This is a genomic window from Bacillus cereus group sp. BfR-BA-01523 (assembly GCF_022662615.1).
Classification (GTDB): domain Bacteria; phylum Bacillota; class Bacilli; order Bacillales; family Bacillaceae_G; genus Bacillus_A; species Bacillus_A mycoides.
In genome coordinates this window covers 1-56432 of record NZ_JAKUDX010000018.1, presented here as the reverse complement: position 1 = coordinate 56432, position 56432 = coordinate 1, and the positions used below count along the sequence as shown (strand labels likewise).

The window sequence follows — 56432 nt, the reverse complement described above, 5'->3', positions numbered from 1 at the left end:
GAATATGCTTTTGATGAATCGCTTGGATATATTACGAGTTGCCCCACTAACGTCGGTACAGGATTAAGGGCTTCGGTAATGATTCATTTGCCGGGACTGGTTTTAACGAAAAGAATTAACCGTATTATACAAGTAATTCAAAAATTAGGGTTAGTTGTAAGAGGAATATACGGTGAAGGTAGCGAAGCGTTAGGTAATATATTTCAAGTGTCAAATCAAATGACACTAGGGAAATCAGAAGAAGATATTATTGCAGATTTAAAGAGTGTCATTCAACAAATCATCCATCAAGAAAAAACGGCTAGAGAATTAATTGTACAAAATTCAAGCATTGAGCTTGAAGATAAAGTATATCGTTCTTACGGAATACTAGCTAACAGTCGTTTAATTCAATCTGCAGAAGCAGCCAATTGCTTATCAGATGTACGGCTTGGTATTGACTTAGGATATATACAAGGTATATCGAGAAATATTTTAACTGAGTTAATGGTTCTTACTCAGCCAGGCATTTTGCAACAATATGCAGGAGGACCTTTAGGACCAGAAGAAAGAGATTATCGAAGAGCAACCTTAATCCGTGAGCGATTACGAATTGAACAAAATTAAGCGCAAGTAGGAGGCGATTTCTATGATGTTTGGAAGATTTACAGAACGAGCACAGAAAGTATTAGCTTTATCTCAAGAGGAAGCAATTCGCATTGGGCATAATAATATTGGAACAGAACATATTTTACTTGGGCTTGTACGCGAAGGTGAAGGAATTGCAGCAAAAGCGTTAATTGCTCTTGGATTAAGTCCAGAGAAAGTTCAAAAAGAGGTAGAAGCATTAATTGGACGTGGAACAGAAGCTTCTCAAACAGTACATTACACACCTCGTGCTAAAAAAGTTATTGAGTTGTCTATGGACGAAGCTCGTAAGCTAGGCCATTCCTACGTTGGAACAGAACATATTTTACTTGGTTTAATCCGTGAAGGTGAAGGTGTAGCAGCACGCGTTTTAAATAATTTAGGTGTAAGCCTAAATAAAGCAAGACAACAAGTGTTACAACTCCTTGGAAGTAATGAAGCTAGTTCAGGTCACCAGGGTGGTTCATCAACAAATGCGAATACACCTACACTTGACAGTCTAGCACGTGATTTAACAGTTGTTGCACGTGAAAATCGTTTAGATCCTGTTATTGGACGTAGTAAAGAAATTCAACGTGTAATTGAAGTGTTAAGCCGTAGAACAAAAAACAATCCAGTATTAATTGGAGAACCTGGTGTAGGTAAGACAGCAATTGCGGAAGGATTAGCACAGCAAATTGTAAATAATGAAGTTCCTGAAACTTTAAGAGATAAGCGTGTTATGACATTAGATATGGGTACAGTTGTTGCTGGAACAAAATATCGTGGTGAATTTGAGGATCGCTTAAAGAAAGTGATGGATGAGATTCGCCAAGCTGGTAACATCATTCTATTTATTGATGAGCTTCATACGTTAATTGGTGCAGGCGGGGCGGAAGGTGCAATTGATGCATCGAATATTTTAAAACCATCTTTAGCACGTGGTGAATTACAATGTATTGGTGCAACAACTTTAGACGAATATCGTAAATATATTGAAAAGGATGCGGCATTAGAAAGACGTTTCCAACCAATTCATGTTGATGAACCAAACTTAGAAGAATCAGTTCAAATTTTAAAAGGTTTACGTGACCGTTATGAGGCGCATCACCGCGTATCTATTACAGATGATGCAATCGATGCGGCTGTAAAACTTTCAGATCGTTACATTACAGACCGTTTTTTACCTGATAAAGCAATCGATTTAATTGATGAGGCTGCATCAAAAGTGCGCTTACGTTCTTATACAACACCGCCAAACTTAAAAGAGCTTGAAGTGAAGCTTGAGGAAATTAGAAAAGAAAAAGATGCAGCTGTACAAAGCCAAGAATTTGAAAAAGCTGCTTCCTTACGTGATATGGAACAACGTTTACGTGAAAAGTTAGAAGATACAAAGCGTCAGTGGAAAGAGAAACAAGGACAAGAAAACTCAGAAGTAACAGTAGAAGATATTGCAAATGTCGTTTCCACATGGACACGTATTCCAGTTTCTAAACTTGCACAAACAGAGACAGATAAATTATTAAACTTGGAATCAATTTTACATGATCGTTTAATTGGGCAGGATGAAGCAGTTGTAGCTGTGGCAAAAGCTGTTCGTCGTGCGAGAGCGGGATTAAAAGATCCGAAACGTCCAATTGGCTCATTTATTTTCCTAGGACCTACTGGTGTAGGTAAAACAGAACTAGCAAGGGCATTAGCAGAATCTATGTTCGGTGATGAGGATGCAATGATCCGCATCGATATGTCTGAGTACATGGAAAAGCATTCTACTTCTCGTTTAGTTGGATCTCCTCCAGGATATGTTGGATATGAAGAAGGTGGACAATTAACAGAGAAAGTTCGTCGTAAGCCATATTCAGTTGTCTTATTAGATGAAGTAGAGAAAGCTCATCCTGATGTGTTTAATATTTTACTACAAGTATTAGAAGATGGCCGTTTAACAGATTCTAAAGGACGTACAGTTGATTTCCGTAATACAATTGTTATTATGACGTCTAATGTTGGTGCAGACGCATTAAAACGTAATAAACATCTTGGATTTAACGTACAAGATGAGAGCCGCGATTATTCAGATATGAAAGGTAAAGTAATGGATGAATTGAAAAAAGCATTTCGTCCAGAATTCTTAAACCGTATTGATGAAATTATCGTGTTCCATATGCTTGAGAAAAAACATATTCAAGAAATTGTAACTCTTATGGTGAATCAGTTAGTGAAACGCTTAAAAGAACAAGAGATTGAATTGCACTTAACAGAAGGAGCAATTTCAGCAATTGCTGATAAAGGATTTGATCGAGAGTACGGTGCTCGTCCGCTTCGTAGAGCAATTCAAAAACATGTAGAAGATAGACTATCAGAAGAACTGTTAAAAGGTGCTATTGAGAAAGGACAAAAAGTTATCTTTGATATAGAAGGAGAATCATTTGTCATTCATAGTGCGGAAAAGGTAAAATAAGTATAGACAAACAAAGAGGGCTACGCGATAGCCCTCTTTCTTGTACGAGAAGGATAAACGTTTGTAGATGAAAGTGAAGTGAACTATAAAAGATATGGCTAAAAAGAAAACAAAATTTACATGTCAAGAATGTGGTTATCAGTCGCCAAAATATATGGGGAAATGTCCTGGATGTGGTCAATGGAATACGCTTGTTGAAGAGATGGAACCAGTTGTATCATCAAGACGCCTTAATTATGCCAATGCAATTCAATCAGAAGTAACAAAACCAAGACGCTTAACAGAGGTAGAAACAAAGTCTGAGGCGCGTATTGAAACGAAATTTCAAGAGTTTAACCGTGTACTTGGTGGCGGGATTGTAGATGGATCTTTAGTACTTATTGGTGGAGACCCTGGGATTGGGAAATCAACATTGTTATTACAAATTTCATCGCAATTAGCAGATTCTTCATATGATGTACTATACATATCAGGTGAGGAGTCAGCAAAGCAGATCAAACTTCGTGCAGATCGTTTGCATGTAAAGGGTAGTAATCTATTTGTTGTAGCAGAGACTGATTTACAGAGAATTGCAGCGCACATTGAAGAGATGAATCCAGCTTTTGTTGTTATTGACTCCATTCAGACGATACATTTACCTGAAGTGACGTCAGCCCCAGGGAGTGTAACGCAAGTACGTGAATGTACAGCGGAATTAATGAAACTTGCAAAGACGAAAGGGATTCCTATTTTTATCGTCGGACATGTGACAAAAGAAGGGGCAATTGCAGGACCACGTATGCTAGAACATATGGTTGATGCAGTTCTTTACTTTGAAGGAGATCGTCACCATACATATCGTATTTTGCGAGCTGTGAAGAACCGTTTTGGTTCCACAAATGAAATGGGTATCTTTGAAATGAAGGAACTAGGTCTTGCAGAAGTACTAAATCCTTCTGAAATTTTCCTTGAGGAACGTCCAGTTGGAGTTGCAGGATCCACAGTGGTTGCTTCAATGGAAGGAACAAGACCGGTTTTAGTAGAAATACAAGCATTAATCTCCCCTACTAGTTTTGGAAATCCTCGAAGAATGGCGACGGGAATTGATCATAACCGCGTTTCACTTATTATGGCAGTGCTAGAAAAAAGAACAGGTTTATTGTTGCAAAATCAAGACGCATATTTAAAAGTTGCGGGTGGCTTGAAATTAGATGAACCAGCAATCGATTTAGCTGTCGCTTTAAGTATTGCTTCAAGTTTCAGAGATAAAGCTACTGCACCAGCCGATGCGGTAATAGGAGAAGTAGGCCTAACTGGAGAAATAAGAAGAGTATCAAGAATTGAACAACGTGTACAAGAAGCAGCGAAATTAGGATTTCAACGTGCTATTATTCCTAGAAAAAATTTGGGAGGATGGACAATTCCAGATGGGATTGAGGTAGTAGGTGTTTCTAATTTAGGAGAAGCGCTTCGTTTGACATTAGGAGGCTAGGCTATGGAGGAAAACAAGCAACGTGTCAAAAGTATGATTAATATTCTACAGCTTGTTGCCCCAGGAACACCACTACGCGAAGGGATAGATAACGTACTTCGTGCGCAAACTGGAGGGCTAATTGTTCTTGGGTATAATGAGCAGATTAAAAGTATTGTTGATGGAGGATTTCACATTAATTGTGCATTCTCACCGGCTAGTTTATATGAATTAGCAAAAATGGATGGGGCACTTATTTTAAATGAAACTGGGAGCAAAATTTTAATTGCAAATGCACAATTAGTTCCAGATCCATCCATTGATTCTATTGAAACAGGTATGCGTCACCGAACGGCAGAGCGTGTAGCAAAGCAGACGGCTAGCCTTGTTGTGGCTATTTCACAAAGACGTAACGTAATTACACTATATCAAGGGAACTTACGTTATACACTAAAAGATATAGGTGTAATTTTAACAAAGGCAAACCAAGCTATTCAAACGTTAGAAAAATATAAAGCTGTATGGAATGATGGGATTACGAATTTGGGCATTCTAGAATTTGAAGAGGTCGTTACAATGTCCGAGGTAGTTCACGTTTTACATAGTGTTGAAATGGTACTGCGTATTAAAAATGAAATAGTGAGCTACATTCATGAGTTAGGAACGGAAGGAAGGTTAATTCGTTTACAACTTACAGAATTACTAGCTGACTTAGAAGCAGAGGCAGCGTTATTAATTAAGGATTATTATCAAGAAAAAACGCAGGATCACCATCAAATTTTGAAAAAGTTACAAGATCTTGCAAATACACAGCTTTTAGAGGATAGCGATTTAGTTAAATTGCTCGGCTATCCAGGGCAAATGAGCTTAGAAGAAAGCGTGACACCGAGGGGATACCGAATCGCAAGCAAAATTTCTCGTGTTCCACCACTTATCATTGAAAATTTAATTAATCGATTTAAAACATTGCAAGGTGTTTGTCGTGCAACTATTAATGAATTGGATGATGTGGAAGGAATTGGGGAAGTTAGGGCGAAGAAAATACGAGAGGGCCTAAAAAGAATTCAAGAGCATCTCTATATGAGTAGACACAATTAAGAATATTACATTGATTCCATAATATAACGACACTAGAACATTTTTGTTATATGATATGGTATATTGGTAAATAAAACTATTTACAAAAAAACACGTCCGCTTTTGCATTCGGCGTTTTGATTAGCAAAACAATGGTTAATAATGAGTAGGAGGTGGTTGGATGTTAAAAAGGATCGTACAGCTCTTCTTTTTAGTGATCGGGGGAGCGTTAGGGATTTTTCTAATCCCAAAAGTTATTAATGTATTGGACGTTGGTGCTGTTCCTTTGCTTGAGGGATCGTACGTTCGTGCAATTATTGGTGCAATTATTTTATTTTTAACAACATTTTGGCTTGTGGATTATATTGTTCAACTTATTAAACATATCGAAGAAGCCCTTGTAAAGGCACCGGTAGCGGATGTTTTATTTGGTACATTAGGGTTGATCTCTGGTCTTATTGTTGCATATTTAATTTTGATACCAATTCGTGAATTCACGATTCCAGTCATTAGTACAGTATTACAAGTGTTCTTTACTCTTTTACTTGGTTATTTAGGATTCCAAGTAGGATTTAAAAAGAGAAATGAATTGCTAGGATTATTTACATTACCCCAGCGTGGAGGTAAGAAGAAAAACAATAGCGAGAACGAAGAGGTAGAGGTAGAAAAATCTACAACTCATTGGAAAATTCTCGATACAAGCGTAATTATTGATGGACGTATTGCGGATATTTGCCAAACGAAGTTTTTAGAAGGAACAATTGTGATTCCACAATTCGTATTAGAAGAGCTTCAGCATATTGCCGATTCTTCTGATGCTTTAAAGCGTAATCGTGGTCGCAGAGGATTAGACATTTTAAATCGTATTCAAAAAGAGCTACCAATTCCGGTGGAAATTTATGAAGGCGATTTTGAGGATATCCAAGAGGTGGATAGCAAGCTTGTAAAGTTAGCTAAAATCACTGGTGGAACTGTTGTAACAAATGATTTCAACTTAAACAAAGTTTCTGAATTACAAGGAGTAACAGTATTAAACATTAACGATTTAGCAAATGCAATTAAACCAGTCGTACTCCCTGGCGAAGAATTAAGTGTTTATGTTGTGAAAGATGGTAAAGAACAAAATCAAGGTGTGGCATATTTAGATGATGGCACGATGATTGTAGTAGAAGACGGTAGAGAATATGTCGGTTCGCAACTTAATGTACTAGTTACAAGTGTGTTGCAAACATCGGCTGGTCGTATGATTTTCGCAAAACGTAAATTATTAGAAAAAGCATTATAAGTAGAGGATTATTAATATGTATACGTTAATTATTCCAGCAGCGGGTCAAGGGAAACGGATGGGTGCTGGCAAAAACAAGTTGTTCTTACTTATAAATGGAGTACCTATCATTGTGCATACATTACGTGCTTTTGAAAAAGATAAAGCATGTAAACGTATTATCATGGCAATTAACGAAGAGGAACGCCCTTATTTTGAGGAGTTAATGCAGAAGTACCCGGTTGAAAAGCAGGTGCAATTTATTCAAGGCGGGGCCGAAAGACAAGATAGTGTGTATAATGCGCTTCAATATGTGAGTGGTGTTGAATATGTTCTCGTACACGATGGTGCGCGCCCGTTCGTAACGAATAAGATGATGCAAGATGTATTAACTGCAGCAGAGAAATATGGTGCTTCCATTTGTGCGGTGCCAGTGAAGGATACCATTAAGAAAGTAGAACAGGGTGTTGTTGTTGAAACGGTAGAACGTTCTCAGCTTAAAGCGGTTCAAACACCGCAAGGATTTTCTGTTCCTCTTTTATTAGAAGCTCATAGAAGTGCAAAGCAAAGTTGTTTTCTTGGTACAGATGACGCAAGTCTCGTAGAACGTGTAGGGAAGAAAGTAGGCGTAGTAGAGGGGAGTTACTATAATATTAAAGTGACGACTCCAGAGGATTTACTAATTGCTGAAAGTTTCCTTCATGTTCAGAAGAAATAGAAGTGATGGTATTATAGTAAAGAAAAGCTCGGCAGTTGCCGGGCTTTTCTTTATAGAGATAGCAATATAATATAGAATTCATAAAGTAGTTTAGATTGAGGAGGATGTAAAGAATGTTTCGAATTGGACAAGGTTTTGATGTACATGAATTTGCGGAAGGTAGACCGTTAATTATCGGTGGAATTACAATTCCTCATGAAAAAGGATTAATCGGTCACTCGGATGCAGATGTATTGCTACATACGATTGCTGACGCATGTCTAGGAGCAATTGCAGCAGGAGATATTGGAAAACATTTTCCCGATACAGATCCTGCCTTTAAAGATGCTGATTCAGCTGTATTGTTACAAAAGGTTTGGGAATTTGTGCGTGAACAAGGTTATGAGCTAGGGAACCTAGATTGTACAATTATTGCCCAAAAGCCAAAAATGGCACCGTATATTGAAAGCATGCGTAAACGCATTAGTGAACTATTAGAAACGTCTATTGATAATATTAATGTAAAGGCAACAACAACAGAAAAATTAGGATTTACAGGTAGAGAAGAGGGGATTGCTTCTCAAGCGGTTGTTTTATTACAGAAAAAATAGTGGTTTTTAATTCGTAAGATGGATAATCACGTTTTTTTGGTGTACAATTATAGAATGTGTTGACATTAAGATTGGAAGGTGTACCAACTATGGAAAAGCAAGTGAGAGTGCGCTATGCGCCAAGTCCAACAGGACACTTACATATCGGAAATGCGCGTACGGCATTATTTAATTATTTATTTGCTCGTCATCAAGATGGTAAGTTTATTATTCGTATTGAAGATACTGATGTGAAACGTAATGTTGCTGGTGGAGAAGAAAGCCAATTAAAATACTTGAAATGGCTCGGTATGGACTGGGATGAAGGTGTTGATGTTGGTGGTGAATTTGGACCATATCGTCAAACAGAGCGTTTAGATATTTATAAAAAATTATATAAAGATTTATTAGAGCGTGATTTAGCTTACAAATGTTATATGACAGAAGAAGAGCTAGAAGCAGAGCGTGAAGGTCAAATCGCTCGTGGTGAAACACCGCGTTATGCAGGAAACCACCGTGATTTAACTGAGGAGCAAATTAAAGGATTTGAGGCTGAAGGCCGTATTCCAAGTATTCGCTTCCGTGTGCCAGCTGATAGCGACTACACGTTTAAAGATCTCGTAAAAGATGAAGTTGCATTCCATTCAAATGATTTTGGTGATTTCGTTATCGTGAAAAAAGATGGAATTCCAACTTATAACTTTGCGGTAGCGGTAGATGATCACTTAATGGAGATTACACACGTACTTCGTGGTGATGATCATATTTCAAACACGCCAAAACAAATGATGATTTATGAAGCTTTCGGTTGGGATATCCCGAAGTTCGGTCATATGACTTTAATTGTAAACGAAAGCCGTAAAAAGCTAAGTAAGCGTGACGAATCTATTATTCAATTTATTGAGCAATATAAAGAGCTTGGATATCTTCCAGAAGCAATCTTTAACTTTATTGCATTACTAGGTTGGTCACCAGTAGGTGAAGAAGAAGTCTTCTCTCAAGATGAGTTTATCAAAATGTTTGATGCAGCTCGTTTATCAAAATCACCTGCATTATTTGATTCCCAAAAACTAAAATGGATGAACAACCAATATATGAAAAAACAAGATTTAGATACGGTTGTTGAACTAAGCTTACCGCATTTAGTGAAAGCGGGTCGCGTAGGTGAAAACTTAAGCGAACAAGAACAAGCGTGGGTTCGTGATGTAATTGCTTTATATCATGACCAAATGAGCTTTGGAGCTGAAATTGTAGAGCTTTCTGAAATGTTCTTTAAAGATCATGTTGATCATGAAGAAGAGGGACAAGAAGTATTGAAAGGTGAACAAGTACCTGAAGTACTTCGTGCATTTGCCGATCAATTAGAAGCTTTAGAAGTAATGGAGCCAGCGGCAGTTAAGGCGGCTATTAAAGCAGTTCAAAAAGAAACAGGGCATAAAGGTAAAAACCTATTTATGCCAATCCGTGTTGCTACTACTGGACAAACACATGGTCCAGAGCTTCCTAACGCTATTGCTCTTCTTGGAAAAGAAAAAGTTTTAAATCGTATTCAAAAAGTAATTGGTTAACATTTTCTAGGTTTAGCAATATAATAAGTATATCTAAAATCTAATAAGGAAAAGCGACGAGAAGGAGAAGTAGAAAATCAGGCTTTTTACAGAGAGAACCACCCTTAGGCTGGAAGTGGTTTATAAGCGGATTTTTGAAATGCCCCTTCGAGTCTTCTGTTGAACAGCGAAGTATTTCGTGGAACGTCTTAGGGCGCAAAGTAAACAGAAGCGGTGTAAACCGTTATCATGGATGAGTTTGAGGCTTCTTTAGCCTAAACAGAGTGGAACCGCGCTTAAAAGGCGTCTCTGTCTATATGACAGAGGCGTCTTTTTTTTATACTAAATGGTGTGAGTATAAGTTTTATCCCCTTGTATAAAGATTTAGGGGGAAGTGGGGAGTTAGTTCACTCGAAAAAAGCAGCCCATAAAGGGGAGGGAACATCGATGTTTAAGAGGCTTCGGGAAGATATTGAAGTCGTTTTTGAACAGGATCCAGCGGCAAGAAGTTATTTCGAAGTCATTTTAACTTACTCTGGATTACATGCAGTTTGGGCCCATCGAATTGCACATGCTTTTTATAAAAGGAATTTTTTCTTTATGGCACGTTGGATTTCGCAAGTTAGTCGTTTTTTTACTGGCATTGAGATTCATCCAGGAGCAACTATTGGTCGTCGTTTTTTCATTGATCATGGAATGGGGGTTGTGATTGGAGAAACGTGTGAAATTGGCGAAAACGTAACAATTTATCAAGGTGTCACATTAGGTGGTACAGGTAAAGAAAAAGGAAAGAGGCACCCTACAATTCAGGATAATGTATTAATTGCAACAGGTGCTAAAGTACTAGGTTCTATTACTATTGGAGAGAATTCTAAAATTGGAGCAGGATCTGTCGTGTTAAAGGAAGTTCCTGCGCATTCTACAGTTGTAGGTATACCTGGCCGAGTCGTTATTCAAAATGGAGTAAAAATTGGTCAAGAATTAAATCATTCTGATCTTCCGGATCCGATTTTTGATAAATTAAAGGTTATGGAAGTAGAACTTGATAAATTGAGAAAGCAACTCGAAGTAAAGGTAGGAAGGAAGGATAAAAATGACTATTCACATTTATAATACGTTAACGCGTCAAAAAGAAGAGTTTATGCCATTAGAAGAAAATAAGGTGAAGATGTATGTGTGCGGACCTACAGTGTATAACTACATTCACATTGGGAATGCAAGACCACCTATGGTGTTTGATACAGTACGCCGTTACTTAGAATATAAAGGATATGATGTGCAGTATGTATCTAACTTTACTGACGTGGATGATAAATTAATTAAGGCGGCAAACGAATTAGGTGAAGATGTGCCAACAATTGCAGATCGTTTTGTTGAAGCTTACTTTGAAGATGTAACGGCACTAGGTTGCAAACATGCAACGGTTCATCCACGTGTAACGGAAAATATGGATATCATTATTGAATTTATTCAAGAACTTGTGAATAAAGGGTATGCATATGAATCAGAAGGTGATGTGTACTTTAAAACGAAAGAATTCGAAGGTTACGGTAAATTATCACATCAACCGATTGCAGACTTACGTCACGGTGCACGTATTGAAGTAGGAGAAAAGAAACAAGACCCTCTTGATTTTGCTTTATGGAAAGCTGCGAAAGAAGGAGAAATCTTCTGGGAAAGCCCTTGGGGGAAAGGACGCCCAGGGTGGCATATTGAATGCTCAGCAATGGCGCGTAAATATTTAGGGGATACAATTGATATTCATGCTGGTGGTCAAGATTTAGCATTTCCTCATCATGAAAATGAAATTGCGCAGTCTGAGGCGTTGACAGGAAAAACATTTGCACGTTATTGGATGCATAACGGATATATTAATATTAATAACGAGAAGATGTCTAAGTCGCTTGGAAACTTCATTTTAGTTCACGATATCATTAAACAATATGATCCACAGTTAATCAGGTTCTTTATGCTATCGGTACATTACCGTCACCCAATTAACTTTAGCGAGGATTTATTGCAAAGTACTAATAATGGACTAGAAAGAATTAAAACAGCTTACGGTAACTTAAAGCATCGTATGGAAAGTAGTACGGATTTAACGGACCATAATGAAAAATGGTTAGCTGAAATGGAAAAGTTCCAGGTTGCATTCGAAGAAGCGATGGATGATGATTTCAATACGGCTAATGCGATTACTGAATTATATAACGTAGCAAATCACGCAAATCAATATTTGTTAGAAGAACATACTTCTAAAGTTGTAATTGAAGCGTATGTAAAACAACTTGAAACATTATTTAGTATTTTAGGATTAGAATTAGCACAAGAAGAGTTGCTTGATGAAGAAATTGAAGCACTAATCCAAAAGCGTATTGAAGCTCGTCAAAATCGTGACTTCGCACTATCTGATCAAATTCGCGATGATTTAAAAGGACGTAATATTATTTTAGAAGATACCGCTCAAGGTACAAGATGGAAAAGAGGATAAGAATGATTGATGCAAAGCAATTGAACAGCTTAGCTTTAGCATATATGGGTGATGCGGTATATGAGCAATATATCCGCTATCACCTCCTTCAAAAGGGGACAGTTCGCCCTAATCAATTACATCGCTTAGGGACGGGCTTTGTTTCGGCAAAAGCACAGGCGAAAGTTGTTTATCATTTATTAGAAACGGCATTTTTGACAGAAGAGGAAGAGGCGGTATTAAGAAGAGGGCGTAATGCGAATTCGGGTACTGTTCCAAAAAATACAGATGTACAAACATATCGACACAGTACAGCCTTTGAAGCGCTAATCGGTTATCATCACTTGTTGAATAATCGTGAAAGATTGGACGAGATTGTATATAAGGCGATTGACGTTTTGGAAGAAAAGGAAGGGAGCACATCATCATGAGTAGTGAATATATTATCGGACGTAACCCTGTAATTGAAGCTTTAAGAGCGGGGAGAGATATTAATAAAATTTTGGTAGCGGAAGGTGCTGCCAAAGGACAAGTGCAAATTGTACTAGCATTAGCAAAAGAGAATAAGGTTATTTTGCAACACGCACCAAAGAAGAAATTAGATCAATTGGTTGAGGGTAATCATCAAGGTGTAATTGCTCAAGTAGCTGCATATCAATATGCTGAGTTAGAGGATTTGTTTAAATTAGCAGAAAAACGCAATGAAGATCCGTTCTTCTTAATTTTAGATGAAATTGAAGACCCGCATAACTTAGGCTCTATTATGCGTACTGCGGATGCAACAGGGGCTCATGGGGTTATTATTCCAAAAAGAAGAGCGGTGGGGCTTACAGCGTCAGTTGCGAAAGCGTCGACTGGGGCAATTGAATATATTCCTGTTGCACGTGTAACAAATTTATCGCGTACAATTGATGAATTAAAAGAACGTGGACTTTGGATTGCTGGTACAGATGCCAAAGGGAAAACAGATTACCGTAATTTAGATGGTAATATGCCAATCGGACTAGTAATTGGTAGTGAAGGAAAAGGTATGAGTCGTATTATTGGTGAAAAGTGTGATTTCCTAATTACTTTACCGATGGTCGGTAAAGTTACATCCTTAAATGCTTCAGTAGCCGCAAGTTTGTTAATGTATGAGGTATATCGTAAACGTCACGAAATTGGTAAATAAAAAATGAACGATATTTTAATCGTTGACGGTTACAACATTATCGGTGCTTGGGGAGACTTGAAGAAACTGCGGGATGTAGATTTACAGTCATCAAGAGACGCACTTATTGATAAGATGGCGGATTATCAAGGCTATACAGGCACAAAGGTAATGATTGTCTTTGATGCCTATACAGTCTATGGTATTGAAAAAAAGATGAAACAATCACGGGTGGAAGTAATATTCACGAGAAAAAATCAAACTGCAGATGAAAAGATAGAACAACTTGCGATTGAGCTTAGAAATATAAATACACAAATATACGTTGCAACTTCGGATTATACGGAGCAATGGATTATATTTGCGCAAGGTGCACTTCGAAAATCTGCGCGTGAATTAGAGTTAGAAGTGCAAGCGATGGAACAACAAGTAAGAAGGTGTACAAAAGACACGAAAGAAAAGCAACCCGCCATGCGAAAGATATTTAGTGAAGATATTACAGAAAAATTAGAAAAATTAAGAAGAGGAGAGCGTTGAAGCATTGACGCTCTTTATCTTTTTACTGTATAATATTGCTAAATATATAGCGGTCGGAGGGATCAGGGTGGAAGCAGGCTTCGTAAGTGTAGGCGACGTTACATTTCGTGATTTAGAGGATGAGGCAATCGTTGAGTTAGTTCGAAAAGGTAATACTGACGCTCTAGAATATTTAATTCACAAATATAAGAACTTTGTTCGCGCGAAATCAAGATCTTATTTCTTGGTGGGTGCCGATCGAGAAGATATTGTTCAAGAAGGCATGATTGGATTGTTTAAAGCTATTCGTGATTATAAAGGGGACAAGCTGTCTTCGTTCAAAGCATTTGCTGAACTGTGTATCACTCGACAAATTATTACCGCTATTAAAACAGCAACAAGGCAAAAACATATTCCGTTAAATTCGTATGTGTCTTTAGATAAGCCAATTTACGATGAGGAATCTGATCGAACATTATTAGATGTTATTTCGGAATCGAAAGTAACTGATCCAGAAGAGATGATTATAAGTCAGGAAGAATATACAGACATAGAATCTAAAATATCTGAATTATTAAGCGATTTAGAAAGAAAAGTGCTCTCTTTATACTTAGATGGTCGTTCCTATCAAGAAATTTCAGAACAGTTAAACAGGCACGTGAAATCTATTGATAACGCATTGCAGCGTGTAAAAAGGAAATTAGAAAGATATATGGAGATGAGAGAGAGCACAACTTTAAATTCATAGCAAGTGCCGCAGGTGTAAAATAATTCACCTGTTTTCTTTTTGTTAAGAGAGTGAAAGTCATGACATTGACATTGTCTTTTGTTGTATGATACATTTTTAGGGACAATGTTACAAGGTTGGTGTAACTAATGAGGAAAAAAGTTGTACTCTCATGTGAAGAGTGTAAAAATCGAAACTACTCTACGATGAAAGATACGAGCTCAGTAGAGCGACTTGAGATAAAGAAGTTTTGTAAAACATGCAATAAGCATACAGTTCACAAAGAAACAAAATAAATAATTGAAATAATAAACTGGAGGTCCCGTAGATGCGTTTAACGAACTTTTTCGGCGATGTAGGTCGCGAAATGAAAAAAGTAAGTTGGCCTAAAAAAGATGAATTACTCCGATCAACAACGACTGTTATCGCGACAGTTGTGTTCTTTGCGATTTTCTTCGCAGTGGTTGATATGGGCATTTCTTCTTTAATTCGGTTAATTCTTGGTTAATTCTTGAATAAGAAGCACTTATCCATGATATAATGTTATTTATAAGAACTGTGTAAAAGCCCGGTGAACGGGTTTTTTCATTTGCGCAAAAAAATGTACGTCAGGGAGGGAAGGACGCTCGTCCTAAATGAATGGAAAAAAGTTGGTATGTTGTCCATACTTATTCTGGATATGAAAATAAAGTAAAAGCAAACCTAGAGAAACGTGTAGAATCAATGGGTATGCAAGATAAAATTTTCCGTGTTGTTGTCCCGGAAGAAGTAGAAGTAGAAATGAAAAATGGTAAAGAAAAAATAACGAAAAGAAAAGTGTTCCCAGGTTACGTATTAGTAGAACTAATCATGACTGATGATTCTTGGTATGTTGTTCGTAATACGCCAGGTGTAACAGGCTTTGTCGGTTCTTCTGGTTCAGGATCTAAACCATCGCCTCTATTAGAAGAGGAAGTTGTTACCATCATGAAGCATATGGGAATGGACAATGAAGTGGTTGATTTCGAATTTGAACTTCATGAAACAGTGCGTGTAAATGAGGGGCCATTCGCGGATTATACAGGTGCGATTGAAGAAATTGATGTGGAAAAGAAAAAAGTTAGCGTGCTTGTAGACATGTTCGGTCGCGAGACTCCGGTTGAACTTGATTTCCATCAAATTGAAAAATTATAAAATGAAACTTGAAATGAATTGTAAAAAGTGATAATATCTTTTAAGTCAGTACGTCTTCGGTAACGGAGACGTTTTTTGAAAAAGATTTTATCATTATGATAAAATATGAAGTGGGAGGGCAAATCACTGCCCAATTGACCACATCACGGACTTAAGGAGGTGTGTCTCGTGGCTAAAAAGGTAATTAAAATGGTAAAACTTCAGATTCCTGCAGGTAAAGCTAATCCAGCTCCGCCGGTTGGTCCAGCATTAGGACAAGCAGGTGTTAACATCATGGGCTTCTGTAAAGAGTTTAACGCTCGTACAGCTGATCAAGCTGGTCTTATCATCCCTGTTGAAATTACGGTATTTGAGGACCGTTCATTCACTTTCATTACTAAAACTCCTCCTGCTGCTGTTCTTCTTAAGAAAGTAGCTGGTATTGAGTCTGGTTCTGGTGAACCAAACCGTAATAAAGTGGCAACTGTTAAGCGTGATAAAGTACGCGAAATCGCTGAAACTAAAATGCCTGACCTAAACGCTGCTAGCGTAGAAGCTGCAATGCGTATGGTTGAAGGTACTGCGCGCAGTATGGGCATCGTTATCGAAGACTAATTCGATTTGTTTTTTGTAAAAAAGGTTGCGGGTCTGGAATTCCAATTCGCAACCTTTATTATCGTAAATGATCATCATTTTTAAATAAATGGATGGGCGCACATCCTCGGGGGTTCCCGGAATGAAGGCGTAAACGTGGGAGGTTATTCCGCTAAAACCACATTCAAGGAGGAAACAAACATGGCTAAAAGAGGTAAAAAGTACGTTGAAGCTGCGAAGCTTGTTGATCGTGCATCTGCTTACTCTGCAACAGAAGCAGTAGAATTAGTAAAGAAAACAAACACAGCTAAATTTGATGCAACTGTAGAAGCTGCATTCCGTTTAGGTGTTGACCCTAAGAAAGCTGACCAACAAATTCGTGGTGCAGTTGTTCTTCCACACGGTACTGGTAAAGTACAACGTGTATTAGTATTCGCTAAAGGCGAAAAAGCAAAAGAAGCTGAAGCTGCTGGCGCTGAATTCGTAGGCGATGCTGATTACATCGGTAAAATCCAAAAAGGTTGGTTTGATTTCGATGTAGTAGTAGCAACTCCTGACATGATGGGTGAAGTTGGTAAACTTGGTCGTGTATTAGGACCTAAAGGTTTAATGCCAAACCCTAAAACTGGAACAGTTACTTTCGATGTAACTAAAGCTGTTAACGAAATCAAAGCTGGTAAAGTTGAATACCGCGTTGATAAAGCTGGTAACATCCACGTTCCAATCGGTAAAGTATCTTTCGAAGATGCTAAATTAGTAGAAAACTTCAAAACAATTGCTGACACGCTACAAAAAGCTAAGCCAGCTGCTGCAAAAGGTACTTACATGAAGAACGCAACTGTTGCTTCTACAATGGGACCTGGCGTACGCGTAGACGTTTCTACACTTGCGTAAAAATTGGAAGTTGACTTCATAAAGAAGTTTTAATATAATCATTTATGTTGTGAATTTTAATAGTGTACCGTAGACAGTAGGAGTCGATTCGACTTAATTTCCTACCTAGGTGTTAATATACGAAGCGGAATCTTTTTTCTGTGACTATATGCCTCCATGTCTACAAGTTGGGCATGGAGGTTTTTAGTGCACTTTCGGTACATCTTCTATATAATCTACAGGAGGTGTAATAACATGAGCAAAGTAATCGAAACTAAACAACAAGTTGTAACTGAAATCGCTGAAAAACTTCGCGCGAGTAAATCTACAATTGTTGTTGACTACCGTGGTTTAACAGTTTCTGAAGCAACAGAATTACGTAAAAACTTACGTGAAGCTGGCGTTGAGTTCAAGGTTTACAAAAACTCTTTAACTCGTCGTGCTGCAGAGTCTGCTGAAATGGCTGAGTTAAACGAATTCTTAACAGGACCAAACGCAATCGCGTTCAGTAACGAGGATGTAGTTGCTCCTGCGAAAGTATTAAACGACTTCGCTAAAAATCATGAAGCTTTAGAAATTAAAGCGGGCGTAATCGAAGGTAAACTTGTAACACTTGATGAGGTTAAAGCTATCGCTACTCTTCCATCACGTGAAGGCTTACTTTCTATGCTTCTTAGCGTTCTTCAAGCTCCAATCCGTAACCTTGCACTTGCTACTAAAGCAGTTGCAGATCAAAAGGAAGAGCAAGGCGCTTAATTTTTTAAAAGATAATTACTTGTTATCTATAAAACAATACAAACCTATTTAAGGGAGGATATTTACAATGACTAAAGAACAAATCATTGAAGCAGTTAAATCTATGACTGTATTAGAACTTAACGACTTAGTAAAAGCTATCGAGGAAGAATTCGGCGTAACTGCTGCTGCTCCTGTAGCTGTAGCTGGTGGCGCTGGTGAAGCTGCTGCTGAGCAAACTGAATTTGACGTAGTACTTGCAAGTGCTGGCGCTCAAAAAATCAAAGTTATCAAAGCTGTACGTGAAATCACTGGTCTTGGCTTAAAAGAAGCTAAAGAATTAGTTGACAACACTCCAAAAGCAATCAAAGAAGGCGTTACTAAAGAGGAAGCTGAAGAAATGAAAGCTAAACTTGAAGAAGTTGGCGCTGCTGTAGAAGTTAAGTAATTAACTTTTGGTGCTTTAAAAAAAGCTCGCTCTTATGCGAGCTTTTTTTTTAACTGTAAAGAAAAGAGGTGGCCATATGGCAGACCATTATTTTTCTAACGACCCTTCTAGTAAAAGTGATCGTAAACGATGGGAAGTTACACTTCGTGAATCTCGATTTACTTTTTTATCTGACCATGGGGTGTTCTCGAAAAACGAAGTGGACTTTGGTTCTCGTCTTTTAATTGAAGCGTTTCAAATGCCAGATGTTAAAGGTAATGTGTTAGACGTAGGATGTGGGTACGGTCCAATCGGTTTGTCGTTAGCGAAAGAGTTTCAAAATCGTGAAATTCACATGGTGGATGTGAATGAAAGGGCCTTGGGACTTGCAAAAGAAAATGCCGCTAATAACAGAATTGAAAATATACGTATTTTGCAAAGTAGTGTCTATGAAAATGTAGATGGCAAGTATGCTGTTATTCTATCTAATCCTCCAATTCGTGCTGGTAAAGATATCGTGCATGAGATTTTAGAAAAGGCTGTGGAGTATTTAGTTTCAGGTGGAGAATTGTGGATTGTTATTCAAAAGAAACAAGGTGCGCCATCTGCGATGAAAAAACTAGAAGAAGTATTTTCTGAAGTTGAAGTTGTAGAAAAGAAAAAAGGATATTATATCATAAAATCAAAAAAGCGTTGACGGTTATTTTTGGCTATGTTAACATTATACAATGCCAATATATGATTTTCTGCGTTGAGAAAGATGTATATTTTTGCTTCTCTTGGAAAAGATAGTAAAATCAGCAGATTATGAAACAGAATGATGGTTTTCTTATAGAAGCCATTTTTCTTTTTTGAGCAGGTAGAAAGACTCAACGTATCTATCTTTAAGAGAAAAAAACTACGCTAATAGCAGTAGTTGTATTTATTTGTGATTTTGCACAAATTTTTTTGTGCATTTATAATACTCATGATTTGAGGGGTGAAGCAGTTGACAGGTCAACTAGTTCAATACGGACGCCACCGCCAACGAAGAAGTTATGCCCGTATTAGTGAAGTATTAGAGTTACCAAATCTTATCGAAATTCAAACCTCTTCTTATCAGTGGTTTCTTGATGAGGGTTTGCGAGAAATGTTCCAAGACATTTCTCCGATCGAAGACTTTACGGGAAATCTATCGCTTGAATTTATCGACTACAGCTTGGGTGAACCTAAATACTCTGTAGAAGAATGCAAAGAGCGTGATGTGACGTATGCAGCACCACTTCGTGTAAAAGTGCGTCTAATCAACAAGGAAACTGGTGAAGTAAAAGAACAAGATGTGTTCATGGGAGATTTCCCACTCATGACAGAGACTGGAACATTCGTAATTAACGGTGCAGAACGTGTTATCGTTTCCCAGTTAGTTCGCTCTCCAAGCGTATACTATAGTGGCAAAGTGGATAAAAACGGAAAACGTGGTTTTACTGCTACTGTAATTCCAAACCGCGGAGCTTGGTTAGAGTATGAAACAGATGCTAAGGATGTTGTATATGTGCGTATTGACCGTACGCGTAAACTTCCTGTAACTGTTTTGTTACGCGCATTAGGGTTTGGCTCTGATCAAGAAATCACCGAGCTTTTAGGTGATAACGAATACTTAAGCAATACGTTAGAAAAAGACAACACGGATAGCACAGAGAAAGCATTGCTTGAAATTTATGAGCGTCTACGCCCTGGTGAACCACCAACAGTAGAAAATGCAAAGAGCTTACTTGTGTCTCGTTTCTTTGATCCGAAGCGCTACGATTTAGCAAATGTAGGTCGCTATAAGATCAACAAAAAGCTACACATTAAAAACAGATTGTTTAACCAACGTTTAGCTGAAACACTGGTGGATCCAGAAACTGGTGAAATTTTAGCGGCAGAAGGAACAGTCTTAGATCGTCGTACACTGGATCGCATTCTACCTTACTTAGAGAAAAACATTGGATTCAAAACAGCGAAACCAATGGGTGGAGTGGTAGCAGGCGATGTTGAGCTGCAATCTATTAAGATTTATGCTCCAGAATCAGAAGGCGAACGATCTATAAACGTAATTGGGAATGCAAATATTACTCGTGATATAAAACACATCACACCAGGTGATATTCTTGCTTCTATTAGCTACTTCTTTAACTTGCTATATAAAGTAGGGGATACAGATGATATTGACCACTTAGGAAATCGTCGTCTGCGTTCTGTAGGAGAGTTACTACAAAACCAATTCCGTATCGGTCTTTCTCGTATGGAACGTGTTGTTCGTGAGAGAATGTCGATTCAAGATACAAATGCAATTACACCACAAGCGTTAATTAACATTCGCCCGGTTATTGCATCTATTAAAGAGTTCTTCGGAAGTTCTCAGTTATCTCAGTTCATGGATCAAACAAACCCATTAGCAGAGTTAACTCACAAACGAAGACTATCTGCATTAGGACCCGGTGGTTTAACGCGTGAGCGCGCAGGCTTTGAAGTACGTGACGTTCACTACTCTCACTATGGTCGTATGTGTCCAATTGAAACGCCAGAGGGACCAAACATCGGTTTGATTAACTCATTATCTTCGTTTGCGAAAGTAAATGAGTTTGGTTTCATTGAAACGCCATACCGTCGTGTTGACCCAGAAACTGGTCTTGTAACAGGGCAGGTTGATTATTTAACAGCAGATGAAGAAGATAACTATGTTGTAGCCCAAGCGAATATGAAATTATCTGAAGTAGGGGAATTCCTTGATGAAGATATCGTAGCTCGTTTCCGTGGTGAAAACATTGTCACAAATAAAGAACGCATCGACTACATGGATGTATCTCCAAAACAAGTAGTGTCGGCAGCGACAGCTTGTATTCCGTTCTTAGAAAACGATGACTCTAACCGCGCACTTATGGGAGCGAACATGCAACGTCAGGCGGTTCCGTTAATAAATCCGGAATCTCCGATTGTAGGTACAGGTATGGAGTACGTATCAGCAAAAGACTCAGGTGCTGCAGTAATCTGTAAACAGCCTGGTGTTGTTGAGCGCGTAGAAGCACGTGAAGTTTGGGTACGTCGCTATGTAGACGTTGACGGTCAAACAGTAAAAGGCGACTTAGATCGCTACAAAATGCAAAAATTCATTCGTTCTAACCAAGGAACTTGCTACAACCAACGTCCAATCGTAAGTGTTGGAGACCAAGTTGTAAAAGGTGAAATCCTTGCGGATGGTCCTTCTATGGAACTAGGTGAACTGGCGCTTGGACGTAACGTGCTTGTTGGCTTTATGACATGGGACGGTTATAACTATGAGGATGCGATCATCATGAGTGAGCGCCTTGTAAAAGATGATGTGTACACTTCTATCCATATTGAAGAATATGAATCAGAAGCTCGTGATACGAAGCTTGGACCAGAAGAAATTACACGTGATATCCCGAATGTTGGAGAAGATGCACTTCGTAATCTTGACGAGCGCGGTATTATTCGCGTCGGTGCTGAAGTAAAAGATGGAGATCTACTTGTTGGTAAAGTAACGCCAAAAGGTGTAACAGAATTAACGGCAGAAGAACGTCTATTACATGCAATCTTCGGTGAAAAAGCACGTGAAGTACGTGATACATCACTACGTGTACCACACGGTGGTGGCGGTATTATCTTAGACGTAAAAGTGTTTAACCGTGAAGATGGCGATGAATTGCCACCAGGCGTGAATCAACTTGTACGTGCATATATCGTTCAAAAGCGTAAAATTTCTGAAGGTGACAAAATGGCCGGTCGTCATGGTAACAAAGGTGTTATCTCCCGTATTTTACCGGAAGAAGATATGCCTTACTTACCAGATGGTACGCCAATCGATATCATGTTAAACCCATTAGGGGTACCATCTCGTATGAATATCGGTCAGGTATTAGAGCTTCATCTTGGTATGGCAGCAAGATACCTTGGTATTCACATTGCAACACCGGTATTCGATGGTGCTCGTGAGGAAGATGTATGGGGCACAATTGAAGAAGCTGGTATGGCAAATGACGCGAAAACAATCCTGTATGACGGACGTACTGGTGAGCCATTCGATAACCGTGTATCTGTTGGTGTCATGTATATGATCAAACTTGCACACATGGTTGACGATAAACTTCATGCTCGTTCTACTGGACCATACTCACTTGTAACGCAGCAACCTCTTGGAGGTAAAGCTCAGTTCGGTGGACAGCGTTTCGGTGAGATGGAGGTTTGGGCACTTGAAGCTTATGGTGCTGCTTATACTCTTCAAGAAATCTTAACAGTGAAGTCTGATGATGTTATTGGACGTGTTAAGACGTATGAAGCAATTGTTAAAGGTGAAAATGTTCCAGAACCAGGCGTTCCTGAATCATTCAAAGTATTGATTAAAGAACTGCAAAGTTTAGGTATGGACGTTAAAATGATGTCTATCAACGATACAGAAATTGAAATGCGTGATACGGAAGATGACGATGATCATCAATCAGCAGATAAATTGAATGTTGAAGTTGAGACAACTAAGGAATAATTGGGATAACCTGTAGACTAAAAGGGAGGTAGGCCCCTTGATAGATGTAAATAACTTTGAATATATGAAGATTGGACTTGCTTCACCTGACAAGATTCGTTCTTGGTCATACGGTGAAGTTAAGAAACCAGAAACAATTAACTATCGTACGTTAAAGCCTGAAAAAGATGGCTTGTTCTGTGAGCGTATTTTCGGACCACAAAAGGACTGGGAATGTCATTGCGGGAAATATAAACGTGTACGTTATAAAGGTGTAGTTTGTGATCGATGTGGCGTTGAAGTAACGCGTGCAAAAGTTCGTCGTGAACGTATGGGTCATATCGAATTAGCTGCTCCTGTATCTCATATTTGGTATTTCAAAGGTATCCCGAGCCGCATGGGACTTGTCTTAGACATGTCCCCTCGCGCGCTTGAAGAAGTAATTTATTTCGCTTCTTATGTTGTAACAGAAAGTGGAGATACACCACTTGATAAGAAGCAATTACTTTCTGAAAAAGAATACCGTGCATATCGTGATCGATATGGCAGTACATTCCATGCTGCTATGGGTGCAGAAGCGATTAAAAAATTACTGCAAGACATCGATTTAGATAAAGAAGTAGACTTCTTAAAAGAAGAATTAAAAACAGCACAAGGACAACGCCGTACTCGTGCTATTAAACGTCTAGAAGTATTAGAAGCATTCCGTAACTCTGGAAATCACCCATCTTGGATGATCTTAGAGGTTCTTCCAGTTATCCCACCAGAACTACGCCCAATGGTACAGTTAGATGGTGGACGTTTTGCTACTTCTGACTTAAACGACTTATATCGTCGTGTAATTAACCGTAACAACCGTTTAAAACGTCTATTGGACTTAGGTGCACCAAGCATTATCGTTCAAAACGAAAAACGTATGTTACAAGAAGCTGTAGACGCATTAATCGATAATGGTCGCCGTGGCCGTCCAGTTACTGGACCAGGTAACCGTCCATTAAAATCACTATCTCACATGCTTAAAGGTAAACAAGGACGTTTCCGTCAAAACTTATTAGGTAAACGTGTTGACTACTCTGGCCGTTCTGTAATCGTTGTAGGACCGAACTTAAAGATGTACCAATGTGGATTGCCGAAAGAAATGGCACTTGAATTGTTTAAACCTTTCGTTATGAAAGAGTTAGTTGGAAAAGGATTAGCACACAACATTAAGAGTGCTAAACGTAAAATCGAGCGTGTACACCCTGAAGTTTGGGACGTTTTAGAATCTGTGATCAAAGAGCATCCAGTACTTCTAAACCGCGCACCAACACTTCACCGTCTTGGTATCCAGGCGTTTGAACCTACACTAGTAGAAGGTCGTGCAATCCGTCTTCACCCACTTGTATGTACTGCATACAACGCGGACTTTGACGGTGACCAAATGGCGGTTCACGTTCCGTTATCATCAGAGGCACAAGCAGAAGCTCGTATCCTTATGTTAGCGGCACAAAACATCTTGAATCCAAAAGACGGAAAACCAGTTGTTACTCCATCTCAGGATATGGTATTAGGTAACTATTACTTAACACTTGAGCGCGAGGGTGCAATCGGTGAAGGTATGGTCTTCAAAGATGCAAACGAAGCAATACTTGCATACCAAAATGGATATGTACATCTGCACACACGTGTTGCAGTTGCTGCGAGTTCGGTAAATAATGTAACGTTTACTGAAGAGCAAAAGAGTAAGCTTCTATTAACAACAGTTGGTAAATTAATATTTAACGAAATCTTACCAGAGTCGTTCCCTTATATTAATGAACCAACAAACTCAAACCTTGAAAAAGAAACACCAGCGGAATATTTCGTTGAAAAAGGTGCGAACATTAAAGAAATTATTGCTAGTCGCGAAGAAGTGGCGCCATTTAGCAAGAAAATCCTTGGTAACATTATTGCGGAAGTATTCAAGCGTTTCCAAATTACGGAAACATCTCGCATGCTTGACCGTATGAAAAACTTAGGATTTAAATACTCTACAAAAGCTGGTATTACAGTTGGGGTATCAGACATTCTTGTATTAGGCGAAAAAAATGAAATTCTCCATGAAGCACAAGCAAAAGTAGATAATGTAATTAAACAATTCCGTCGCGGTTTAATCACGGAAGAAGAACGTTACGATCGCGTTATCTCTATTTGGAGTAATGCAAAAGATGTTATCCAAGGAAAACTGATGAAATCCTTGAATAAACGCAACCCAATCTTCATGATGAGTGATTCCGGTGCCCGTGGTAATGCATCGAACTTTACTCAGCTTGCTGGTATGCGTGGTCTGATGGCCAATCCATCTGGTCGTATCATTGAGCTTCCGATCAAATCAAGTTTCCGTGAAGGTTTAACAGTACTTGAATACTTCATCTCTACGCATGGTGCGCGTAAAGGTCTTGCCGATACAGCACTTAAAACTGCCGATTCTGGTTACTTAACACGTCGTCTTGTAGACGTTGCACAAGATGTAATTGTTCGTCAAGATGATTGTGGAACAGATCGTGGTTTACTAATTGGTGCGATTAAAGAGGGTAATGAAGTTATTGAGTCACTATATGATCGTCTTGTTGGACGTTTTGCGAGAAAAACTGTAAAACATCCTGAAACAGGTGAAGTATTAATTGCTGAAAATCAATTAATTACTGAAGACATTGCTCATATCGTTGAAAAGTCGGGTGTTGAAACTGTAAACATTCGTTCAGCGTTTACGTGTAATACTCGCCATGGTGTATGTAAGAAGTGTTACGGTCGTAACTTAGCAACTGGTACAGACGTAGAAGTAGGAGAAGCGGTAGGTATTATCGCAGCTCAATCTATCGGTGAGCCAGGTACACAGTTAACGATGCGTACGTTCCATACAGGTGGGGTTGCCGGAGATGACATCACACAAGGTTTACCTCGTATCCAAGAGATCTTCGAAGCTCGTAATCCGAAGGGTCAGGCAGTTATCAGTGAAATTGACGGTGTTATCGCAGCGATCAACGATGTTAAAGATCGCCAAGAAGTAGTTGTACAGGGTGAAGTTGAAGCTCGTACGTATGCTATTCCTTACGGTGCTCGTCTGAAAGTAACTCTAGGACAGCCAATTAGCCACGGTAAAGAGTTAACAGAAGGTTCTATTGATCCGAAGGAATTACTAAAAGTAACGGACATTACAGCAGTTCAAGAATACTTATTACGTGAAGTTCAAAAAGTATACCGTATGCAAGGGGTAGAAATTGGTGACAAACACGTAGAAGTAATGGTACGTCAAATGCTACGTAAAGTTCGTGTAAGTGATGCGGGTGAAACAGATGTATTACCAGGAACATTACTAGATATCCATCAGTTTACTGATGCGAATGCGAAGGTGTTACTGAAAGGTAAACAACCAGCAACGGCTAGACCGGTTCTACTTGGTATTACAAAAGCTTCACTTGAGACAGATTCGTTCTTATCTGCAGCGTCATTCCAAGAAACAACTCGTGTTCTAACAGATGCAGCAATTAAGGGTAAACGCGATGAGCTTCTAGGATTGAAAGAGAATGTTATTATCGGTAAGCTTGTTCCTGCTGGAACAGGTATGAATCGTTATCGCAAAGTGGATCTTGTAAAAACAACACAAGATAACATGAATGTAGAAAACGATGAAGTTTATGTGGAACAGTAAAATTTTCCGTCGTAAATTTTGTATAAAAACAGCTGATCCTAGTTGACATTGTATGAGACAAAATGTTACTATAATCAAGGTTGCTCCTGAATGATGCTTTGGAGGATATTTAAATGTCTTATCAAAAAGTGTCAAATGCTGAAAATGTAGTCGTTGGTCATAAACGAACATTGGAAGCAATCAAAAATGGTATAGTTAAAGAAGTTGTTATTGCGGAAGATGCTGATGTGCGGTTAACCCATGTTATCATTCGTACTGCCTTGCAACATAACATACCCATAACCAAAGTTGAATCAGTTCGTAAGCTTGGAAAAGTTTCGGGGATTCAAGTGGGAGCTTCAGCAATAGGAATAATAAGTTAAAACTGTTTTTGTGAGGAGAGAGCATTTGCTCTTCCTTGCAAAAACTTTGTTTTCAACTAATAATGAACCACCTGGATATGTGGTCATACAAACATGCGAAGGGAGGATAATCAAATGCCTACTATTAACCAATTAGTGAGAAATGGTCGTACTGATAAAGTATGGAAGTCTAAATCACCTGCGTTAAACAAAGGTTTTAATTCTTTAAAGAAAAAATCAACTGATATCTCTGCACCTCAAAAACGTGGTGTGTGTACTCGTGTTGGTACAATGACTCCGAAGAAACCGAACTCAGCGTTACGTAAATACGCTCGTGTACGTTTAACAAACGGTATTGAAGTTACAGCTTACATCCCAGGTATCGGTCATAACCTACAAGAGCATAGCGTAGTATTAATTCGCGGTGGTCGAGTAAAGGATTTACCAGGGGTACGTTACCACATCGTTCGTGGTGCGCTTGATACAGCTGGTGTTGACAAACGTATGCAAGGACGTTCTAAATATGGTACTAAGCGACCAAAACCTGCTAAAAAATAATAAATTTATAATGAAAGGAGGAACTCAATATGCCTCGTAAAGGACCTGTTGCGAAACGTGACGTGTTACCAGATCCAATGTACAATTCTAAGCTTGTAACACGCCTAATCAACAAAATGATGGTTGACGGTAAAAAAGGTAAATCTCAAACAATTCTTTATAACGCTTTCGAGATCGTTCGTGAACGTTCAGATAAAGAACCAATGGAAGTATTCGAGCAAGCTCTTAAGAACATCATGCCTGTTCTTGAAGTACGCGCTCGTCGTGTTGGTGGTGCTAACTACCAAGTTCCAGTTGAGGTTCGTCCAGAACGCCGTACAACTTTAGGTCTTCGCTGGTTAGTAAACTATGCTCGTCTTCGTGGTGAAAAAACTATGGAAGAGCGTCTAGCTTACGAAATCTTAGATGCATCTAACAACGCTGGTGCAGCTGTTAAGAAACGTGAAGATACTCATAAAATGGCAGAAGCTAACAAAGCATTTGCTCATTACCGTTGGTAGGATTCAACGTAAAATAAATGTAAGCATAAACCGCTTTATTTGTCGCTTATGGAAGTGTGGAGAGGGAGAATGCCTCTCCCTTTCGTTGGGCGCTCGTTTTACATAATGAGGGTACTGGACACTGGCATATGTAACAATATAAAGTGGCTTTTTTGCTACTTAAAATAAAATAATCCAATCCATATATGGAAGGAGCAAGACACCAAATGACTAGAGAGTTCTCTTTAGAAAACACTCGTAATATTGGTATCATGGCTCACATCGATGCTGGTAAAACAACAGCAACTGAGCGTATTCTGTATTACACAGGACGTATTCATAAAATCGGTGAAACTCATGAAGGTGCATCTCAGATGGACTGGATGGAGCAAGAGCAAGAACGTGGTATCACAATTACTTCTGCTGCAACTACAGCACAATGGAAAGGTCACCGTGTAAATATCATTGACACTCCAGGACACGTAGATTTCACAGTAGAAGTAGAACGTTCTTTACGCGTACTTGATGGCGCAGTAGCAGTACTTGATGCACAATCTGGTGTAGAACCACAAACAGAAACTGTTTGGCGTCAGGCTACTACTTATGGTGTACCTCGTATCGTATTCGTTAACAAAATGGATAAGATTGGTGCAGATTTCTTATACTCTGTAGGAACAATCCACGATCGTTTACAAGCAAACGCACATCCAATTCAGTTACCAATCGGTGCTGAAGACGAGTTCAATGGTATTATTGACCTTGTTGAAGAGTGTGCTTACATGTACAGTAACGATTTAGGAACAGACATCGAGCGTGTTGAAATTCCTGAAGAGCACAAAGAATTAGCTGAAGAATACCGTGGAAAACTTATTGAAGCGGTAGCTGAGCTTGATGAAGAAATGATGATGAAGTACCTAGAAGGTGAAGAAATCACTGTAGAAGAGCTTAAAGCTGGTATCCGTAAGGCTACAACTTCTGTTGAATTCTTCCCAGTAATCTGTGGTTCTGCATTCAAAAATAAAGGTGTTCAAATTCTGTTAGACGCAGTTATTGACTACCTACCATCTCCATTAGATGTACCCGCTATTAAAGGTACTCTTCCGGATACGGAGGAAGCTATCGAGCGTAAGTCTAGCGATGAAGAACCATTCGCAGCTCTAGCATTCAAAATCATGACTGACCCTTATGTTGGTAAGTTAACGTTCTTCCGTGTATATTCTGGTGTGTTAAACTCTGGATCATACGTGAAAAACTCAACTAAAGGTAAGCGTGAGCGTGTAGGTCGTATCTTACAAATGCACGCTAACAGCCGTGAAGAGATTTCAACAGTTTACGCTGGTGATATCGCTGCTGCTGTAGGTTTAAAAGATACTACTACTGGTGATACTCTTTGTGATGAGAAGAGTCTTGTTATCCTTGAGTCTATGGAATTCCCAGAACCAGTTATCTCTGTAGCTATCGAACCGAAATCTAAAGCTGACCAAGATAAAATGGGTACAGCATTATCTAAGCTTTCTGAAGAAGATCCAACATTCCGTGCTCACACTGACCAAGAAACTGGCCAAACAATCATCGCTGGTATGGGTGAACTTCACCTTGATATCATCGTTGACCGTATGCGCCGTGAATTCAAAGTGGAAGCAAACGTTGGTGCTCCTCAGGTAGCATACCGTGAGACTTTCCGCGCTGCTGCGAAAGTTGAAGGTAAGTTCGCTCGTCAATCTGGTGGTCGTGGACAATTCGGTCACGTTTGGATTGAGTTTGAACCTAATGAAGAAGGTAAAGGATTCGAATTCCAAAACAAGGTTGTCGGTGGTGTAGTTCCACGTGAATACATCCCAGCTGTTGGAGCGGGTCTTGAAGACGCACTTAAAAATGGTGTACTAGCTGGTTATCCACTAGTTGATATTAAAGCTGCGTTAGTTGACGGATCTTACCATGATGTCGATTCATCTGAGATGGCGTTCAAAATCGCTGCATCTATGGCGCTTAAAGCTGCGGTTTCTAAATGTAGCCCAGTAATTCTTGAGCCAATGATGAAAGTTGAAGTTGTAATTCCTGAAGAGTACATGGGTGACATTATGGGCGACGTAACATCTCGTCGTGGACGTGTAGAAGGTATGGAAGCTCGCGGTAACGCACAAGTTGTTCGCGCTATGGTTCCACTTTCTGAAATGTTCGGTTATGCAACAGCATTACGTTCTAACACTCAAGGACGCGGAACATTCTCAATGACATTTGATCATTATGAAGAAGTACCGAAGTCTGTTTCTGAAGAAATTATTAAAAAAAATAAAGGTGAATAATTGATTTTTATCGATTGTTCAAGTATAACTACTTATGTAAGCTTAGAAAGTGAGACGCAAGTTTCACTTTCTAGTCTAAATATAAAATAACCCATATAAACTAAGGAGGAATTTAGAATGGCTAAAGCTAAATTCGAACGTTCTAAACCCCATGTTAACATCGGTACAATCGGCCACGTTGACCATGGTAAAACTACATTAACTGCTGCGATCACTACAGTTCTTGCAAAAGCTGGTGGTGCTGAAGCACGCGGATACGATCAAATCGACGCTGCTCCAGAAGAAAGAGAGCGCGGAATCACAATCTCAACTGCACACGTTGAGTACGAAACTGAAACTCGTCACTATGCACACGTTGACTGCCCAGGTCATGCTGACTATGTTAAAAACATGATCACTGGTGCTGCTCAAATGGACGGCGGTATCTTAGTAGTATCTGCTGCTGATGGTCCAATGCCTCAAACACGTGAGCACATCCTTCTTTCTCGTCAAGTAGGTGTTCCTTACATCGTTGTATTCTTAAACAAATGCGACATGGTAGATGACGAAGAATTATTAGAATTAGTAGAAATGGAAGTTCGCGACCTATTATCTGAATACGGATTCCCAGGCGACGATATTCCTGTAATTAAAGGTTCTGCTCTTAAAGCTCTTCAAGGAGAAGCTGAGTGGGAAGAAAAAATCATCGAATTAATGACTGAAGTTGATGCTTACATCCCAACTCCAGAACGTGAAACTGACAAACCATTCTTAATGCCTATCGAGGATGTATTCTCTATCACAGGTCGTGGTACAGTTGCAACTGGTCGTGTTGAGCGTGGAATCGTTAAAGTTGGTGACGTAGTAGAAATCATCGGTCTTGCTGAAGAGAATGCTACTACAACTGTAACTGGTGTAGAAATGTTCCGTAAGCTTCTTGACCAAGCTCAAGCTGGAGACAACATCGGTGCTCTACTTCGTGGGGTTGCTCGTGAAGACATCCAACGTGGACAAGTTCTTGCTAAAACTGGCTCTGTAAAAGCGCACGCTAAATTCAAAGCTGAGGTTTTCGTATTATCTAAAGAAGAAGGTGGACGTCATACTCCATTCTTCGCTAACTACCGTCCACAGTTCTACTTCCGTACAACTGACGTAACTGGAATCATCCAATTACCAGAAGGTACTGAAATGGTAATGCCTGGTGACAACATCGAAATGACTATCGAACTTATCGCTCCAATCGCTATCGAAGAGGGAACTAAATTCTCTATTCGTGAAGGTGGACGTACAGTAGGTTACGGTGTAGTTGCTACAATCGTTGCTGAGTAGTCTTTAATTAGATTATTAAAAACTCAAGGGATTCTCCCTTGAGTTTTTTTATTGCTTATTACTATAGAAGAAAGAGGTGTATTTTCTATTTTTGGATGAGTTTCTTCTATAGTATATAAAACGAAAATAACACCCAAAAACTGTAAGTTGAATAAGAGTAGATGAAAACTTGATATTCTTTAAAGTGCCATGTATAATAGCAAAAGTAGAGAAAAGCAGATGCGAACAAAAAGATGCTTGCATCTAGACGAATAACATTGTATAATAGACAATGTTGGTCTTTGACTGCGATGAAGTGGAAGGTTGCTGACACACCCGGCCGCTTTGCCATGGCATGGTGTGGGGAAATTTCCATGGAGAAGGTCTATTTTAGAAATAGGCGAACGAAGGAGGGAAAATAATGGCAAAAGAAAAAATTCGTATCCGTTTAAAAGCTTATGATCACCGTATTCTTGATCAATCAGCTGAGAAAATTGTAGAAACAGCTAAGCGTTCTGGGGCAACAGTTTCTGGTCCGATCCCATTACCAACTGAGAAGACTATTTACACAATTCTTCGTGCTGTTCATAAGTACAAAGATTCTCGTGAACAATTCGAAATGCGCACACACAAACGTCTAATCGACATCGTGAGTCCTACTCCGCAAACAGTAGATTCATTAATGCGTTTAGATTTACCATCTGGTGTAGATATCGAAATCAAACTATAATTCATATAACTTAAAAATGTAGGAGGTGTAACTCATGACCAAAGGAATCTTAGGAAGAAAGATCGGTATGACTCAAGTATTTGCTGAGAACGGTGAGTTAATCCCAGTAACGGTAATCGCTGCTAATCCAAACGTTGTTCTTCAAAAGAAAACAACTGAAACTGATGGCTACAACGCAATTCAGTTAGGATTTGAAGATAAACGTGAAAAGTTAACTAACAAACCTGAACAAGGCCACACTGCTAAAGCATCTACAACTCCTAAGCGCTTCATTCGCGAAATCCGCGATGCAGACGTGGACGGATTAGAGGTTGGTCAAGAGGTAAAAGTTGAAGTTTTCGCTGCAGGTGAAATCGTTGACGTAACAGGAATTTCTAAAGGTAAAGGTTTCCAAGGTGTTATTAAACGCCACGGACAATCTCGCGGACCTATGTCTCATGGTTCTCGCTATCACCGTCGTCCAGGTTCAATGGGGCCAGTTGCTCCGAACCGTGTATTCAAAGGCAAAAAACTTGCTGGACGTATGGGTGGAGACCAAGTTACTATCCAAAACTTAGAAATCGTTCAAGTTGACACTGAGCGCAACTTATTACTAGTAAAAGGTAACGTTCCAGGTGCTAAGAAATCTCTTGTAGTTGTTCAAGGCGCTGTGAAGGTTAGCAAATAATTCACAATAGGAAGGAGGAATTCCAATGCCAAAAGTTACTGTATATAACCAAACTGGTTCACAGGTTGGTGAAATCGAATTAGCTGAAGCTATTTTCGGTATCGAACCAAATGAAGCTGTACTATTTGAAGCTGTAATGATGCAACGTGCATCTTTACGTCAAGGTACACACAAAGTAAAAACTCGTTCTGAAGTTCGTGGTGGTGGTCGTAAACCATGGCGTCAAAAAGGAACTGGACGTGCTCGTCAAGGTTCTATCCGCTCTCCTCAATGGCGTGGTGGTGGTACGGTATTCGGACCTACACCAAGAAGCTATGCGTACAAACTTCCTAAGAAAGTTCGTCGTTTAGCAATCAAATCTGCATTAGCTACTAAAGTAGTTGAGAACAACATTGTAGTTCTTGAGGACCTAGTGTTAAATGCACCAAAAACAAAAGACATGGTAGCAGTACTTAAAGGATTAACTGTTGAGAAGAAAGCTCTTATCGTAACTGCTGATGCAAACGAATCTGTAGAGTTATCTGCTCGCAATATCCCTGGAGTAACAGTAATCACTGCTGATGGCGTAAACGTGCTAGATGTGCTTCATCATGATAAGCTAATCATGACAAAAGCGGCAGTGGAAAAAGTAGAGGAGGTGCTTGCATAATGAGAGATCCTCGTGATATCATTAAGCGCCCAGTTATCACTGAACGTTCTATGGAAATGATGGCTGAAAAAAAATACACGTTCGACGTGGACGTTAAATCTAATAAAACAGAGGTTAAAGACGCTATAGAAGCGATCTTTGGTGTTAATGTAGACAAAGTAAATATCATGAACTACAAGCCGAAAGCAAAACGTGTTGGTCGTCACGCTGGTTTTACTAGCCGTCGTCGTAAAGCAATCGTTAAGCTAACTGCTGACAGCAAAGAAATCGAAATCTTCCAAGGCGTTTAATTCTTACTAAAGAAGGAGGGAAATTGAGATGGGAATTAAAAAGTATAATCCAACTACTAACGGTCGTCGTAACATGACTACGAATGATTTCGCTGAAATCACGACTGACAGACCAGAAAAGTCTTTACTTGCTCCTTTAAGCAAAAAGGCTGGTCGTAATAACCAAGGTAAAATTACTGTACGTCATCAAGGTGGCGGACATAAGCGTCAATACCGTATCATCGACTTTAAGCGTAACAAAGATGGAATTCCAGGACGCGTTGCTACGATCGAATACGATCCAAACCGCTCTGCGAATATCGCATTAATTAACTACGTTGACGGTGAAAAACGTTACATTCTTGCTCCTAAAACTTTAGAAGTAGGTATGGAAGTTATGTCTGGCCCTGAAGCTGACATTAAAATCGGTAACGCATTACCATTAATCAACATTCCAGTAGGTACTGTTGTTCATAATATCGAGCTTAAGCCTGGTCGTGGAGGACAATTAGTCCGTTCTGCTGGTACGTCTGCTCAAGTACTTGGTAAAGAAGGAAAATACGTACTTGTACGTTTAACTTCTGGTGAAGTACGTTTAGTATTATCTGCTTGTCGCGCTTCAATCGGTCAAGTTGGTAACGAACAACACGAACTTATCAAAATCGGTAAAGCAGGTCGCTCTCGCTGGTTAGGTAAGCGCCCAACAGTTCGTGGTTCTGTAATGAACCCGGTTGATCACCCACACGGTGGTGGTGAAGGACGCTCTCCAATCGGACGTAAGTCTCCAATGTCTCCATGGGGTAAACCAACTCTTGGATTCAAGACTCGTAAGAAAAACAAAGCGTCTGATAAATTTATCGTTCGTCGTCGTAAAAAATAATGGGATTGTAGTACGGTTCATTTCAAGAACCGTACGCCAATCACGAAGGGAGGCACCAAAATGGCTCGTAGCTTAAAAAAAGGACCATTTGTCGATGATCACTTAATGAACAAAATGGAAAAATTAGTTGCATCTGAGCAAAAACAAGTTGTTAAAACTTGGTCTCGCCGTTCAACAATCTTCCCTCAGTTCATCGGACATACAATTGCTGTATATGATGGTCGTAAACACGTACCTGTGTACATCACTGAGGATATGGTTGGCCATAAGTTAGGTGAATTCGCACCAACTCGTACGTATAAAGGTCACCTTGCTGACGATAAGAAAACTAGAAGATAATGAGAGGAGGCACTTCAATGCAAGCTAAAGCAGTAGTGAGAACAGTTCGTATTGCTCCTCGTAAGGTTCGTTTAGTAGTAGACTTAATCCGAGGTAAGCAAGTGGGTGAAGCGATTGCTATCCTTAACCACACACCAAAAACTGCTTCTCCAGTTGTAGAAAAAGTTTTAAAATCTGCAATCGCAAATGCAGAGCACAATTATGAGATGGATATTAACAACCTAGTTGTTGAAAAAGTCTTCGTTGACGAAGGTCCAACGTTGAAACGTTTCCGTCCACGTGCAATGGGTCGTGCAAGCCAAATTAACAAACGCACAAGCCACATCACAGTTGTGGTATCAGAAAAGAAGGAGGGATAATCGATGGGTCAGAAGGTTAATCCAATTGGTCTTCGTGTCGGTATTATCCGCGACTGGGAATCTCGTTGGTTCGCTGAGAAAGATTATGCTACGTTATTACATGAAGACATCAAAATCCGTGAGTACATTACTGTACGCTTAAAAGATTCTGCTGTTGCTAAAGTAGAAATCGAACGTGCAGCAAATCGTGTAAATGTTACAATTCACACTGCAAAACCTGGTATGGTAATTGGTAAAGGTGGTACTGAAGTTGAAGCACTTCGTAAAGCTCTTAATCAATTAACAGGCAAGCGTGTACACATTAACATTTTAGAAGTTAAGAGAGCTGATCTTAACGCTAAATTAGTAGGCGAAAACATCGCTCGTCAATTAGAAAACCGTGTATCATTCCGTCGTGCACAAAAGCAAGTTATTCAACGTGCTATGCGTGCAGGAGCAAAAGGTATTAAAACACAGGTTTCTGGTCGTCTTGGCGGAGCTGATATCGCTCGTGCAGAATCTTACAGTGAAGGAACTGTTCCACTTCATACACTTCGCGCTGATATTGACTATGCAGCAGTTGAAGCTGATACAACATACGGTAAATTAGGCGTAAAAGTATGGATCTACCGTGGAGAAGTCCTTCCTACAAAAAAGAAAGCTTCTGAGGAAGGAGGAAAATAATATGTTAATGCCTAAACGCGTAAAATATCGTAGAGAGCATCGTGGTAAAATGCGTGGTCGTGCAAAAGGTGGAACTGAAATCGCTTTTGGTGAATTCGGTTTACAAGCACTAGCTGCTTCATGGATTACAAACCGTCAAATCGAAGCTGCTCGTCGTGCAATGACTCGTCACATGAAACGTGGCGGTAAAGTATGGATTAAAATTTTCCCTTCTAAACCTTACACTGCAAAACCTCTAGAAGTACGTATGGGTTCCGGTAAAGGGGCACCAGAAGGCTGGGTAGCAGTAGTAAAACCTGGGAAAATTATGTTTGAAATTGCGGGTGTATCTGAAGAGGTAGCACGCGAAGCATTACGTCTTGCAGCTCACAAGTTACCTGTGAAATGTAAATTCGTAAAACGTGAAGAAAATGGTGGTGAATCTAATGAAAACTAATGATATTCGTGAATTAACCACTGCCGAAATCGAAACAAAAGTTAAAGCTTTAAAGGAAGAGTTGTTTAATCTTCGCTTCCAACTTGCTACAGGACAATTAGAGAACCCAACTCGCATCCGTGAAGTACGTAAAGCGATTGCTCGTATGAAAACTGTAGTTTGTGAAAGAGAGATCGGAATTAATCGATAAATTGAGGGGAGGTTTGCATAGTGAGCGAACGTAACCAACGCAAAGTTTATACTGGTCGTGTTGTTTCTGACAAAATGGACAAAACGATTACAGTTTTAGTTGAAACTTACAAAACTCATTCCTTATACGGAAAACGTGTTAAGTATTCTAAAAAGTATAAAGCCCATGATGAGCAAAACCAAGCGAAACTTGGCGATATCGTTAAAATCATGGAAACTCGCCCGCTTTCTGCTACTAAGCGTTTCCGTTTAGTTGAAATCGTTGAAGAAGCGGTTGTTATCTAAATAGACGAATCGGAATTTTTAGTCCGAAGGGAGGTTTCATAACATGATCCAACAAGAATCTCGTTTGAAAGTTGCTGACAACTCTGGTGCTCGCGAACTTTTAACAATTAAAGTATTAGGCGGCTCTGGTCGTAAATATGCTTATATTGGTGATATTATCGTTGCTACGGTAAAACAAGCAACACCAGGTGGCGTTGTTAAAAAAGGTGACGTTGTTAAGGCAGTAGTGGTACGTACGAAGAGCGGAGCTCGTCGTCCGGACGGTTCTTATATTAAATTTGATGAAAACGCAGCGGTTATCATCAAAGACGATAAGAGCCCACGTGGTACTCGTATCTTCGGACCAGTAGCTCGTGAATTACGTGATAGCAACTTCATGAAGATCGTTTCTTTAGCTCCAGAAGTTCTATAATTTAAGGTATTGCCTTGCTAAGGAGGTGCAGAATTAAGATGCATGTAAAAAAAGGTGATAAAGTTCAGGTAATCACTGGTAAAGACAAAGGAAAACAAGGTGTTATCCTTGTGGCTTTCCCAAAGCAAAACCGTGTTATCGTTGAGGGTGTTAACATCGTTAAAAAACACTCTAAGCCATCTCAATTAAATCCACAAGGTGGAATTATTACGAAAGAAGCACCTATTCACGTTTCTAATGTTATGGTATTAGATCCGAAAACAGGCGAACCTACTCGCGTAGGCTTCAAAGTAGAAGATGGTAAAAAAGTGCGTATTGCAAAAAAATCTGGTGAATTATTAGATAAATAATTTTCTTAAGAAAGGAGGTCACTTCATTGAATCGCCTTAAAGAGAAGTTCCAAAAGGAAATTACTCCTGCTCTAATGAGCAAGTTTAACTATAAATCTGTGATGGAAGTACCGAAAATCGAAAAGATCGTAATCAACACTGGTGTTGGTGACGCGGTATCTAACTCAAAAGCTTTAGACAATGCAGTAGAAGAATTAACTCAAATCGCAGGTCAAAAACCTGTTGTAACTCGCGCTAAAAAATCAATCGCTGGTTTCCGTCTTCGTGAAGGTATGCCAATCGGTGCGAAAGTAACTTTACGCGGTCAGCAAATGTATGAGTTCTTCGACAAATTAGTATCAGTTTCTTTACCACGTGTACGTGATTTCCGTGGTGTTTCTAAGAAATCATTTGATGGTCGTGGGAACTACACATTAGGTGTTAAAGAGCAACTAATTTTCCCTGAGATTGATTATGATAAAGTAAGTAAAGTCCGAGGTATGGACATCGTAATCGTTACTACAGCGAAAACTGATGAAGAAGCTCGTGAACTTTTAACACAATTCGGTATGCCATTCCAAAAATAATGGAAGCCAACGCTAAGTAGAGGAGGCGAAAACGTGGCTAAAAAATCTATGATCGCGAAACAAAAGCGTACTCCTAAGTTTAAAGTACAAGAGTATACACGTTGCGAACGCTGCGGTCGTCCGCATTCTGTATACCGCAAATTTAAGCTTTGCCGTATTTGTTTCCGTGAACTTGCATATAAAGGTCAAATTCCTGGTGTTAAAAAAGCTAGTTGGTAAAACCCACAAATGGGAAGGAGGTAAAACACATGGTGATGACAGATCCAATTGCAGACATGCTTACTCGCATCCGTAATGCGAATATGGTACGTCATGAGAAATTAGAGGTTCCTGCTTCTAAAATCAAAAAAGAGATCGCTGATCTTTTAAAGCGTGAAGGTTTCATTCGTGATGTAGAATACATCGGGGATAACAAACAAGGTATCCTTCGTATTTTCCTGAAATATGGTGCAAACAATGAACGTGTAATCACTGGATTAAAGCGTATCAGTAAACCTGGCTTACGCGTTTACGCAAAAGCTGATGAAGTACCTCGTGTACTTAACGGATTAGGTATCGCTCTTGTTTCTACATCTAAGGGAGTAATGACAGACAAAGATGCTCGTCAATTACAAACTGGTGGAGAAGTAGTAGCATACGTTTGGTAATATATATTTAAAACGAACGGAGGTGTGACCACATGTCTCGTATTGGTAAAAAGATTCTTGAAATCCCTGCAGGTGTTACTATTACAGTTGCAGAAGACAATACTGTAACAGTAAAAGGCCCTAAAGGTGAATTAACTCGTACTTTCAAAACTGATATGTCTATCAAAATTGAAGAAAATACACTAACAGTTGAGCGTCCATCTGAACAGAAGGAACACCGTGCATTACACGGTACAACTCGTGCTTTAATCGGAAACATGGTTGAAGGTGTAACTACAGGTTTTGCACGCGGACTTGAATTAGTCGGTGTTGGTTACCGTGCTCAAAAACAAGGAGATAAACTTGTTTTAAGCGTAGGTTATTCTCATCCAGTAGAAATGACTCCAGAAGCAGGACTTGAAGTTGAAGTACCTGTACCAACTAAAATCGTAATTAAAGGTATCGACAAGCAACGTGTTGGCGAATTTGCTGCTAACATCCGTGCTGTACGTGCTCCTGAGCCATATAAAGGTAAAGGTATTCGTTACGAAGGCGAAGTTGTTCGTCGTAAAGAAGGTAAAACTGCTAAGTAAACCCGTTAGGTGAAAGAAAGGAGTGACAAGAATGATCACTAAAGCTGCTAAAAATGCGACTCGTAAGAAAAGACATGCACGTGTACGTGCTAAACTTACTGGTACTGCAGAACGTCCACGTTTAAACGTGTACCGTTCTAACCAACATATTTACGCTCAAGTTATTGATGATGTAAATGGTGTAACATTAGTAAGTGCATCTACTCTTGATAAAGACCTTGCTCTTAACGGTACTAGCAATACTGAAGCTGCTACGAAAGTTGGAGAATCAGTTGCTAAGCGTGCTGTAGAGAAAGGCGTTAAAGAAGTAGTATTTGATCGCGGTGGTTACTTATACCATGGCCGTGTTAAAGCTCTAGCTGAAGCTGCTCGTGAGGCTGGATTACAATTTTAATGGTCAAAGGAGGGAAAATTGATGCAACGCATTGACCCAAGTAAATTAGAACTTGAAGAACGTGTAGTTACGATAAATCGTGTCGCGAAAGTTGTTAAGGGTGGTCGTCGTTTCCGCTTTGCTGCACTAGTTGTAGTTGGCGATAAAAACGGTCATGTTGGATTCGGTACTGGTAAAGCACAAGAGGTACCAGACGCAATCCGTAAAGCTATCGAAGACGCTAAGAAAAACCTAATCGCAGTACCATTAGTTGGTACAACAATTCCACATACAATCAACGGTCATTTTGGAGCTGGTGAAGTATTCTTAAAACCTGCTGCTGAGGGTACTGGTGTTATTGCTGGTGGACCTGTTCGTGCGGTACTAGAATTAGCTGGTGTACAAGATATTCTTTCGAAATCTCTTGGTACTAACACACCAATCAACATGATTCGCGCTACTGTGAACGGATTAAGCGAACTTAAGCGCGCTGAAGATGTTGCAAAATTACGCGGTAAATCTGTAGAAGAGCTACTAGGTTAAGGAGGGAAAACAAATGGCGAAAAAGTTAGAAATTACCCTCACTCGTAGTGTAATTGGTCGTCCACAAGATCAACGTGCGACGGTAGAAGCTTTAGGTCTTAAAAAGTTGAATTCAACTGTAGTTAAGGAAGAAACTCCTGCTATTCTTGGTATGATCAACAAAGTTTCTCACCTTATCTCTGTAAAAGAAGCTTAAGGATAACTCATTAATATAAGGAGGTGCCTGGGAATGAAACTTCATGAATTAAAACCTGCAGAAGGTTCTCGTAAAGTACGTAACCGTGTCGGTCGTGGTATCGGTTCTGGTAACGGTAAAACTGCTGGTAGAGGTCATAAAGGACAAAACGCACGTTCTGGCGGCGGTGTTCGTCTTGGCTTCGAAGGTGGTCAAACTCCACTATTCCGTCGTTTACCAAAACGCGGCTTCACAAACATTAACCGTAAAGAGTTTACTATTGTAAACTTATCAACGTTAAATCGTTTTGAAGATGGTACAGAAGTAACACCTGAATTATTGCTGGAAACTGGCGTTATCAGCAAGTTAAACGACGGTGTTAAAATTCTTGCAAGCGGAGCAGTAGAGAAAAAATTAACTGTTAAAGCGCACAAGTTCTCTTCAAGTGCTAAAGAAGCAATTGAAGCAGCTGGCGGATCAGTTGAGGTGATCTAATGTTTCGTACAATCTCCAACTTTATGCGCGTTGCTGAGATAAGACGTAAAATATTATTCACTTTAGCGATGTTAGTCGTATTCAGGATTGGCACGTTTATCCCAGTGCCATTTACAAATGGAGACGTACTGAAAGCACAAGATCAATTAAATGCCTTAGGTATCCTAAATACATTTGGCGGTGGCGCCTTGAAGAACTTCTCCATCTTCGCGATGGGAATCATGCCGTATATTACAGCATCCATCATCGTGCAATTATTGCAGATGGATGTTGTTCCTAAATTTTCGGAATGGTCGAAGCAAGGCGAAATGGGCCGTCGTAAACTAACGCAATTCACGCGTTACTTTACAATTGTTCTTGCGTTTATTCAGGGGTTTGGTATGTCAATCGGTTTTAACGGTATGGTAGGTGGGCAATTAATTTTGAATCCAGGTTGGAGCACTTATTTATACATTGCTACGGTACTGACTGCTGGTACTGCATTTTTAATGTGGTTAGGTGAACAGATTACATCTAAAGGTGTAGGTAATGGTATTTCCATTCTTATCTTTGGTGGTATTGCCGCAGCGATCCCAAGTGTTATATCTCAAGTGTATCAACAACAGTTTCAAAATATCGGAGATCAATTGTTCATGAGTATCGTTAAAGTTGCATTGATTTTACTAGCTGTGCTAGCAGTTATTGTTGGTGTTATTTTCATTCAACAGGCTGTTAGAAAGATCCCAATTCAATACGCGAAGCGTGTAACAGGAGGGAATGGGAATCATGCTGGAGCACAAAACACTCATTTACCACTTAAGGTAAATAGTGCGGGTGTTATTCCAGTCATTTTTGCTGTTTCATTCTTAATTACGCCTCCAACTATTGCACAGTTCTTCCCGAAACATGATGTATCGCAGTGGATTATTGCAAACTTTAACTATTCTCACCCAGTGGGAATGATCATATATGTTGCGCTCATTGTAGCCTTCACATACTTCTATGCATTTGTTCAGGTTAATCCAGAGCAAATGTCAGAGAATCTAAACAAGCAAGGTGGATATGTTCCAGGTATTCGTCCGGGTAAGAATACAGAACAATATCTAACAAAAATCTTGTATCGTTTGACCTTTGTGGGATCAATTTTCCTAGCAGCGATTGCAATCTTACCAGTTATCTTTACGAAACTGGGAAATCTTCCTCCATCTGCACAGATTGGTGGAACGAGTATGTTAATCGTTGTCGGCGTTGCTTTAGAAACAATGAAGCAGCTAGAAAGCCAATTGGTAAAACGCCATTACAAAGGGTTTATCAAGCAGTGAGTAAGTGGGAAGAACTGTCTTCCCTACATGCTCATGTACTGAGGGGGAACAAGGATGAACTTGATTTTAATGGGGCTTCCTGGTGCTGGTAAAGGTACACAAGCCGAACAGATTGTTGCCAAGTATAACATCCCTCACATCTCAACAGGAGATATGTTCCGTGCAGCTATGAAGGCTGAAACTGAACTTGGTTTACAAGCAAAATCTTTTATTGATAAAGGTGCGCTTGTTCCAGATGAAGTTACAATTGGAATTGTTCGTGAACGTTTAAGCCAAGAAGACTGTATTAAAGGCTTCTTATTAGATGGTTTCCCACGAACTGTTGCACAAGCATCAGCTCTTGAAGAGATTATGAAAGATCTTGGCAAAAAAATCGACTATGTTTTAAACATTAATGTGGATTCAGGATTGTTATTAACACGCCTTACAGGTCGTCGCATTTGTAAAGAATGCGGTGCAACTTACCACTTAGAATTCAATCCGCCAGCAAAAGCTGATGTGTGCGATAAATGTGGTGGCGAATTATATCAACGCTCTGATGACAATGAAGAAACTGTAGCAAATCGTTTAGATGTAAATATTAAGCAAACAAAACCTTTGCTTGATTTCTACGAGGAGCTTGGCTACTTACAAAGCATTAATGGTGAGCAAGATATCAATAAAGTATTTGCTGATATCGATGTTCTCATCGGAGGCTTAGCTTAATGATCATCTGCAAAACTTCTCGCGAGATAGAAATCATGCGAGAAGCTGGCAGGATCGTTGCTTTAACTCATCAAGAGTTGAAACAACATATTACTCCAGGAATTACAACGAAAGAGCTCGATCAAATAGCGGAAAAGACGATTCGAAAATATGGTGCTACGCCATCTTTTAAAGGATACAACGGATTTCCGGGGAGCATTTGTGCTTCTGTAAATGAAGAGCTTGTACACGGGATTCCAGGGAAGCGTAAGCTCGAAGAGGGCGATATCATCAGTATCGATATTGGTGCGAAATACAATGGGTACCATGGAGATTCTGCATGGACGTATCCAGTTGGAAACATTTCTGAATCTGTTCAAAAGCTACTTGATGTCACAGAAAAATCGTTGTATCTTGGTCTAGAACAAGTAAAACCAGGCGAAAGATTATCAAATATCTCGCATGCGGTTCAAACACATGCTGAAGAGAATGGGTTCTCGATCGTTAGGGAGTATGTTGGTCACGGAATCGGGCAAGACTTACATGAGGACCCTCAAATCCCGCACTATGGTCCACCAAATAGAGGCCCTAGATTAAAGCCGGGAATGGTCATCTGTGTTGAGCCGATGGTGAATCAAGGAAGACGATATGTAAAAACACTATCTGATGACTGGACAGTGGTAACGGTAGATGGTAAATGGTGTGCCCATTTTGAGCACACGATTGCTCTTACAGAAGCAGGATACGAAATCCTTACCACTTTATAAGTAGCTGGCTCTCCGGGATTTCAGAGCAGTGTAAAATGTTACTGATTTGAAGAAGGGAGAACTATTGAATGGCTAAAGATGATGTAATTGAAGTCGAAGGTACCGTTCTTGAAACGTTGCCAAATGCTATGTTCAAAGTAGAATTAGAGAATGGGCATGTCGTATTGGCTCACGTTTCTGGTAAAATCCGTATGAACTTCATTCGTATTTTACCAGGAGACAAAGTTACGGTAGAATTATCTCCGTACGATTTAAATCGTGGTCGTATTACGTACCGTTTTAAATAATATAGCACTCCGTAATCTTTAAGGAGGTTCGAGACATGAAAGTAAGACCGTCAGTTAAACCAATCTGCGAAAAATGTAAAGTTATTCGTAGACGTGGAAAAGTAATGGTTATTTGTGAAAACCCTAAACATAAACAAAAACAAGGTTAATCAGAAGGAGGTGCATTCAGAATGGCACGTATCGCAGGTGTAGATATTCCTCGTGACAAGCGCGTTGTTATTTCTTTAACTTACGTATTCGGCATTGGTCGCCCAACTGCTGAAAAAATCATTACAGAAGCTGGTATTTCTTCGGAAGCACGAGTTCGTGATTTATCGGAAGATGAATTAGGACGTATCCGTGATATCATCGATCGTATTAAAGTTGAGGGAGACCTTCGTCGTGAAGTATCTCTTAACATTAAACGTCTAATGGAGATCGGTTCTTACCGTGGTCTTCGTCACCGTCGTGGTTTACCAGTTCGTGGTCAAAACTCTAAAAACAATGCTCGTACACGTAAAGGTCCACGTCGTACAGTAGCAAATAAAAAGAAATAATAAGTAAAGGAGGTTGAACTAACAATGGCACGTAAAACAAACACTCGTAAAAAACGTGTGAAAAAGAATATTGAAGCTGGTATAGCTCATATTCGTTCTACTTTCAACAACACAATCGTAACACTTACAGATACTCATGGTAACGCACTTTCTTGGTCTAGTGCTGGTGCACTTGGTTTCCGTGGATCTCGTAAATCTACTCCATTCGCTGCGCAAATGGCTGCTGAAGCTGCTTCTAAAGTTGCAATGGAGCATGGTTTAAAAACTTTAGAGGTTACTGTTAAAGGTCCTGGTGCTGGTCGTGAAGCTGCAATTCGTGCTCTTCAAGCGGCAGGTCTAGAAGTAACAGCAATTAGAGATGTTACTCCAGTTCCTCATAATGGATGTCGTCCACCAAAACGTCGTCGTGTGTAATTTTTCTGTATAGAATTTTCCCTTTTGTCTATAATGGATATGATGCATTATCGAGAAATTTCGTACAGAAACATCGCTTGTTGTGCACAATCGGGAACTGCCTAAGGGGGACTTTCGGTTAAACAGGGGTTCTTCCTTTGTTTAACCGGGGTTTCGACGTTTTGAAGGAGGGTTTAGTTAATGATTGAAATCGAAAAACCGAAAATCGAAACGGTTGAACTTAACGAAGATGCTAAGTATGGCAAATTCGTGATTGAACCGCTTGAGCGTGGATATGGTACTACTTTGGGTAACTCCTTACGTCGTATTCTTTTATCCTCACTCCCTGGTGCCGCTGTAACTGCTATCCAAATCGATGGCGTTTTACACGAATTTTCAACAGTTGAGGGCGTAGTAGAAGACGTTACGACGATGATCTTAAACTTGAAAAAGTTAGCTCTTAAAATCTACTCTGATGAAGAGAAGACGTTGGAAATCGATGTACAGGGCGAAGGTATTGTCACAGCTGCTGATATTACTCACGATAGTGATGTTGAAATCTTAAATCCAGATTTACACATTGCGACGTTAGCAAAAAATGCGCATTTCCGCATGCGTTTAACTGCAAAGCGTGGCCGTGGGTATACGCCAGCTGATGCAAATAAAAGCGAAGATCAACCAATAGGAGTAATTCCTATTGATTCTATTTATACTCCAGTATCACGTGTGACTTACCAAGTGGAAAAGACACGTGTCGGACAAGTGGCTAATTATGATAAGCTTACGCTTGATGTATGGACGGATGGAAGCATCGGGCCAAAAGAAGCTATCTCTTTAGGTGCCAAAATCTTAACTGAGCATTTAAATATCTTTGTTGGTTTAACTGACGAAGCACAAAATGCTGAGATTATGGTCGAGAAGGAAGAAGATCAAAAAGAAAAAGTTCTTGAGATGACTATCGAAGAACTAGATCTTTCTGTTCGTTCTTATAATTGCCTAAAACGTGCAGGAATTAATACTGTACAAGAGCTTGCGAACAAAACAGAAGAAGATATGATGAAAGTTCGTAACTTAGGACGTAAATCCTTAGAAGAAGTTAAACATAAACTTGAGGAATTAGGTTTAGGTTTACGTAAAGACGACTGAGGATTTAAACCCATCAACAAAGGAGGGAACTACGAATGGCATACAGAAAATTAGGCCGTACAAGTGCGCAACGTAAAGCTATGTTACGTGATTTAGCTACTGATTTAATTATCAACGAGCGCATCCAAACGACAGAAACTCGTGCAAAAGAACTTCGTTCTGTAGTGGAAAAAATGATCACTTTAGGTAAACGCGGAGATCTTCATGCTCGTCGTCAAGCAGCAGCTTTCATCCGTAATGAGGTTGCTAACGCTGAGACTGGTCAAGATGCACTTCAAAAATTATTCGCTGATGTAGCTCCACGCTATGCTGAGCGCCAAGGCGGATACACTCGTATTGCAAAAATTGGTCCACGTCGCGGAGACGCAGCACCAATGGTAATTATCGAGTTAGTATAATGATGATTAAAAGGGCAGGACAGTTCTTTTCAAGTAACTGGTCATGGCCCTTTTTTTTTAAGTATAAAAATAGGCTAACTTGACGAAAGAAAGGGTGCCTTGTATTGAAAAAAGAGAAACTTCGGACAGAAAATATATCATTTCAATATCCTGGGGCAGCCTCTTATGCATTAAAAGATGTTTCGTTTTCCTTATATGAAGGAGAATGGGTAGCTGTTATTGGACAAAATGGTTCAGGGAAGTCTACACTTGCAAAATTATTGAATGGCTTATTTTTACCGGAATCAGGGAAAATTACTTTAAATGATACAATGATTTTATCAGAGGAAACAGTATGGGATGTTCGAAAGCAAATTGGCATGGTATTTCAAAATCCAGATAATCAATTTGTTGGAACGACAGTACAAGATGACGTTGTATTCGGCCTAGAGAACATCGGAATGCCAAGGGAGCAGATGATAGAAAGACTAGAACAAGCTCTGCAACTTGTCCGTATGGAAGATTTTTTAAATGAAGAACCCCATTCGTTATCTGGTGGACAAAAGCAGCGAGTCGCAATAGCAGGTGTTCTAGCACTTCAACCATCTATTTTAATACTAGATGAAGCAACTTCAATGTTAGATCCTCAGGGGAGACGTGAAGTAGTAGAAACGGTCAGACAACTTGTTGATCAAAAGGGTATTACGGTATTATCGATTACGCACGATTTAGAAGAAGCGGCACAGTCAGACCGTATTATTATTTTGAACAAGGGAGAAATATTAGAGGAAGGTACTCCAGAGCAAATTTTCAAATCCTCTCATATGCTCCAAGAGATTGGATTAGATGTACCTTTTTCGGTGAAAATAGCAGAATTATTAAAAAGAAATGAAATTCACTTGCAAAATACGCATCTTACAATGGAAAGCTTGGTGAACGAACTTTGGAGATTACATTCCAAAAAGTAGAACATCGTTATCAATATAAAACTCCATTTGAAAGACGCGCACTTTATGATGTAGACGTGTCGTTTCCAAGTGGGGGCTATTATGCCATTATCGGTCATACTGGTTCAGGTAAGTCGACGATGATTCAACATTTAAATGGTTTATTGCAGCCGACAAATGGTACGGTTCAAATTGGTGAACATTTAATTTCAGCAGGGAAGAAAGAGAAAAAGCTTAAGCCGCTACGAAAAAAAGTAGGGGTTGTCTTTCAGTTTCCAGAACATCAACTATTTGAAGAAACAGTTGAAAAGGATATTTGTTTTGGACCGACTAATTTTGGTGTATCTGAAGAAGAGGCAAAACAAAAGGCGAAAGATGCAATCCAGCTTGTTGGATTGGACATAGAGTTATTAGCACGTTCTCCGTTTGAATTAAGCGGTGGGCAAATGAGGCGTGTTGCAATAGCAGGCGTACTAGCGATGGAACCCGAAGTGCTTGTATTAGATGAACCTACAGCAGGGCTTGATCCAAAAGGACAGCACGAGCTCATGGAGATGTTTTACAATTTGCATAAGGAACAGGGGCTTACAGTCATTCTTGTTACCCATAATATGGAGGATGCCGCTAAGTATGCAGATCAAATAGTGGTCATGCATAAAGGAACGGTCTTTTTGCAAGGAAGAGCAGAGGAAGTATTTTCATATGCTGATGAATTAGAACAAATCGGTGTGGATCTTCCAATGTCTTTAAAGTATAAACGTGCAATTGAAGAGAAGTTTGGTATTTCAATTTCGAAGGCTACCTTATCTTTAGAGGATCTTACTCATGAAGTTGTACAGGTGTTACGAAAAGGTGGTCATGAATCATGCAGCAGTTGATTATTGGGAGATATATTCCAGGTCAGTCACTCATTCATCAACTTGATCCTCGTACGAAGCTGTTGATTGTCTTTTTATATGTATTTGTTGTTTTCTTAGCAAATAATGCGATTTCATATGGATTTTTATTTTTATATGCACTCATTGCTTTATTTTTTGCAAAAGTGCCGATTCGTTATGTACTTTCGGGCTTAAAACCAATTCTGTGGATTTTTCTTTTTACATTTTTCCTGCATATTTTTACAAATAAAGAAGGGGAAGTACTATTCCAGCTTGGTTGGTTTTCGATACATGAAAAAGGATTAGAGCAAGGGATATACATTTCTATACGATTCTTCGTTATTATTTTAATGACGACATTATTAACGTTAACGACGACACCTATTGAAATTACAGATGGGTTGGAGACGTTATTAAAGCCGTTCAAGCGTATAAAAGTTCCTGTTCATGAAATCGCATTAATGATGTCAATTTCACTACGTTTTATCCCGACATTAATGGATGAAACGAGTAAAATTATGAAAGCACAAGCGTCACGTGGCATTGATTTCGCCGGGGGACCGATAAAAGATAGGATGAAAGCTATTATCTCACTACTCGTTCCATTATTTATCAGTGCTTTTAAGCGTGCAGAGGACTTAGCGATTGCGATGGAATCTCGTGGATATAAAAGTGGCGAAGGACGTACTAAATTTAGGCAACTACGCTGGAAAATAAGTGATACGGTAACAATTGTAAGCTTACTTTGTTTAGCTTGTATTTTGGCATGGGTGCGGTCGTAATGGAGAATAGAGAAATGGAAAGAATAAAATGTACAGTTGCATATGATGGCATTCATTTTTGTGGTTACCAAATTCAACCACAGCATCGGACTGTTCAACAAGAAATAGAGAAAGCATTGCAGAAGTTGCATAAGGGAGAACTTGTTCGTGTGCAGGCATCAGGCAGAACGGATTCTACCGTTCACGCCAAAGGACAAGTGATACACTTTGATACACCTTTGTCTCTTGAAGAGTGGCAATGGAGTAATGCTTTAAATACAATGTTGCCGGATGATATTATTATCAGGCAGGTAGAGAAGAAAACAGAAGAATTTCATGCACGTTACGGTGTCGAGAAAAAAGAATATCGCTATCGTGTATTATTATCAAAGACTGCGGATGTATTCCGTAGAAATTACGTATATCAATATCCATATCCGCTCGAAATAAACTCTATAAGAAAAGCGATTCCTTATTTTATTGGAACGCATGACTTTACTTCTTTTTGTTCGGCAAAAACTGACAAAAAAGATAAAGTGCGAACAATTTATGAAATCGAATTAATTGAGCAAGACGATGAATTAATTTTTCGCTTTGTAGGTAATGGATTTTTATATAATATGGTCAGAATTATTGTTGGTACGTTACTTAGCGTAGGTCAAGGAAAGCTTGATCCGGATAGTATTCCAGAGATTTTAGCGAAACAAAATCGCCAGTTTGCTGGAAAGATGGCTCCAGGTCATGGACTTTACTTATGGCAGGTAAACTATAACAACTAATCCTGGTGTAACATTTGCTTGACATTAGAAACTCAAAAGTATATCATAACATATGGTATTGTTTCTAAAACCACGATTAGCCCCGGAAGGAAATCGTGTTTAAGATAAACAATAGATTTTTTCTATGGAAAAGATAACGAGGAGGGAAACACATGCGTACGACTTTTATGGCAAAAGCTAACGAAGTTGAGCGTAAATGGTATGTGGTTGATGCTGAAGGTCAAACTTTAGGTCGCCTATCTACTGAAGTAGCATCCATTTTACGTGGTAAACACAAACCAACATTTACACCACACGTTGACACGGGTGATCATGTAATTATTATTAACGCTGAGAAAATTCATTTAACAGGTAATAAATTAAACGATAAAATTTACTACCGTCACACTAACCACCCAGGTGGACTTAAGCAAAGAACAGCTCTAGAAATGCGTACAAACTACCCTGTACAAATGTTAGAGCTTGCAATTAAAGGCATGCTTCCAAAAGGACGTTTAGGACGTCAAGTGTCTAAGAAATTAAACGTGTATGCTGGAGCAGAGCATCCACACCAAGCACAACAACCAGAAGTTTACGAACTTCGCGGATAATTAATTAAAGGAGGGCTTACTTTGGCACAGGTTCAATACTATGGCACTGGACGTCGTAAGAGTTCAGTAGCGCGCGTACGCCTAGTTCCAGGCGAAGGACGCGTTATTATTAACGGTCGTGATTTTGAAAACTATATCCCATTTGCTGCATTACGTGAAGTAGTGAAACAACCTCTAGTTGCAACAGAAACTTTAGGTAACTACAATGTACTTGTAAACGTAAATGGTGGTGGATACACTGGTCAAGCTGGTGCTATTCGTCACGGTATTTCTCGCGCTTTATTAAAAGCTGATCCAGAATACCGTCTAACATTAAAACGTGCGGGTCTATTAACTCGTGACGCACGTATGAAAGAGCGTAAAAAATACGGTCTTAAAGGCGCACGTCGTGCACCTCAGTTCTCAAAACGTTAATTTTTGCGAACTACAAACCCCAACCATTTTGGTTGGGGTTTTTTTATGTTTAATTCTTCTTTTGTAATTTTTTTAGCTTGGAATATTTTAGTGCTACCGTCCTACGTATGCTTCTTCTTTAGAAGTTTAGACTAATACGTATTAGGGAGGTTTATAAGTACTATGAATGTCATTGTCAGCTTACAAGAAAAACAAAAAGAAAAGCAGTTAAAATACGAGCGGAAGATGCTGCGAGAATTATCATTAAAAACATTGCGTTTAAATATTCGTGATGCCTTTCAGATGCAAGAACTTCATCGTCAGTATGAAGATTATTGCATTGAACTAGGGATAGAATCTTATTTATTAGGAGCGAGATACAGTAAATTTGGTTATCATGGCGAATCATTCTTTGATGTAAAATATAGGGCTTTAGAAGAAGAACAACAATTAACTGAAACGTTATTTCAATTTTTAACGAGTATGACTATACGTGAAATTAAGTTGCAAGACGAGGAATTGCTTTTTGAATCTTGCCAGCAGTTTATCGGCTTGTGGTGGCAGGAAGGCTATGAAAAAGGCGAAAGAAGATATCGATTAAAGCTACACTAAGACAAGCATAAACTTTCCTCTTGTCCCATATAAGTAATTAGAGGGACTAGCTGGAGGAGGAAAGGTATGAAGAGAATTCGAATTATCTCTTTTGCGCTCGCTGCGGTTGTTTTGTTTTTTTTAGTTAAACAAGAATTTCAAATTACAAAATCGTGGCGAGCTTGGAATTTACCCTTATCAGGGAAAGTGATTGTACTAGATGCTGGGCATGGTGGGCCAGACGGAGGGGCTGTTGGTGGAAAGGATATTGTAGAAAAAGATATTACACTTGAGATTACAAAAAAGGTACAAGATTATTTACAAGAACAAGGTGCTTTAGTTATTTTAACACGTGAAGGAGATTATGATTTAGCTAATAAAGATACAAAGTCATATAGTAGACGTAAAGCAGAGGATTTAAAAAAGCGTGTTGAGATCATTAATAAGCCTGATGTAGACTTTTTTGCGAGTATTCATTTAAATGCCCTAACTAGTAGTGGATCTAAGGGCGCACAAACGTTCTACTATCGTTCTTCGATTGAAAATGAACGGGCTGCGAAATTTATACAAGCTGAATTGAGAACAAGCTTAGAAAATACGAATCGTTCTGCTAAAACAATTCCTCACGTGTATTTATTGAAGTATGCTAAAACACCAGGTGCTTTAATTGAGGCTGGCTTTTTATCGAATGTGAATGAAAGATATATGTTAAATTCGGAGAAATACCAACAAAAAGTAGCTGCTGCAATATATCGTGGTATATTACGTTATTTTACGGAAAAAGGAAATCCTCCAGAATAAGGAGGATTTTTTCGAGTTTCTCTCGTTAACGAAGTTTTCCGAAAATATGTTATACTGGAAATGTAAACGCATTTATTTCAAAAATAAAGAGAGATAAATTTAATTAACAATACGTTATTTTTCATACAGGGGGCTGGGCTAATTATGGTAACAAAAGAGCAGGTAGTGGAAGCATTGGAAGGGATTGTAGATCCGTTTATACATAAAACGTTAAAAGAAACAAATGCAATTAAAGAGGTGACAGTCAAACCTGAGAAGGAACATGTAAGTGTTAAAATTGCAATTGTAAAGACGGGTACAGCGGAACAAATGCAGTTGCAGTCTGGAATTGTAAAGTTAGTAAAAGAACTTGGAGCAACAACAGTTGGACTTCGTTTTGCAGAATTTACAGAAGAGGAATTAGCTCAGTTTGCACCACCGCAAGAGGAAGAGAAAAGTGAATCCTTATTATCACCGAACTCAAATACAACATTTTTAGCAGTGGCAAGTGGAAAAGGTGGAGTAGGGAAATCAACTGTTTCTGTTAACCTTGCAATTGCTTTAGCTCGTTTAGGCAAAAAGGTTGGTATCATTGACGCGGATATTTACGGTTTTAGTGTACCGGATATGATGGGTATAGAAAAACGTCCAATCGTAAGAGGTGATAAGATAATACCAGTGGAGCGTCTAGGCGTGAAAGTAATCTCAATGGGATTCTTTGTAGAAGATAACGCACCTGTTATTTGGAGAGGACCGATGCTTGGGAAAATGTTAAATCACTTTTTCACAGAAGTAGAGTGGGGTGATTTAGATTACTTAGTATTGGACCTACCACCAGGTACGGGTGATGTTGCTTTAGATGTACATTCGATGTTGCCGGCTTGTAAAGAGATTATTGTAACAACGCCGCATCCAACAGCGGCATTTGTAGCAGCGCGCGCTGGAGCCATGGCTTTACGTACAGAACATAGTATTCTTGGTGTTGTTGAAAATATGGCGTATTTTGAAAGTAAAGCAACTGGTGAAAAAGAGTATGTGTTTGGAAGAGGTGGAGGAGATAAATTGGCTACGGAACTCCAAACGGATATACTTGGCCGAATTCCACTTCAACAACCTGATTGGAATAAAGAGGACTTTGCGCCGTCAGTATATGAAGATACACATACAACGGGTCTCATTTATCGTACGATAGCTGAGACAGTTATTGATAAAACAGCTGTCGCGCAAAAATAAAGTAGTAATGAGTGGACAATATATACATTGTCCACTCAGTGCTATAATTTTTATTATTGTTCTTTGTTCCCATCTTGAGAACCGCCTTCACCACCTGCGCCTTTCTTATCAGACCCGCCTTTTTCGGCTTTTTGTACACCTTTACTAATGATGTCAATCATCTTAGCTTGGAAGAGAGGACTTTCGGCAGTTTCAGTTAGTACTTGCTGTAAATATTGACGATATTCTTTACTCTTCATTGTTTGTAACATAATTTTCTCTACTTCAGGATTTTTCATAATCTCTATAACACCTGATTGGTATTCAGGATCTTTTAGTAAAGTTTTCATTAAGTTTGTTTGTTCTTTTCCCATACTTTTAGCAAATTTCGATGAGAACTCAGGGTCTTTAAAGAGCTTTTCCCAGAATTGTTGCCCTTTTTCAGATACCAGTGCATCTTCAATCGTTTTCTTTACTACTGTTTCATCTAGTATGAGTGCTTGTTTCATTTTTTCATCAGTTAATACATCTTGGATCGCTTTTTTTCCTTGATCGGTTTTTAAAATATCAACAATCATTTTTTTTGTTTGATCATAATCAAGTTCGGATTTTGCTTCTTTTTCTTGTGCACATGCCGCTAGTGCTATAAATAGAAAAGAAGAAATCAAAACGAGCAGCATCCGTTTCATAAGTTGGAGCTCCTTTCAGCAAAGTTCTCTTTTTTTAATATAAATCTCTTTAAGGAATTTATACATTAACATGGCTAGCTTTTTGAAATTGTCATTGTTACAATTTAATTAGAAATATAAGAATAATGGGGGATGTGTTGTGAATAGCCGCAAGTGGGTACGACTATTTTTTACGACGTTGTTTCTTGGTGGGATTAGCACAGTCTTTATTGGTTTTGTTTTAGAGTGGGACAAGTACGCTAAATTTTTTCAAAATTTCGACGGAAAAGAGATTTTAGCAATTTCCTTTTGGTTGATGGGCGTAGGATTTATTTTTAGTGTTATAAGTCAAATGGGGTTCTTTGCGTATTTAACGATCCATCGTTTTGGATTAGGGATGTTTCGGTCATCTTCTTTATGGAATACAGTGCAACTGTTCTTTATTGCGTTCGTATTATTTGATTTCGTTTATTTAAGGTCAGTACTTGTTGCAAATGGGGAAGTTTCATTAGGGAATAACATACTTGTTGCTGGGATGTTATTTGTGTTTGGGGCAATTGTCGCTTATATAAAGAGTAAAGAAACGAATAAAAAAGCATTTGTTCCCGCTCTGTTCTTTATGGTTGTTGTAACAATTCTTGAATGGGTACCAGCGCTCCGGATTAATGATACAGATTGGTTATATTTAATGGTGATACCACTTTTATTATGTAATTCATATCAGTTACTTGTATTGCATCGTTTAATTGGACAAAAGAGTAAGTCAGCTTAATGAGGAGAGTGGATTTTTAATTATCCAGATTCTTATCGTCTGTAAATGCTAGGATAAAAAAGCTCTGCTATCTTAACAAAAGATAGCAGAGCTTTTTATGTGTGAAGGACCGTGTAGAAAGGAACTACTTAATATCTTCACTTTTTGTACTTGTGTTGGAAATAAGTTGTGATACAGATGTTTGTTCATATCCGTCGCTCTTTAATTTTTGTAAGAGTAATGGTAAAGCCTTATTTGTTTGAAGGGCAGAATCAGAAGCATGTAATAAGACGATATCTCCACCCTTTAAATTGCTAGAGACTGTGGAAATGATTTTATTTACGCCGGGATTTTTCCAGTCATTTGAATTGTTACTCCAATGAACGATGGTGTATCCGAGTGATTCCGCTATTTTAAGAGTTGTTTTGTTAAAATCGCCACTAGGTGGACGTAATAGCTTGACTTGTTTTACGCCAAGTTTCGTAAAAACATCTTGTGCCCGCAAAAGATCTCGTCGTATTTCATTTGCTTCTAGTGAAGTGTAGGATGTGTAATTATAGCCCATACTACCAATCTCATGTCCATCTTTCATGATGCGTTCGACAATATCAGGGTGTCTTTCAGCCCATGCAGCAGAGAGAAAGAAGGTTGCATTCTTAATTTCTCTTTCTTTGAGTGTATTAAGGATTGGAATAGCTTTTTTGTCCCCCCAGCTAATGTCAAACGTGAATGCAACTTGTTTTTTTGCAGTGTCCCCTTTGTAAATCACTTTAGGGCCAGTAGCAGTTGAAAAAGCAGATTCATGTGAATATGTTTTTAAAAAGAGTAGCCATGCTGTAAATAAGGAAAGTACGACTATTAAGCTAATGTGTTTAAATGTTCTTTTACTCGTAATAAAAAAGAAAAACATAATATTACGCCCCTTTGTCCAATCCTTTTCAGTTACATATATGCTTTAAATTTAAAAAAGAGAACAAGGGATTAATATCGTAAGTGGTGGATATAATGAGTGATAGAATTTTGTTTTTGGTGATACATTATTGATAATTGAAAATGAGTGGGGCGTTTATCGGTACACGTAAGGAGTTATTGAGGTGATAATTTGCTTGGGATTATGTTGACGAAGGAAGAGAAAAAAGAAATGGAATACATACTGAAGAGAGAGTTAGAGGAACTTTTATTTGATTTTGAAGATGAGCGTATACATAGCGTTGTAAAAAAGGCGATGGAAGAAAGGTATAAAATCATTTTTTGTTTATTTCGGAGAGTTGCTAATAGGGAAGAATGTATTCGTTATGTAAGAAAAAGAATTTTTTATTAAAAAGTGTTGACGCTAAGAGTAAGGATATGATAAATTAATAAACGTCGCTGATGCAGAAACGCAGAAAACGACAAAAAAGAAATTAAAAAACTTAGTTGACATCGAAAAATGAAGATGTTAACATAAGGAAGTCGCAAATGAGCGACTAAGTAGTTCTTTGAAAACTGAACGAAACAAACAACGTGAACGTCAATTT

The 56432-nt window shown here is 39.1% G+C and carries 72 protein-coding genes and 2 other annotated features (1 of these 74 running past the window's edge); of the genes, 70 read left to right on the top strand and 2 right to left on the bottom strand.

Annotated elements, in window-relative coordinates:
• The 68 genes from MR066_RS25225 to MR066_RS24890 form a co-directional block, all read left to right on the top strand.
• On the top strand, positions 1 to 606 hold the 3' portion of the coding sequence (locus tag MR066_RS25225) for a protein-arginine kinase McsB (protein WP_002139949.1). 459 nt of this gene lie to the left of the window's left edge; only the last 606 of its 1065 coding nucleotides appear in the window; its start codon lies beyond the left edge, outside the window; it ends in the stop codon at positions 604 to 606.
• Positions 607 to 628: 22 nt separating this feature from the next.
• On the top strand, positions 629 to 3064 hold the full coding sequence (clpC, locus tag MR066_RS25220) for an ATP-dependent protease ATP-binding subunit ClpC (RefSeq protein ID WP_002009819.1): 2436 nt from the start codon (positions 629 to 631) through the stop codon (positions 3062 to 3064).
• A gap of 94 nt (positions 3065 to 3158) precedes the next feature.
• A complete protein-coding gene (gene radA, locus MR066_RS25215; protein WP_002009817.1) occupies positions 3159 to 4535 on the top strand; it encodes a DNA repair protein RadA in 1377 nt (458 codons plus the stop codon).
• Positions 4536 to 4538: 3 nt separating this feature from the next.
• Positions 4539 to 5612 (top strand): DNA integrity scanning diadenylate cyclase DisA, encoded by a 1074-nt coding sequence (disA, locus tag MR066_RS25210; RefSeq protein ID WP_000392162.1) that lies wholly within the window; start codon positions 4539 to 4541, stop codon positions 5610 to 5612.
• A gap of 160 nt (positions 5613 to 5772) precedes the next feature.
• The gene (locus MR066_RS25205) at positions 5773 to 6876 is read left to right on the top strand and encodes a PIN/TRAM domain-containing protein (RefSeq protein ID WP_002063406.1); all 1104 of its coding nucleotides are present in this window, start codon (positions 5773 to 5775) and stop codon (positions 6874 to 6876) included.
• A 16-nt stretch (positions 6877 to 6892) separates the two neighbouring features.
• Positions 6893 to 7573 carry a 2-C-methyl-D-erythritol 4-phosphate cytidylyltransferase gene (gene ispD, locus MR066_RS25200; RefSeq protein WP_002009811.1) on the top strand — a complete coding sequence of 227 codons (681 nt, stop codon included), beginning with the start codon at positions 6893 to 6895 and terminating at the stop codon, positions 7571 to 7573.
• Positions 7574 to 7686: 113 nt separating this feature from the next.
• Positions 7687 to 8163, top strand: a complete 477-nt coding sequence (gene ispF / locus MR066_RS25195) for a 2-C-methyl-D-erythritol 2,4-cyclodiphosphate synthase (RefSeq protein ID WP_078203996.1) — start codon at positions 7687 to 7689, stop codon at positions 8161 to 8163.
• A gap of 89 nt (positions 8164 to 8252) precedes the next feature.
• Positions 8253 to 9710 carry a glutamate--tRNA ligase gene (gene gltX, locus MR066_RS25190; RefSeq protein WP_002191704.1) on the top strand — a complete coding sequence of 486 codons (1458 nt, stop codon included), beginning with the start codon at positions 8253 to 8255 and terminating at the stop codon, positions 9708 to 9710.
• A 47-nt stretch (positions 9711 to 9757) separates the two neighbouring features.
• Positions 9758 to 10003, top strand: a binding site (T-box leader).
• A 133-nt stretch (positions 10004 to 10136) separates the two neighbouring features.
• Positions 10137 to 10802, top strand: coding sequence for a serine O-acetyltransferase (cysE, locus tag MR066_RS25185; protein WP_002091498.1), 666 nt, complete (start codon positions 10137 to 10139; stop codon positions 10800 to 10802).
• Positions 10783 to 12180 carry a cysteine--tRNA ligase gene (gene cysS, locus MR066_RS25180; RefSeq protein ID WP_002091500.1) on the top strand — a complete coding sequence of 466 codons (1398 nt, stop codon included), beginning with the start codon at positions 10783 to 10785 and terminating at the stop codon, positions 12178 to 12180. The genes cysE and cysS overlap by 20 nt, the downstream gene beginning before the upstream one ends.
• Before the next feature lie 2 nt (positions 12181 to 12182).
• On the top strand, positions 12183 to 12590 hold the full coding sequence (locus MR066_RS25175) for a Mini-ribonuclease 3 (protein ID WP_002009804.1): 408 nt from the start codon (positions 12183 to 12185) through the stop codon (positions 12588 to 12590).
• Positions 12587 to 13330 (top strand): 23S rRNA (guanosine(2251)-2'-O)-methyltransferase RlmB, encoded by a 744-nt coding sequence (gene rlmB / locus MR066_RS25170; protein WP_002091503.1) that lies wholly within the window; start codon positions 12587 to 12589, stop codon positions 13328 to 13330. Before MR066_RS25175 ends, rlmB begins: the two co-directional genes overlap by 4 nt.
• Positions 13331 to 13333: 3 nt before the next feature.
• The gene (locus MR066_RS25165; protein WP_002009801.1) at positions 13334 to 13846 is read left to right on the top strand and encodes an NYN domain-containing protein; all 513 of its coding nucleotides are present in this window, start codon (positions 13334 to 13336) and stop codon (positions 13844 to 13846) included.
• 67 nt (positions 13847 to 13913) lie between these two features.
• Positions 13914 to 14573: an RNA polymerase factor sigma-70 gene (locus MR066_RS25160; RefSeq protein ID WP_002009799.1), complete on the top strand. Its 660-nt coding sequence runs from the start codon at positions 13914 to 13916 to the stop codon at positions 14571 to 14573.
• 128 nt (positions 14574 to 14701) lie between these two features.
• Positions 14702 to 14848 (top strand): 50S ribosomal protein L33, encoded by a 147-nt coding sequence (rpmG, locus tag MR066_RS25155; RefSeq protein ID WP_012260172.1) that lies wholly within the window; start codon positions 14702 to 14704, stop codon positions 14846 to 14848.
• Positions 14849 to 14880: 32 nt separating this feature from the next.
• Entirely contained in the window at positions 14881 to 15060 is a 180-nt protein-coding gene (gene secE / locus MR066_RS25150) for a preprotein translocase subunit SecE (RefSeq protein ID WP_002009797.1), read from the top strand.
• 131 nt (positions 15061 to 15191) lie between these two features.
• Entirely contained in the window at positions 15192 to 15725 is a 534-nt protein-coding gene (gene nusG, locus MR066_RS25145; RefSeq protein ID WP_002009795.1) for a transcription termination/antitermination protein NusG, read from the top strand.
• 168 nt (positions 15726 to 15893) lie between these two features.
• Positions 15894 to 16319 (top strand): 50S ribosomal protein L11, encoded by a 426-nt coding sequence (rplK, locus tag MR066_RS25140; RefSeq protein ID WP_001085872.1) that lies wholly within the window; start codon positions 15894 to 15896, stop codon positions 16317 to 16319.
• A gap of 180 nt (positions 16320 to 16499) precedes the next feature.
• Positions 16500 to 17192, top strand: coding sequence for a 50S ribosomal protein L1 (rplA, locus tag MR066_RS25135; RefSeq protein ID WP_002009792.1), 693 nt, complete (start codon positions 16500 to 16502; stop codon positions 17190 to 17192).
• A 49-nt stretch (positions 17193 to 17241) separates the two neighbouring features.
• Positions 17242 to 17387, top strand: a sequence feature (ribosomal protein L10 leader region).
• 39 nt (positions 17388 to 17426) lie between these two features.
• Positions 17427 to 17927, top strand: coding sequence for a 50S ribosomal protein L10 (rplJ, locus tag MR066_RS25130; RefSeq protein WP_002009790.1), 501 nt, complete (start codon positions 17427 to 17429; stop codon positions 17925 to 17927).
• A 67-nt stretch (positions 17928 to 17994) separates the two neighbouring features.
• The gene (gene rplL / locus MR066_RS25125; protein ID WP_002009788.1) at positions 17995 to 18354 is read left to right on the top strand and encodes a 50S ribosomal protein L7/L12; all 360 of its coding nucleotides are present in this window, start codon (positions 17995 to 17997) and stop codon (positions 18352 to 18354) included.
• Positions 18355 to 18430: 76 nt separating this feature from the next.
• Positions 18431 to 19030 (top strand): class I SAM-dependent methyltransferase, encoded by a 600-nt coding sequence (locus MR066_RS25120; protein ID WP_002124684.1) that lies wholly within the window; start codon positions 18431 to 18433, stop codon positions 19028 to 19030.
• Between the two features lie 291 nt (positions 19031 to 19321).
• Positions 19322 to 22855, top strand: coding sequence for a DNA-directed RNA polymerase subunit beta (gene rpoB, locus MR066_RS25115; protein ID WP_002113316.1), 3534 nt, complete (start codon positions 19322 to 19324; stop codon positions 22853 to 22855).
• A 37-nt stretch (positions 22856 to 22892) separates the two neighbouring features.
• On the top strand, positions 22893 to 26504 hold the full coding sequence (gene rpoC / locus MR066_RS25110; RefSeq protein ID WP_002063415.1) for a DNA-directed RNA polymerase subunit beta': 3612 nt from the start codon (positions 22893 to 22895) through the stop codon (positions 26502 to 26504).
• 113 nt (positions 26505 to 26617) lie between these two features.
• Positions 26618 to 26866 carry a 50S ribosomal protein L7ae-like protein gene (locus MR066_RS25105; protein ID WP_000121833.1) on the top strand — a complete coding sequence of 83 codons (249 nt, stop codon included), beginning with the start codon at positions 26618 to 26620 and terminating at the stop codon, positions 26864 to 26866.
• A 114-nt stretch (positions 26867 to 26980) separates the two neighbouring features.
• Positions 26981 to 27403, top strand: coding sequence for a 30S ribosomal protein S12 (gene rpsL, locus MR066_RS25100; protein WP_001142341.1), 423 nt, complete (start codon positions 26981 to 26983; stop codon positions 27401 to 27403).
• A 29-nt stretch (positions 27404 to 27432) separates the two neighbouring features.
• Positions 27433 to 27903, top strand: a complete 471-nt coding sequence (gene rpsG / locus MR066_RS25095; RefSeq protein WP_002063416.1) for a 30S ribosomal protein S7 — start codon at positions 27433 to 27435, stop codon at positions 27901 to 27903.
• Between the two features lie 206 nt (positions 27904 to 28109).
• Positions 28110 to 30188 carry an elongation factor G gene (gene fusA, locus MR066_RS25090; protein ID WP_002139943.1) on the top strand — a complete coding sequence of 693 codons (2079 nt, stop codon included), beginning with the start codon at positions 28110 to 28112 and terminating at the stop codon, positions 30186 to 30188.
• 117 nt (positions 30189 to 30305) lie between these two features.
• Complete coding sequence (gene tuf / locus MR066_RS25085; protein WP_002009778.1) at positions 30306 to 31496, top strand: elongation factor Tu; 1191 nt, start codon at positions 30306 to 30308, stop codon at positions 31494 to 31496.
• A 400-nt stretch (positions 31497 to 31896) separates the two neighbouring features.
• Positions 31897 to 32205, top strand: a complete 309-nt coding sequence (rpsJ, locus tag MR066_RS25080) for a 30S ribosomal protein S10 (RefSeq protein ID WP_001040595.1) — start codon at positions 31897 to 31899, stop codon at positions 32203 to 32205.
• Between the two features lie 34 nt (positions 32206 to 32239).
• The gene (gene rplC / locus MR066_RS25075) at positions 32240 to 32872 is read left to right on the top strand and encodes a 50S ribosomal protein L3 (RefSeq protein ID WP_000160209.1); all 633 of its coding nucleotides are present in this window, start codon (positions 32240 to 32242) and stop codon (positions 32870 to 32872) included.
• A 25-nt stretch (positions 32873 to 32897) separates the two neighbouring features.
• Positions 32898 to 33521, top strand: coding sequence for a 50S ribosomal protein L4 (rplD, locus tag MR066_RS25070; protein ID WP_001127261.1), 624 nt, complete (start codon positions 32898 to 32900; stop codon positions 33519 to 33521).
• A complete protein-coding gene (gene rplW / locus MR066_RS25065) occupies positions 33521 to 33811 on the top strand; it encodes a 50S ribosomal protein L23 (protein WP_001205557.1) in 291 nt (96 codons plus the stop codon). The genes rplD and rplW overlap by 1 nt, the downstream gene beginning before the upstream one ends.
• A 28-nt stretch (positions 33812 to 33839) precedes the next feature.
• Positions 33840 to 34670 carry a 50S ribosomal protein L2 gene (gene rplB / locus MR066_RS25060; RefSeq protein ID WP_000511584.1) on the top strand — a complete coding sequence of 277 codons (831 nt, stop codon included), beginning with the start codon at positions 33840 to 33842 and terminating at the stop codon, positions 34668 to 34670.
• 60 nt (positions 34671 to 34730) lie between these two features.
• Positions 34731 to 35009: a 30S ribosomal protein S19 gene (rpsS, locus tag MR066_RS25055; protein ID WP_000124452.1), complete on the top strand. Its 279-nt coding sequence runs from the start codon at positions 34731 to 34733 to the stop codon at positions 35007 to 35009.
• Between the two features lie 17 nt (positions 35010 to 35026).
• Positions 35027 to 35368, top strand: coding sequence for a 50S ribosomal protein L22 (gene rplV / locus MR066_RS25050; RefSeq protein WP_002009773.1), 342 nt, complete (start codon positions 35027 to 35029; stop codon positions 35366 to 35368).
• Between the two features lie 3 nt (positions 35369 to 35371).
• Complete coding sequence (gene rpsC / locus MR066_RS25045; protein WP_002009771.1) at positions 35372 to 36031, top strand: 30S ribosomal protein S3; 660 nt, start codon at positions 35372 to 35374, stop codon at positions 36029 to 36031.
• Between the two features lies 1 nt (position 36032).
• Positions 36033 to 36467, top strand: a complete 435-nt coding sequence (gene rplP / locus MR066_RS25040) for a 50S ribosomal protein L16 (RefSeq protein ID WP_002063419.1) — start codon at positions 36033 to 36035, stop codon at positions 36465 to 36467.
• Entirely contained in the window at positions 36457 to 36657 is a 201-nt protein-coding gene (rpmC, locus tag MR066_RS25035; RefSeq protein WP_002091523.1) for a 50S ribosomal protein L29, read from the top strand. Before rplP ends, rpmC begins: the two co-directional genes overlap by 11 nt.
• Positions 36658 to 36677: 20 nt before the next feature.
• Positions 36678 to 36941: a 30S ribosomal protein S17 gene (rpsQ, locus tag MR066_RS25030; protein WP_002091526.1), complete on the top strand. Its 264-nt coding sequence runs from the start codon at positions 36678 to 36680 to the stop codon at positions 36939 to 36941.
• A 43-nt stretch (positions 36942 to 36984) separates the two neighbouring features.
• Complete coding sequence (gene rplN, locus MR066_RS25025) at positions 36985 to 37353, top strand: 50S ribosomal protein L14 (protein WP_002063420.1); 369 nt, start codon at positions 36985 to 36987, stop codon at positions 37351 to 37353.
• 38 nt (positions 37354 to 37391) lie between these two features.
• Complete coding sequence (gene rplX, locus MR066_RS25020) at positions 37392 to 37703, top strand: 50S ribosomal protein L24 (protein ID WP_000558201.1); 312 nt, start codon at positions 37392 to 37394, stop codon at positions 37701 to 37703.
• Positions 37704 to 37729: 26 nt separating this feature from the next.
• Complete coding sequence (gene rplE / locus MR066_RS25015; protein WP_002091528.1) at positions 37730 to 38269, top strand: 50S ribosomal protein L5; 540 nt, start codon at positions 37730 to 37732, stop codon at positions 38267 to 38269.
• A gap of 33 nt (positions 38270 to 38302) precedes the next feature.
• Positions 38303 to 38488 (top strand): 30S ribosomal protein S14, encoded by a 186-nt coding sequence (rpsN, locus tag MR066_RS25010; RefSeq protein WP_001085700.1) that lies wholly within the window; start codon positions 38303 to 38305, stop codon positions 38486 to 38488.
• Between the two features lie 29 nt (positions 38489 to 38517).
• Positions 38518 to 38916 (top strand): 30S ribosomal protein S8, encoded by a 399-nt coding sequence (gene rpsH, locus MR066_RS25005; RefSeq protein WP_002091529.1) that lies wholly within the window; start codon positions 38518 to 38520, stop codon positions 38914 to 38916.
• 32 nt (positions 38917 to 38948) lie between these two features.
• Entirely contained in the window at positions 38949 to 39488 is a 540-nt protein-coding gene (rplF, locus tag MR066_RS25000) for a 50S ribosomal protein L6 (protein WP_002063425.1), read from the top strand.
• Positions 39489 to 39519: 31 nt separating this feature from the next.
• Positions 39520 to 39882, top strand: a complete 363-nt coding sequence (gene rplR / locus MR066_RS24995) for a 50S ribosomal protein L18 (RefSeq protein WP_002009761.1) — start codon at positions 39520 to 39522, stop codon at positions 39880 to 39882.
• A gap of 21 nt (positions 39883 to 39903) precedes the next feature.
• Entirely contained in the window at positions 39904 to 40404 is a 501-nt protein-coding gene (gene rpsE / locus MR066_RS24990; RefSeq protein WP_002063426.1) for a 30S ribosomal protein S5, read from the top strand.
• A gap of 13 nt (positions 40405 to 40417) precedes the next feature.
• Positions 40418 to 40600, top strand: coding sequence for a 50S ribosomal protein L30 (gene rpmD, locus MR066_RS24985; RefSeq protein WP_002009757.1), 183 nt, complete (start codon positions 40418 to 40420; stop codon positions 40598 to 40600).
• 33 nt (positions 40601 to 40633) lie between these two features.
• Positions 40634 to 41074, top strand: a complete 441-nt coding sequence (gene rplO / locus MR066_RS24980) for a 50S ribosomal protein L15 (protein ID WP_002009754.1) — start codon at positions 40634 to 40636, stop codon at positions 41072 to 41074.
• Positions 41074 to 42375, top strand: coding sequence for a preprotein translocase subunit SecY (gene secY, locus MR066_RS24975; protein WP_002091534.1), 1302 nt, complete (start codon positions 41074 to 41076; stop codon positions 42373 to 42375). The genes rplO and secY overlap by 1 nt, the downstream gene beginning before the upstream one ends.
• Before the next feature lie 54 nt (positions 42376 to 42429).
• Positions 42430 to 43080: an adenylate kinase gene (locus MR066_RS24970; RefSeq protein WP_002063428.1), complete on the top strand. Its 651-nt coding sequence runs from the start codon at positions 42430 to 42432 to the stop codon at positions 43078 to 43080.
• Entirely contained in the window at positions 43080 to 43826 is a 747-nt protein-coding gene (map, locus tag MR066_RS24965) for a type I methionyl aminopeptidase (RefSeq protein ID WP_002139936.1), read from the top strand. Before MR066_RS24970 ends, map begins: the two co-directional genes overlap by 1 nt.
• Before the next feature lie 68 nt (positions 43827 to 43894).
• Entirely contained in the window at positions 43895 to 44113 is a 219-nt protein-coding gene (gene infA / locus MR066_RS24960; protein WP_001029884.1) for a translation initiation factor IF-1, read from the top strand.
• A gap of 35 nt (positions 44114 to 44148) precedes the next feature.
• The gene (gene rpmJ / locus MR066_RS24955) at positions 44149 to 44262 is read left to right on the top strand and encodes a 50S ribosomal protein L36 (RefSeq protein WP_000868344.1); all 114 of its coding nucleotides are present in this window, start codon (positions 44149 to 44151) and stop codon (positions 44260 to 44262) included.
• A gap of 21 nt (positions 44263 to 44283) precedes the next feature.
• Positions 44284 to 44649, top strand: coding sequence for a 30S ribosomal protein S13 (gene rpsM / locus MR066_RS24950; protein ID WP_002091539.1), 366 nt, complete (start codon positions 44284 to 44286; stop codon positions 44647 to 44649).
• Between the two features lie 24 nt (positions 44650 to 44673).
• On the top strand, positions 44674 to 45063 hold the full coding sequence (rpsK, locus tag MR066_RS24945; RefSeq protein ID WP_002009745.1) for a 30S ribosomal protein S11: 390 nt from the start codon (positions 44674 to 44676) through the stop codon (positions 45061 to 45063).
• A gap of 180 nt (positions 45064 to 45243) precedes the next feature.
• Entirely contained in the window at positions 45244 to 46188 is a 945-nt protein-coding gene (locus tag MR066_RS24940) for a DNA-directed RNA polymerase subunit alpha (protein ID WP_002029340.1), read from the top strand.
• 35 nt (positions 46189 to 46223) lie between these two features.
• Positions 46224 to 46586 (top strand): 50S ribosomal protein L17, encoded by a 363-nt coding sequence (gene rplQ / locus MR066_RS24935; RefSeq protein ID WP_000331490.1) that lies wholly within the window; start codon positions 46224 to 46226, stop codon positions 46584 to 46586.
• A 104-nt stretch (positions 46587 to 46690) separates the two neighbouring features.
• The gene (locus MR066_RS24930; protein WP_242248874.1) at positions 46691 to 47533 is read left to right on the top strand and encodes an energy-coupling factor ABC transporter ATP-binding protein; all 843 of its coding nucleotides are present in this window, start codon (positions 46691 to 46693) and stop codon (positions 47531 to 47533) included.
• Positions 47509 to 48390 (top strand): energy-coupling factor ABC transporter ATP-binding protein, encoded by an 882-nt coding sequence (locus tag MR066_RS24925; RefSeq protein WP_002124690.1) that lies wholly within the window; start codon positions 47509 to 47511, stop codon positions 48388 to 48390. Before MR066_RS24930 ends, MR066_RS24925 begins: the two co-directional genes overlap by 25 nt.
• The gene (locus MR066_RS24920) at positions 48378 to 49172 is read left to right on the top strand and encodes an energy-coupling factor transporter transmembrane component T family protein (RefSeq protein WP_002124692.1); all 795 of its coding nucleotides are present in this window, start codon (positions 48378 to 48380) and stop codon (positions 49170 to 49172) included. Before MR066_RS24925 ends, MR066_RS24920 begins: the two co-directional genes overlap by 13 nt.
• Positions 49173 to 49186: 14 nt before the next feature.
• The gene (gene truA / locus MR066_RS24915) at positions 49187 to 49930 is read left to right on the top strand and encodes a tRNA pseudouridine(38-40) synthase TruA (RefSeq protein ID WP_002124694.1); all 744 of its coding nucleotides are present in this window, start codon (positions 49187 to 49189) and stop codon (positions 49928 to 49930) included.
• A 152-nt stretch (positions 49931 to 50082) separates the two neighbouring features.
• Complete coding sequence (rplM, locus tag MR066_RS24910) at positions 50083 to 50520, top strand: 50S ribosomal protein L13 (protein WP_002029337.1); 438 nt, start codon at positions 50083 to 50085, stop codon at positions 50518 to 50520.
• Positions 50521 to 50541: 21 nt separating this feature from the next.
• Complete coding sequence (gene rpsI, locus MR066_RS24905; RefSeq protein ID WP_002009728.1) at positions 50542 to 50934, top strand: 30S ribosomal protein S9; 393 nt, start codon at positions 50542 to 50544, stop codon at positions 50932 to 50934.
• 162 nt (positions 50935 to 51096) lie between these two features.
• Positions 51097 to 51525 carry a DUF2521 family protein gene (locus MR066_RS24900; protein ID WP_002029335.1) on the top strand — a complete coding sequence of 143 codons (429 nt, stop codon included), beginning with the start codon at positions 51097 to 51099 and terminating at the stop codon, positions 51523 to 51525.
• 66 nt (positions 51526 to 51591) lie between these two features.
• Positions 51592 to 52305: an N-acetylmuramoyl-L-alanine amidase CwlD gene (gene cwlD, locus MR066_RS24895; protein WP_002009721.1), complete on the top strand. Its 714-nt coding sequence runs from the start codon at positions 51592 to 51594 to the stop codon at positions 52303 to 52305.
• A 144-nt stretch (positions 52306 to 52449) separates the two neighbouring features.
• A complete protein-coding gene (locus MR066_RS24890; RefSeq protein ID WP_088293531.1) occupies positions 52450 to 53517 on the top strand; it encodes an Mrp/NBP35 family ATP-binding protein in 1068 nt (355 codons plus the stop codon).
• Positions 53518 to 53570: 53 nt separating this feature from the next.
• On the opposite strand, the gene gerD is transcribed toward MR066_RS24890, so the two are convergent.
• Complete coding sequence (gene gerD, locus MR066_RS24885) at positions 53571 to 54185, bottom strand: spore germination lipoprotein GerD (protein ID WP_002009716.1); 615 nt, start codon at positions 54183 to 54185, stop codon at positions 53571 to 53573.
• A 139-nt stretch (positions 54186 to 54324) separates the two neighbouring features.
• Between gerD and kbaA the strand changes: the two genes are divergently transcribed.
• Positions 54325 to 54936 carry a KinB signaling pathway activation protein KbaA gene (kbaA, locus tag MR066_RS24880; protein ID WP_002124701.1) on the top strand — a complete coding sequence of 204 codons (612 nt, stop codon included), beginning with the start codon at positions 54325 to 54327 and terminating at the stop codon, positions 54934 to 54936.
• A 124-nt stretch (positions 54937 to 55060) separates the two neighbouring features.
• On the opposite strand, the gene pdaB is transcribed toward kbaA, so the two are convergent.
• The gene (gene pdaB, locus MR066_RS24875) at positions 55061 to 55825 is read right to left on the bottom strand and encodes a polysaccharide deacetylase family sporulation protein PdaB (RefSeq protein ID WP_002029332.1); all 765 of its coding nucleotides are present in this window, start codon (positions 55823 to 55825) and stop codon (positions 55061 to 55063) included.
• Positions 55826 to 56017: 192 nt separating this feature from the next.
• Between pdaB and MR066_RS24870 the strand changes: the two genes are divergently transcribed.
• Entirely contained in the window at positions 56018 to 56236 is a 219-nt protein-coding gene (locus MR066_RS24870) for a hypothetical protein (protein ID WP_002139933.1), read from the top strand.
• Positions 56237 to 56432: the final 196 nt, after the last annotated feature.

Coding starts and splice junctions, on each gene's coding strand:
- cwlD (WP_002009721.1), top strand. CDS start 51,592: ATGAAGAGAATTCGAATTATCTCTTTTGCGCTCGCTGCGGTTGTTTTG.
- rplR (WP_002009761.1), top strand. CDS start 39,520: ATGATCACTAAAGCTGCTAAAAATGCGACTCGTAAGAAAAGACATGCA.
- rplN (WP_002063420.1), top strand. CDS start 36,985: ATGATCCAACAAGAATCTCGTTTGAAAGTTGCTGACAACTCTGGTGCT.
- rplW (WP_001205557.1), top strand. CDS start 33,521: ATGAGAGATCCTCGTGATATCATTAAGCGCCCAGTTATCACTGAACGT.
- secE (WP_002009797.1), top strand. CDS start 14,881: ATGCGTTTAACGAACTTTTTCGGCGATGTAGGTCGCGAAATGAAAAAA.
- rplL (WP_002009788.1), top strand. CDS start 17,995: ATGACTAAAGAACAAATCATTGAAGCAGTTAAATCTATGACTGTATTA.
- MR066_RS24940 (WP_002029340.1), top strand. CDS start 45,244: ATGATTGAAATCGAAAAACCGAAAATCGAAACGGTTGAACTTAACGAA.
- rpsS (WP_000124452.1), top strand. CDS start 34,731: ATGGCTCGTAGCTTAAAAAAAGGACCATTTGTCGATGATCACTTAATG.
- rplC (WP_000160209.1), top strand. CDS start 32,240: ATGACCAAAGGAATCTTAGGAAGAAAGATCGGTATGACTCAAGTATTT.
- MR066_RS25175 (WP_002009804.1), top strand. CDS start 12,183: ATGATTGATGCAAAGCAATTGAACAGCTTAGCTTTAGCATATATGGGT.
- MR066_RS24920 (WP_002124692.1), top strand. CDS start 48,378: ATGCAGCAGTTGATTATTGGGAGATATATTCCAGGTCAGTCACTCATT.
- MR066_RS25120 (WP_002124684.1), top strand. CDS start 18,431: ATGGCAGACCATTATTTTTCTAACGACCCTTCTAGTAAAAGTGATCGT.
- rplX (WP_000558201.1), top strand. CDS start 37,392: ATGCATGTAAAAAAAGGTGATAAAGTTCAGGTAATCACTGGTAAAGAC.
- rpsM (WP_002091539.1), top strand. CDS start 44,284: ATGGCACGTATCGCAGGTGTAGATATTCCTCGTGACAAGCGCGTTGTT.
- MR066_RS25165 (WP_002009801.1), top strand. CDS start 13,334: ATGAACGATATTTTAATCGTTGACGGTTACAACATTATCGGTGCTTGG.
- rplV (WP_002009773.1), top strand. CDS start 35,027: ATGCAAGCTAAAGCAGTAGTGAGAACAGTTCGTATTGCTCCTCGTAAG.
- nusG (WP_002009795.1), top strand. CDS start 15,192: ATGGAAAAAAGTTGGTATGTTGTCCATACTTATTCTGGATATGAAAAT.
- truA (WP_002124694.1), top strand. CDS start 49,187: ATGGAAAGAATAAAATGTACAGTTGCATATGATGGCATTCATTTTTGT.
- ispF (WP_078203996.1), top strand. CDS start 7,687: ATGTTTCGAATTGGACAAGGTTTTGATGTACATGAATTTGCGGAAGGT.
- rplP (WP_002063419.1), top strand. CDS start 36,033: ATGTTAATGCCTAAACGCGTAAAATATCGTAGAGAGCATCGTGGTAAA.
- gltX (WP_002191704.1), top strand. CDS start 8,253: ATGGAAAAGCAAGTGAGAGTGCGCTATGCGCCAAGTCCAACAGGACAC.
- rpsK (WP_002009745.1), top strand. CDS start 44,674: ATGGCACGTAAAACAAACACTCGTAAAAAACGTGTGAAAAAGAATATT.
- fusA (WP_002139943.1), top strand. CDS start 28,110: ATGACTAGAGAGTTCTCTTTAGAAAACACTCGTAATATTGGTATCATG.
- map (WP_002139936.1), top strand. CDS start 43,080: ATGATCATCTGCAAAACTTCTCGCGAGATAGAAATCATGCGAGAAGCT.
- rplB (WP_000511584.1), top strand. CDS start 33,840: ATGGGAATTAAAAAGTATAATCCAACTACTAACGGTCGTCGTAACATG.
- rplM (WP_002029337.1), top strand. CDS start 50,083: ATGCGTACGACTTTTATGGCAAAAGCTAACGAAGTTGAGCGTAAATGG.
- rplJ (WP_002009790.1), top strand. CDS start 17,427: ATGAGCAAAGTAATCGAAACTAAACAACAAGTTGTAACTGAAATCGCT.
- rplQ (WP_000331490.1), top strand. CDS start 46,224: ATGGCATACAGAAAATTAGGCCGTACAAGTGCGCAACGTAAAGCTATG.
- cysS (WP_002091500.1), top strand. CDS start 10,783: ATGACTATTCACATTTATAATACGTTAACGCGTCAAAAAGAAGAGTTT.
- clpC (WP_002009819.1), top strand. CDS start 629: ATGATGTTTGGAAGATTTACAGAACGAGCACAGAAAGTATTAGCTTTA.
- rplO (WP_002009754.1), top strand. CDS start 40,634: ATGAAACTTCATGAATTAAAACCTGCAGAAGGTTCTCGTAAAGTACGT.
- MR066_RS24970 (WP_002063428.1), top strand. CDS start 42,430: ATGAACTTGATTTTAATGGGGCTTCCTGGTGCTGGTAAAGGTACACAA.
- disA (WP_000392162.1), top strand. CDS start 4,539: ATGGAGGAAAACAAGCAACGTGTCAAAAGTATGATTAATATTCTACAG.
- infA (WP_001029884.1), top strand. CDS start 43,895: ATGGCTAAAGATGATGTAATTGAAGTCGAAGGTACCGTTCTTGAAACG.
- radA (WP_002009817.1), top strand. CDS start 3,159: ATGGCTAAAAAGAAAACAAAATTTACATGTCAAGAATGTGGTTATCAG.
- rpmD (WP_002009757.1), top strand. CDS start 40,418: ATGGCGAAAAAGTTAGAAATTACCCTCACTCGTAGTGTAATTGGTCGT.
- rpmJ (WP_000868344.1), top strand. CDS start 44,149: ATGAAAGTAAGACCGTCAGTTAAACCAATCTGCGAAAAATGTAAAGTT.
- MR066_RS24900 (WP_002029335.1), top strand. CDS start 51,097: ATGAATGTCATTGTCAGCTTACAAGAAAAACAAAAAGAAAAGCAGTTA.
- rpsL (WP_001142341.1), top strand. CDS start 26,981: ATGCCTACTATTAACCAATTAGTGAGAAATGGTCGTACTGATAAAGTA.
- gerD (WP_002009716.1), bottom strand. CDS start 54,185: ATGAAACGGATGCTGCTCGTTTTGATTTCTTCTTTTCTATTTATAGCA.
- MR066_RS24890 (WP_088293531.1), top strand. CDS start 52,450: ATGGTAACAAAAGAGCAGGTAGTGGAAGCATTGGAAGGGATTGTAGAT.
- secY (WP_002091534.1), top strand. CDS start 41,074: ATGTTTCGTACAATCTCCAACTTTATGCGCGTTGCTGAGATAAGACGT.
- rpsG (WP_002063416.1), top strand. CDS start 27,433: ATGCCTCGTAAAGGACCTGTTGCGAAACGTGACGTGTTACCAGATCCA.
- rplD (WP_001127261.1), top strand. CDS start 32,898: ATGCCAAAAGTTACTGTATATAACCAAACTGGTTCACAGGTTGGTGAA.
- pdaB (WP_002029332.1), bottom strand. CDS start 55,825: ATGTTTTTCTTTTTTATTACGAGTAAAAGAACATTTAAACACATTAGC.
- MR066_RS25205 (WP_002063406.1), top strand. CDS start 5,773: ATGTTAAAAAGGATCGTACAGCTCTTCTTTTTAGTGATCGGGGGAGCG.
- cysE (WP_002091498.1), top strand. CDS start 10,137: ATGTTTAAGAGGCTTCGGGAAGATATTGAAGTCGTTTTTGAACAGGAT.
- rpmC (WP_002091523.1), top strand. CDS start 36,457: ATGAAAACTAATGATATTCGTGAATTAACCACTGCCGAAATCGAAACA.
- rpmG (WP_012260172.1), top strand. CDS start 14,702: ATGAGGAAAAAAGTTGTACTCTCATGTGAAGAGTGTAAAAATCGAAAC.
- rpsH (WP_002091529.1), top strand. CDS start 38,518: ATGGTGATGACAGATCCAATTGCAGACATGCTTACTCGCATCCGTAAT.
- rpsJ (WP_001040595.1), top strand. CDS start 31,897: ATGGCAAAAGAAAAAATTCGTATCCGTTTAAAAGCTTATGATCACCGT.
- tuf (WP_002009778.1), top strand. CDS start 30,306: ATGGCTAAAGCTAAATTCGAACGTTCTAAACCCCATGTTAACATCGGT.
- rpsC (WP_002009771.1), top strand. CDS start 35,372: ATGGGTCAGAAGGTTAATCCAATTGGTCTTCGTGTCGGTATTATCCGC.
- MR066_RS25105 (WP_000121833.1), top strand. CDS start 26,618: ATGTCTTATCAAAAAGTGTCAAATGCTGAAAATGTAGTCGTTGGTCAT.
- ispD (WP_002009811.1), top strand. CDS start 6,893: ATGTATACGTTAATTATTCCAGCAGCGGGTCAAGGGAAACGGATGGGT.
- rlmB (WP_002091503.1), top strand. CDS start 12,587: ATGAGTAGTGAATATATTATCGGACGTAACCCTGTAATTGAAGCTTTA.
- rpsE (WP_002063426.1), top strand. CDS start 39,904: ATGCAACGCATTGACCCAAGTAAATTAGAACTTGAAGAACGTGTAGTT.
- rplA (WP_002009792.1), top strand. CDS start 16,500: ATGGCTAAAAGAGGTAAAAAGTACGTTGAAGCTGCGAAGCTTGTTGAT.
- rplF (WP_002063425.1), top strand. CDS start 38,949: ATGTCTCGTATTGGTAAAAAGATTCTTGAAATCCCTGCAGGTGTTACT.